Annotated in this window: 57 protein-coding genes and 3 pseudogenes (1 of these 60 cut by a window edge); 27 read left to right on the top strand and 33 right to left on the bottom strand. The window is 53.7% G+C overall.

All coding sequences use genetic code 11. From position 1 onward, the window contains the following. From nifJ to ABLV30_RS11875, 5 genes are all read left to right on the top strand, one after another. On the top strand, positions 1-940 hold the final stretch of the coding sequence (gene nifJ / locus ABLV30_RS11895; protein WP_038424419.1) for a pyruvate:ferredoxin (flavodoxin) oxidoreductase. 2588 nt of this gene lie to the left of the window's left edge; only the last 940 of its 3528 coding nucleotides appear in the window; its start codon lies beyond the left edge, outside the window; the stop codon is at positions 938-940. Positions 941-1297: 357 nt separating this feature from the next. Next, complete coding sequence (gene ompC / locus ABLV30_RS11890; protein WP_009652979.1) at positions 1298-2404, top strand: porin OmpC; 1107 nt, start codon at positions 1298-1300, stop codon at positions 2402-2404. A gap of 153 nt (positions 2405-2557) precedes the next feature. Then, positions 2558-2770: a KTSC domain-containing protein gene (locus ABLV30_RS11885; RefSeq protein WP_004850325.1), complete on the top strand. Its 213-nt coding sequence runs from the start codon at positions 2558-2560 to the stop codon at positions 2768-2770. Positions 2771-2852: 82 nt separating this feature from the next. Further along, positions 2853-3287, top strand: a complete 435-nt coding sequence (gene uspF, locus ABLV30_RS11880) for a universal stress protein UspF (RefSeq protein WP_004101601.1) — start codon at positions 2853-2855, stop codon at positions 3285-3287. Between the two features lie 188 nt (positions 3288-3475). Next, positions 3476-3766: a Bor family protein gene (locus tag ABLV30_RS11875; RefSeq protein ID WP_014229121.1), complete on the top strand. Its 291-nt coding sequence runs from the start codon at positions 3476-3478 to the stop codon at positions 3764-3766. Between the two features lie 398 nt (positions 3767-4164). Here ABLV30_RS11875 and ABLV30_RS11870 read toward each other — a convergent pair whose 3' ends face one another. Next, positions 4165-5103, bottom strand: coding sequence for an omptin family outer membrane protease (locus tag ABLV30_RS11870; RefSeq protein WP_025107976.1), 939 nt, complete (start codon positions 5101-5103; stop codon positions 4165-4167). A 337-nt stretch (positions 5104-5440) separates the two neighbouring features. Continuing rightward, positions 5441-5713 (bottom strand): hypothetical protein, encoded by a 273-nt coding sequence (locus tag ABLV30_RS11865; RefSeq protein WP_032749348.1) that lies wholly within the window; start codon positions 5711-5713, stop codon positions 5441-5443. Between the two features lie 203 nt (positions 5714-5916). On the opposite strand from ABLV30_RS11865, the gene ttcA reads away from it, so the two are divergent. Continuing rightward, a complete protein-coding gene (gene ttcA / locus ABLV30_RS11860) occupies positions 5917-6852 on the top strand; it encodes a tRNA 2-thiocytidine(32) synthetase TtcA (RefSeq protein ID WP_004850317.1) in 936 nt (311 codons plus the stop codon). 44 nt (positions 6853-6896) lie between these two features. On the opposite strand, the gene dbpA is transcribed toward ttcA, so the two are convergent. From dbpA to ABLV30_RS11840, 4 genes and pseudogenes are all read right to left on the bottom strand, one after another. Next, positions 6897-8270, bottom strand: coding sequence for an ATP-dependent RNA helicase DbpA (dbpA, locus tag ABLV30_RS11855; RefSeq protein ID WP_014229118.1), 1374 nt, complete (start codon positions 8268-8270; stop codon positions 6897-6899). Positions 8271-8310: 40 nt separating this feature from the next. Next, positions 8311-8475: pseudogene (locus ABLV30_RS11850) on the bottom strand (hypothetical protein); the annotation flags it as partial. Positions 8476-8753: 278 nt separating this feature from the next. Next, positions 8754-9737, bottom strand: a complete 984-nt coding sequence (zntB, locus tag ABLV30_RS11845; RefSeq protein ID WP_004850311.1) for a zinc transporter ZntB — start codon at positions 9735-9737, stop codon at positions 8754-8756. Between the two features lie 342 nt (positions 9738-10079). Next, the gene (locus ABLV30_RS11840) at positions 10080-10700 is read right to left on the bottom strand and encodes a LuxR C-terminal-related transcriptional regulator (RefSeq protein ID WP_025107979.1); all 621 of its coding nucleotides are present in this window, start codon (positions 10698-10700) and stop codon (positions 10080-10082) included. Positions 10701-11316: 616 nt separating this feature from the next. Between ABLV30_RS11840 and ABLV30_RS11835 the strand changes: the two genes are divergently transcribed. Beyond that, positions 11317-12060, top strand: coding sequence for a DeoR/GlpR family DNA-binding transcription regulator (locus tag ABLV30_RS11835; RefSeq protein WP_014229116.1), 744 nt, complete (start codon positions 11317-11319; stop codon positions 12058-12060). Continuing rightward, positions 12053-13144, top strand: a complete 1092-nt coding sequence (locus ABLV30_RS11830; RefSeq protein ID WP_265799740.1) for an oxidoreductase — start codon at positions 12053-12055, stop codon at positions 13142-13144. The genes ABLV30_RS11835 and ABLV30_RS11830 overlap by 8 nt, the downstream gene beginning before the upstream one ends. A gap of 72 nt (positions 13145-13216) precedes the next feature. Here the strand turns inward: ABLV30_RS11830 and umuC are convergent, their stop codons facing one another. Together umuC and umuD are read right to left on the bottom strand one after the other, a co-directional pair. Further along, a complete protein-coding gene (gene umuC, locus ABLV30_RS11825; RefSeq protein ID WP_025107982.1) occupies positions 13217-14482 on the bottom strand; it encodes a translesion error-prone DNA polymerase V subunit UmuC in 1266 nt (421 codons plus the stop codon). Then, entirely contained in the window at positions 14482-14904 is a 423-nt protein-coding gene (umuD, locus tag ABLV30_RS11820; protein ID WP_025107983.1) for a translesion error-prone DNA polymerase V autoproteolytic subunit, read from the bottom strand. The genes umuC and umuD overlap by 1 nt, the downstream gene beginning before the upstream one ends. A gap of 287 nt (positions 14905-15191) precedes the next feature. Here umuD and ABLV30_RS11815 point away from each other — a divergent pair, with 287 nt between their 5' ends. The 3 genes from ABLV30_RS11815 (at position 15192) to ABLV30_RS11805 (ending at position 16226) form a co-directional block, all read left to right on the top strand. Further along, on the top strand, positions 15192-15386 hold the full coding sequence (locus tag ABLV30_RS11815; protein WP_080528763.1) for a hypothetical protein: 195 nt from the start codon (positions 15192-15194) through the stop codon (positions 15384-15386). A gap of 156 nt (positions 15387-15542) precedes the next feature. Next, entirely contained in the window at positions 15543-15734 is a 192-nt protein-coding gene (locus ABLV30_RS11810) for a hypothetical protein (protein ID WP_004850297.1), read from the top strand. A 177-nt stretch (positions 15735-15911) separates the two neighbouring features. Then, positions 15912-16226: a PTS cellobiose transporter subunit IIB gene (locus ABLV30_RS11805; protein WP_004850294.1), complete on the top strand. Its 315-nt coding sequence runs from the start codon at positions 15912-15914 to the stop codon at positions 16224-16226. Between the two features lie 54 nt (positions 16227-16280). Here ABLV30_RS11805 and ABLV30_RS11800 read toward each other — a convergent pair whose 3' ends face one another. The 4 genes from ABLV30_RS11800 to ABLV30_RS11785 all read right to left on the bottom strand — a co-directional run bounded on the left by ABLV30_RS11800 (position 16281) and on the right by ABLV30_RS11785 (position 18927). Continuing rightward, a complete protein-coding gene (locus ABLV30_RS11800; protein ID WP_014229112.1) occupies positions 16281-16844 on the bottom strand; it encodes a DUF1440 domain-containing protein in 564 nt (187 codons plus the stop codon). A gap of 196 nt (positions 16845-17040) precedes the next feature. After that, entirely contained in the window at positions 17041-17622 is a 582-nt protein-coding gene (locus ABLV30_RS11795; RefSeq protein ID WP_032720811.1) for an outer membrane beta-barrel protein, read from the bottom strand. Positions 17623-17747: 125 nt separating this feature from the next. Then, positions 17748-18377, bottom strand: coding sequence for a winged helix-turn-helix transcriptional regulator (locus tag ABLV30_RS11790; protein ID WP_014838304.1), 630 nt, complete (start codon positions 18375-18377; stop codon positions 17748-17750). Positions 18378-18738: 361 nt separating this feature from the next. Further along, positions 18739-18927, bottom strand: coding sequence for a cold-shock protein (locus ABLV30_RS11785; protein ID WP_071532263.1), 189 nt, complete (start codon positions 18925-18927; stop codon positions 18739-18741). Positions 18928-19764: 837 nt separating this feature from the next. On the opposite strand from ABLV30_RS11785, the gene ABLV30_RS11780 reads away from it, so the two are divergent. After that, the gene (locus tag ABLV30_RS11780) at positions 19765-20790 is read left to right on the top strand and encodes an AraC family transcriptional regulator (RefSeq protein WP_025107986.1); all 1026 of its coding nucleotides are present in this window, start codon (positions 19765-19767) and stop codon (positions 20788-20790) included. 194 nt (positions 20791-20984) lie between these two features. Next, positions 20985-21815 carry an oxidoreductase gene (locus ABLV30_RS11775; RefSeq protein WP_048263679.1) on the top strand — a complete coding sequence of 277 codons (831 nt, stop codon included), beginning with the start codon at positions 20985-20987 and terminating at the stop codon, positions 21813-21815. A 44-nt stretch (positions 21816-21859) separates the two neighbouring features. Here the strand turns inward: ABLV30_RS11775 and ABLV30_RS11770 are convergent, their stop codons facing one another. Then, a complete protein-coding gene (locus ABLV30_RS11770; protein ID WP_265799734.1) occupies positions 21860-22840 on the bottom strand; it encodes a nitronate monooxygenase in 981 nt (326 codons plus the stop codon). A 158-nt stretch (positions 22841-22998) separates the two neighbouring features. Here ABLV30_RS11770 and ABLV30_RS11765 point away from each other — a divergent pair, with 158 nt between their 5' ends. Next, entirely contained in the window at positions 22999-23895 is an 897-nt protein-coding gene (locus tag ABLV30_RS11765) for a LysR family transcriptional regulator (RefSeq protein ID WP_048263681.1), read from the top strand. Positions 23896-23995: 100 nt separating this feature from the next. Here the strand turns inward: ABLV30_RS11765 and ABLV30_RS11760 are convergent, their stop codons facing one another. Then, the gene (locus tag ABLV30_RS11760; RefSeq protein ID WP_265799732.1) at positions 23996-24880 is read right to left on the bottom strand and encodes a LysR family transcriptional regulator; all 885 of its coding nucleotides are present in this window, start codon (positions 24878-24880) and stop codon (positions 23996-23998) included. 171 nt (positions 24881-25051) lie between these two features. Here ABLV30_RS11760 and ABLV30_RS11755 point away from each other — a divergent pair, with 171 nt between their 5' ends. The 11 genes from ABLV30_RS11755 (at position 25052) to ABLV30_RS11705 (ending at position 34888) form a co-directional block, all read left to right on the top strand. Further along, complete coding sequence (locus tag ABLV30_RS11755; RefSeq protein WP_014229103.1) at positions 25052-26188, top strand: alpha/beta hydrolase; 1137 nt, start codon at positions 25052-25054, stop codon at positions 26186-26188. Between the two features lie 143 nt (positions 26189-26331). After that, positions 26332-27519: an MFS transporter gene (locus ABLV30_RS11750; protein WP_162557675.1), complete on the top strand. Its 1188-nt coding sequence runs from the start codon at positions 26332-26334 to the stop codon at positions 27517-27519. A 97-nt stretch (positions 27520-27616) separates the two neighbouring features. After that, complete coding sequence (locus ABLV30_RS11745) at positions 27617-27961, top strand: DUF1294 domain-containing protein (RefSeq protein ID WP_025107991.1); 345 nt, start codon at positions 27617-27619, stop codon at positions 27959-27961. Between the two features lie 101 nt (positions 27962-28062). Beyond that, positions 28063-28791 (top strand): MerR family transcriptional regulator, encoded by a 729-nt coding sequence (locus tag ABLV30_RS11740; RefSeq protein ID WP_014229100.1) that lies wholly within the window; start codon positions 28063-28065, stop codon positions 28789-28791. A gap of 242 nt (positions 28792-29033) precedes the next feature. Beyond that, positions 29034-29468: a nuclear transport factor 2 family protein gene (locus tag ABLV30_RS11735; protein ID WP_014229099.1), complete on the top strand. Its 435-nt coding sequence runs from the start codon at positions 29034-29036 to the stop codon at positions 29466-29468. Continuing rightward, positions 29465-30184: an SDR family NAD(P)-dependent oxidoreductase gene (locus ABLV30_RS11730; protein ID WP_038424404.1), complete on the top strand. Its 720-nt coding sequence runs from the start codon at positions 29465-29467 to the stop codon at positions 30182-30184. Before ABLV30_RS11735 ends, ABLV30_RS11730 begins: the two co-directional genes overlap by 4 nt. Then, the gene (locus ABLV30_RS11725) at positions 30181-31440 is read left to right on the top strand and encodes an FAD-dependent oxidoreductase (protein WP_265799728.1); all 1260 of its coding nucleotides are present in this window, start codon (positions 30181-30183) and stop codon (positions 31438-31440) included. Before ABLV30_RS11730 ends, ABLV30_RS11725 begins: the two co-directional genes overlap by 4 nt. A gap of 1 nt (position 31441) precedes the next feature. Continuing rightward, positions 31442-32164 (top strand): DUF1365 domain-containing protein, encoded by a 723-nt coding sequence (locus tag ABLV30_RS11720; RefSeq protein ID WP_025107995.1) that lies wholly within the window; start codon positions 31442-31444, stop codon positions 32162-32164. After that, positions 32161-33384 carry a cyclopropane-fatty-acyl-phospholipid synthase family protein gene (locus tag ABLV30_RS11715; RefSeq protein ID WP_014838292.1) on the top strand — a complete coding sequence of 408 codons (1224 nt, stop codon included), beginning with the start codon at positions 32161-32163 and terminating at the stop codon, positions 33382-33384. The genes ABLV30_RS11720 and ABLV30_RS11715 overlap by 4 nt, the downstream gene beginning before the upstream one ends. Further along, positions 33381-33914, top strand: coding sequence for a DUF3833 domain-containing protein (locus ABLV30_RS11710; RefSeq protein ID WP_025107997.1), 534 nt, complete (start codon positions 33381-33383; stop codon positions 33912-33914). Before ABLV30_RS11715 ends, ABLV30_RS11710 begins: the two co-directional genes overlap by 4 nt. A gap of 14 nt (positions 33915-33928) precedes the next feature. Beyond that, a complete protein-coding gene (locus ABLV30_RS11705; RefSeq protein ID WP_014229093.1) occupies positions 33929-34888 on the top strand; it encodes a DUF523 and DUF1722 domain-containing protein in 960 nt (319 codons plus the stop codon). A gap of 94 nt (positions 34889-34982) precedes the next feature. On the opposite strand, the pseudogene ABLV30_RS11700 reads toward ABLV30_RS11705, so the two are convergent. Beyond that, positions 34983-35398 (bottom strand): annotated as a pseudogene (locus tag ABLV30_RS11700) (carbohydrate porin); the annotation flags it as partial. Positions 35399-35860: 462 nt separating this feature from the next. On the opposite strand from ABLV30_RS11700, the gene ABLV30_RS11695 reads away from it, so the two are divergent. Beyond that, the gene (locus ABLV30_RS11695) at positions 35861-37300 is read left to right on the top strand and encodes an MFS transporter (RefSeq protein WP_162557343.1); all 1440 of its coding nucleotides are present in this window, start codon (positions 35861-35863) and stop codon (positions 37298-37300) included. Positions 37301-37354: 54 nt separating this feature from the next. Continuing rightward, entirely contained in the window at positions 37355-39034 is a 1680-nt protein-coding gene (locus ABLV30_RS11690; protein WP_265799724.1) for a glycoside hydrolase family 43 protein, read from the top strand. A 162-nt stretch (positions 39035-39196) separates the two neighbouring features. On the opposite strand, the gene ABLV30_RS11685 is transcribed toward ABLV30_RS11690, so the two are convergent. The 18 genes and pseudogenes from ABLV30_RS11685 to ABLV30_RS11600 all read right to left on the bottom strand — a co-directional run bounded on the left by ABLV30_RS11685 (position 39197) and on the right by ABLV30_RS11600 (position 56879). Then, positions 39197-40531 carry a VasL domain-containing protein gene (locus ABLV30_RS11685; RefSeq protein WP_102803596.1) on the bottom strand — a complete coding sequence of 445 codons (1335 nt, stop codon included), beginning with the start codon at positions 40529-40531 and terminating at the stop codon, positions 39197-39199. Between the two features lie 23 nt (positions 40532-40554). Next, complete coding sequence (tssE, locus tag ABLV30_RS11680; protein WP_014838282.1) at positions 40555-41010, bottom strand: type VI secretion system baseplate subunit TssE; 456 nt, start codon at positions 41008-41010, stop codon at positions 40555-40557. Between the two features lies 1 nt (position 41011). Beyond that, positions 41012-41551, bottom strand: a complete 540-nt coding sequence (tssJ, locus tag ABLV30_RS11675) for a type VI secretion system lipoprotein TssJ (protein ID WP_265799720.1) — start codon at positions 41549-41551, stop codon at positions 41012-41014. After that, entirely contained in the window at positions 41529-42614 is a 1086-nt protein-coding gene (tssG, locus tag ABLV30_RS11670; RefSeq protein WP_265799718.1) for a type VI secretion system baseplate subunit TssG, read from the bottom strand. Before tssG ends, tssJ begins: the two co-directional genes overlap by 23 nt. Beyond that, the gene (gene tssF, locus ABLV30_RS11665; RefSeq protein WP_049080650.1) at positions 42578-44338 is read right to left on the bottom strand and encodes a type VI secretion system baseplate subunit TssF; all 1761 of its coding nucleotides are present in this window, start codon (positions 44336-44338) and stop codon (positions 42578-42580) included. Before tssF ends, tssG begins: the two co-directional genes overlap by 37 nt. Positions 44339-44556: 218 nt before the next feature. Continuing rightward, positions 44557-47856 carry an ImcF-related family protein gene (locus ABLV30_RS11660; RefSeq protein ID WP_348865603.1) on the bottom strand — a complete coding sequence of 1100 codons (3300 nt, stop codon included), beginning with the start codon at positions 47854-47856 and terminating at the stop codon, positions 44557-44559. Positions 47857-48064: 208 nt separating this feature from the next. Beyond that, a complete protein-coding gene (locus ABLV30_RS11655; protein ID WP_148675438.1) occupies positions 48065-48526 on the bottom strand; it encodes a hypothetical protein in 462 nt (153 codons plus the stop codon). 63 nt (positions 48527-48589) lie between these two features. Further along, a complete protein-coding gene (locus tag ABLV30_RS11650; protein WP_265799712.1) occupies positions 48590-49279 on the bottom strand; it encodes a hypothetical protein in 690 nt (229 codons plus the stop codon). Next, positions 49279-49545, bottom strand: a complete 267-nt coding sequence (locus tag ABLV30_RS11645) for a PAAR domain-containing protein (RefSeq protein WP_219558245.1) — start codon at positions 49543-49545, stop codon at positions 49279-49281. Before ABLV30_RS11645 ends, ABLV30_RS11650 begins: the two co-directional genes overlap by 1 nt. Further along, positions 49542-50573: a DUF6708 domain-containing protein gene (locus ABLV30_RS11640; protein ID WP_148675440.1), complete on the bottom strand. Its 1032-nt coding sequence runs from the start codon at positions 50571-50573 to the stop codon at positions 49542-49544. The genes ABLV30_RS11645 and ABLV30_RS11640 overlap by 4 nt, the downstream gene beginning before the upstream one ends. A gap of 40 nt (positions 50574-50613) precedes the next feature. Continuing rightward, positions 50614-51648 (bottom strand): DUF6708 domain-containing protein, encoded by a 1035-nt coding sequence (locus ABLV30_RS11635; RefSeq protein WP_265799708.1) that lies wholly within the window; start codon positions 51646-51648, stop codon positions 50614-50616. A 21-nt stretch (positions 51649-51669) separates the two neighbouring features. Continuing rightward, positions 51670-51846, bottom strand: a complete 177-nt coding sequence (locus ABLV30_RS11630) for a hypothetical protein (protein ID WP_158413380.1) — start codon at positions 51844-51846, stop codon at positions 51670-51672. Positions 51847-51921: 75 nt separating this feature from the next. After that, positions 51922-52137: pseudogene (locus ABLV30_RS11625) on the bottom strand (contractile injection system protein, VgrG/Pvc8 family); the annotation flags it as partial. Positions 52138-52148: 11 nt separating this feature from the next. After that, on the bottom strand, positions 52149-53531 hold the full coding sequence (locus ABLV30_RS11620; protein ID WP_265799705.1) for a hypothetical protein: 1383 nt from the start codon (positions 53529-53531) through the stop codon (positions 52149-52151). Beyond that, entirely contained in the window at positions 53531-53788 is a 258-nt protein-coding gene (locus tag ABLV30_RS11615) for a PAAR domain-containing protein (RefSeq protein WP_075208485.1), read from the bottom strand. Before ABLV30_RS11615 ends, ABLV30_RS11620 begins: the two co-directional genes overlap by 1 nt. A 14-nt stretch (positions 53789-53802) precedes the next feature. Next, positions 53803-54501 (bottom strand): sialidase family protein, encoded by a 699-nt coding sequence (locus ABLV30_RS11610; RefSeq protein ID WP_265799703.1) that lies wholly within the window; start codon positions 54499-54501, stop codon positions 53803-53805. Positions 54502-54631: 130 nt separating this feature from the next. Further along, entirely contained in the window at positions 54632-55330 is a 699-nt protein-coding gene (locus ABLV30_RS11605) for a sialidase family protein (protein WP_265799701.1), read from the bottom strand. Position 55331: 1 nt separating this feature from the next. After that, positions 55332-56879, bottom strand: coding sequence for a hypothetical protein (locus ABLV30_RS11600; RefSeq protein ID WP_348865601.1), 1548 nt, complete (start codon positions 56877-56879; stop codon positions 55332-55334). Positions 56880-56938: the final 59 nt, after the last annotated feature.

Below are 56938 nucleotides of genomic sequence, written 5' to 3'. Positions count from 1 at the left end.
TGCCAACGGCCGCGGGCCGGCGTGGGCTAACTCGCTGTTCGAGGATAACGCCGAGTTTGGTCTCGGTTTCCGCCTCACCGTCGATCAGCACCGTCAGCGCGTAATGCGTCTGCTGTCGCAGTTCGCCGATAAACTTCCGCCCGCGCTTAACGACGCGCTGCACGCGGAAGCAACGCCTGAAGTACGCCGCGAACAGGTGGCCGAGCTGCGTAAGGTTCTGGCAAATGAAGCCGACGCGAAAGAGCTGCTAACCGACGCCGACGCGCTGGTCGAGAAATCGATCTGGCTAATCGGTGGCGATGGCTGGGCCTACGATATCGGCTTCGGCGGTCTTGACCACGTGCTGAGCCTGACCGAAAACGTCAATATTCTGGTGCTCGATACCCAATGCTATTCCAACACCGGCGGCCAGGCATCAAAAGCCACCCCGCTGGGGGCGGTCACCAAGTTTGGCGAACACGGTAAGCGCAAGGCGCGCAAAGACCTCGGCGTCAGCATGATGATGTACGGCCACGTTTACGTCGCGCAGATTTCCCTTGGCGCGCAGCTGAACCAGACGGTAAAAGCGATTCAGGAAGCGGAAGCGTATCCGGGCCCGTCGCTGATTATTGCCTACAGCCCTTGCGAAGAACACGGTTACGATCTGGCGCTGAGCCACGATCAGATGCGTCAGCTGACCGCGACCGGATTCTGGCCGCTGTATCGCTTTGACCCACGTCGCGCCGATGAAGGTAAACTTCCGCTGGCGCTGGACTCCCGTCCGCCGTCAGACGCGCTGGCAGAAACGCTCCTGAACGAGCAGCGCTTCCGCCGCCTTAACGCGCAGCAGCCGGAAGTCGCGGAACAGCTGTGGAAGGATGCGACGGCGGATTTACAAAAACGCTATGACTTCCTTGCCCAGCTGGCCGGTAAGGTGGAAAAACCGGCAACCGAAAGCTAATTTACTGACGCTTTTTTAGCCACCCATAAAAAAAGCCCGAATATTCATTCGGGCTTGTCATTTTACCGCTCAATAAAAACCATTCTCAGGAACGGAGGGCAACATAAATTCTTAGATGACAATAAAAGGCATATAACGGGCGGATAATACGATATTAAAATCACCGTGTATAATTTTTATTTTGTATGCATTTCTCAAAATCATTCATTATAATTATCACCATTTCAGTTGAATTATTTATTTTAGATTTTACTCATATCGTAACAATTGATATTTACCATATCTTAATTTGCTCATTTAGCATGAGTTCACTTCCCAGGAGGAAGCTAAAACAAAAACCGTTAAAGGATTGTCTAAATGAAAAGAAAAGTACTGGCCCTCGTTATCCCGGCATTGTTAGCTGCTGGCGCTGCTCACTCTGCTGAGATTTATAATAAAGACGGAAATAAACTGGACCTCTATGGCAAGGTAGATGGTCTGCATTATTTCTCCGATGATTCATCTAAAGATGGCGATCAATCCTACGTCCGTCTTGGCTTCAAAGGCGAAACTCAGATTAACGATCAGCTGACCGGCTACGGTCAGTGGGAATATAACGTTCAGGCGAACAACACCGAAGGCGCCGACAACCAGTCCTGGACCCGTCTGGCGTTTGCGGGTCTAAAATTCGCTAACTACGGTTCATTCGACTATGGCCGTAACTACGGCGTACTGTACGACGTAGAAGGCTGGACCGATATGCTGCCAGAGTTCGGCGGCGACTCCTACACCCAGGCCGATAACTTTATGACCGGCCGCGCTAACGGCGTAGCGACCTACCGTAACAATGACTTCTTCGGTCTGGTTAACGGCCTGAACTTCGCCCTGCAGTATCAGGGTAAAAATGAAAACGCAGGCAGCGGCGAAGGCACCAACAACGGCGATCGCAGCGTACGTAACGCCAACGGCGACGGTTTTGGTCTGTCAACTTCTTATGATTTCGGTATGGGTATCAGCGCTGCCGCCGCCTACACCTCTTCTGACCGTACCAACGATCAGATGACCCGAACTACCGCACAGGGCGATAAAGCGGAAGCCTGGACTACCGGCCTGAAATACGATGCCAACAATATTTACCTGGCAACCATGTATTCCGAAACCCGCAACATGACGCCATACGGTAACGGCAACGGCGTCGCCAATAAAACCCAGAACTTTGAAGTAACTGCGCAGTATCAGTTCGACTTTGGTCTGCGTCCGGCGGTCTCTTTCCTGATGTCTAAAGGTAAAGATTTGAGCAAAACCGATGGTGACAAAGATCTGGTTAAATATGCTGACATTGGTGCGACTTATTACTTCAACCGTAATATGTCCACCTACGTTGATTACAAAATCAACCTGCTGGACGAAGACGATAGCTTCTATTCCAACAACGGCATCTCTACCGATGACGTGGTTGCTTTAGGCCTGGTTTACCAGTTCTAATCTGCGGGCCCGCTGGCAACGGCGGGCTTTCTCTTCCCCTCCCGGCCATCGACTGCATTCAAAGCAAAACAATATATCAATTGCTTTAAAATAATCGACCGATGAATGTTATATTGCTACCAGGAACCGCCGTAGCCGTAGAGGACGCCCGCCATGCACCATCATCCCGTGAAATCATCCCGTATCCATTCCATCGCCTACGATGAGTCCTCCGGTATTCTTGAAATTCGTTTTCGCGATAACAAAACCCTACAGTATCTCGGCGTCCCGCCGCGCATTTTCCGCGACTTTCTCCAGGTGGTTTCTAAAGGCCGTTTTTACGACGGCGTGATCAAAGGAAAATTTACTGAACGCCGCCGTGCCTGATGGCGAAAGTGTGATTGCGCTCAATGTACAATAATCAACTGGATGGCCTACACTTTAAGTGGTTACTTAAACAGGAGGTTTTATGAACAGAATGATTCTTGTGCCCATCGATATTTCCGATACAGAATTAACCGATCGCGTTATCAAGCATGTTGAAGCTGAAGCCAGAATCGATGATGCCGAGGTGCATTTCCTGACCGTCATTCCCTCCCTTCCCTATTACGCTTCGCTGGGAATGGCTTACACCGCAGAGCTGCCGGCGATGGATGACCTCAAAGCCGAATCGGAATCGCGGCTGAAAGAGATTGTGAAAAAGTTTACTATTCCCGAAGACCGTGTCCATTTACACGTTTCGGAAGGCTCGCCAAAAGATAAAATCCTTGCTATGGCGAAGTCTCTCCCCGCGGATCTGGTGATTATCTCTTCGCACCGTCCCGATATCACCACCTATCTGCTGGGCTCTAACGCCGCCGCCGTTGTCCGCCATGCGGAATGTTCGGTGCTGGTCGTGCGGTAAACCTACTCTGCCCGCCGCTGTGCGGGCTTTTTTTCCGCAATCTGAGCACTGGGCCGTACCCGCAGCATCGCAGATAGGGGAATCATTTACCTGGTACTATAAAAATTAGTACGTTGTGTCTTTTTCATTTTGCTGTATAAAACCTTTGCCCGAACATGGGTATGTTTTACAACAATTATAGGGATGAAATGAAAAAGTTAATTATGGTAGTTTTCGCCGCAGCCGCTATTTCTGGTTGCGCCCAGCAGAGCTTCTCGGTAAATCCTGGCGTCACCGTTCAACCTCAGCAGGTCACCACTCACCACTTCTTTGTCAGCGGCATTGGCCAGTCGAAGCAAATTGATGCTGCCAAAGTCTGCGGCGGCGCCGACAAAGTAGTCCGTACTGAAGTGCAGCAGACTTTTGTCAACGGCCTGCTGGGTTTTGTCACCCTGGGTATTTATACTCCGCGTGAAGCGCGCGTCTATTGCGCTAAATAATTGCCGGCGGCAGGCATCATCATTGCCTGCCCATTTCCCTTTCGGTTCAATTGCCTTCTCTTTGCCCGGACAAACTCATCTTTTCGCGCCCCTACCTGAAGGTTACCTGATGCATTCGTGAATCGTATCTTTGTTCGTGGCGGATTTTGCGCCACAGGTAGAGCATACGAGGAGATAAATGAAATGCCGGCACACGAGGATAAGCGCCTTGCATTTACCTTCGGTTTTTAGCAATTCCTGGGCGATCCCTTTGTGCTTGCCACAATCCATCCTCTGAAGCATTGGGTGATATGGCCGTGGATAATGGAGTGCCCTCAGAGCGGGAGACACTCCATACTGATTATCGCGCGCTCCGGGATTAGCGAGTTTTGCTTGCTATATCCACGGGCGGTAATGATTTAGAATCGATATTGAAGTCCGGCTGTGATGGTATAGTTTTTATTTGCAATGCCGGCAGCATCTCCTCCAATTGAAGCTGATTCACCGCTATAGGTATCAATAATCTGAGTGCCTCCCTTACCCTCTTCATATTTACTATAGGTGAATTCAGTAAAAACCTTGGCATGAGGCGTGATGTAATACCCGGCATCAACCGATGTACCATAATAACGCGAATTAGTTGATTTCTCGCGAAAGGTCAACTCACGCATATAGTGTTCGTCGTTATCATGAGCTCTGACCCAATCACTGAATTTAAACAAGGCATTAAACTCAAAGTCATTGATACGATATTGACCCGCGAGACCGATATAGGGCATGGAGAATCTCTGGCTGTATCCTATCCCACGCTCACCGGTCGGAAAATTGCCAGTCGTCGCACCGTTATCATAATTGTAAGAACCTCCGGTAGCCGTCCAGCTGAAACGCGTTTCCTGATAACCCGCAATTACGCCCGCTTTATAATTGTCGTCCTGGAAAAGCCAGCCCTGCACGCTGAGATCGTATTCATTGGCATAATTGACATTGGTGCTGGGATGAGATGAATGATCTGTCCAACCGGACTGGTTATCGTTCATCCAGTCATAGTCATCCATATGTCCTGAGCCTGAAGCCAACGACGTCCAGCCGCGGGCGGTCAGCGTCAAAAAGGAGTAGGCATCCCATGAGATATCACCTTTCACAATGGCGACATTCTTTATTTTCCAGTCAAGTTGACTGACCTTTCGCCCCGTATCCGCGTCATAAACTCTCTCCTGTGATTTCCCACTCAGCATCCCTGCAGACGTCGATACAGTAAAACTTTCCGCAGAAAAATTTGGGCTTAGCTGCATTGACTCGGCATAAGCTGATCCTGAAAGAGTCGCTATCATCATTACTGCAACGGTACTTTTTTTCATTTTTATTCCCATAATCAAAGTTAATCCATAAGTTGCAGTGAAAGTTTAAATCTCATAAAAACATCAGGCAACTGTCAATTTTTGTAATTGCCTTATTCATAATCCGAGAAATAAGAATGTGGGCTGGATAAGCGCTTCGTTTTGCAAGGAAAACCCCCATTGAGCAGGCACATATTCAGATTATTATCAGGAAAAAATCTAACTGCTCTGGCGTTGTAGGGAATCAGTCTGCATCAGGTTATTTTTACTCAAACTTTACCGCTGTTATTCACCTGCGCCAAATACCTTCGCTGTGTAATTATCAGGATGCAAATAATTATATCGCGATCCTGGCGGATTATGGCAAAAGCAGGAACAAGGCCCCTGCTTTAAAAAAAAGCGAGGTACCTTGCCAACGCTTTTTGATTATCGCGAACAATAAATTCTCGCACCCTTTTACCAGATACACTCCATCACCGGGCGTGTGACGCTGGCGAGCCTGAAAACGACGTTTGTCTTTCTGCCCGGAGGGGGGATTGAGGCCAAAACTCGCCGCACTATCGTTAGCAGATGGAAAGCCGCCGTAAAACGCGCTGGCATTCGTCGTCGGAATCCGTACCATACGCGACATACTTTTGCCTGCTGGCTGCTGTAAGCCGGTGCTAACCATTGTTAACCAGATGGGGCATGAAAACGCAATAAATGGTGTTCAAAGTCGACAGTACAGGGATGGATGAAATGAACGGCGATCGGCTATCAATGCCTGACGCCGGGCTTGCACCGTGAAGTTAACTTTGCCCCTTACATGCCTTTTCGTTTCAGAGAACGTTTATAATGCTTGATAATCAGCAAGTTACAAAGAAAGAAAAATACAATATCGACAAATTGCAGAAGCGCCTGCGCCGTAACGTCGGCGAGGCGATCGCTGATTTTAATATGATTGAAGAAGGCGACCGCATCATGGTTTGCCTCTCCGGCGGTAAAGACAGCTACACCATGCTGGAGATTTTGCGCAACTTGCAGAAAAGCGCGCCAATTTCCTTCTCCCTGGTGGCGGTCAACCTCGATCAAAAACAGCCGGGCTTCCCCGAACATATCCTGCCGGAATATCTTGAGCAGCTGGGCGTTGAATACAAGATTGTTGAAGAAAATACCTACGGCATTGTTAAAGAAAAAATCCCGGAAGGTAAAACCACCTGCTCGCTCTGCTCACGTCTGCGCCGCGGCATTCTTTACCGCACCGCTTCTGAGCTGGGCGCGACCAAAATCGCCCTCGGCCACCACCGCGACGACATCCTGCAGACTCTGTTTCTGAATATGTTCTACGGCGGGAAGATGAAAGGGATGCCGCCGAAGCTGATGAGCGATGACGGTAAACATATCGTGATTCGCCCGCTGGCCTACTGCCGGGAAAAAGATATTGAGCGTTTCTCCCAGGCGAAAGGTTTTCCGATTATTCCGTGCAACCTGTGCGGCTCGCAGCCCAACCTCCAGCGCCAGGTCATTGCCGACATGCTGCGCGACTGGGACAAACGCTATCCAGGGCGCATCGAAACGATGTTTAGCGCGATGCAGAACGTGGTGCCTTCCCATCTCAGCGACGTCAACCTGTTCGACTTTAAAGGCATTCAGCACGGCTCTGCGGTCGTTGACGGCGGCGATCTGGCGTTCGATCGTGAAGAGATTCCGATGCAGCCGGCCGGCTGGCAGCCGGAAGAAGATGACGCGCAGCTGGATGAGCTGCGCCTGAACGTTGTGGAAGTAAAATAACGTCTTTGCGTCTCAGGTACGCGCCTGAGACGCCTTTTCCGCGCTTATTTCAGCAAACGAACCCGGCAGGCTTTACCTTTAATTTTCCCGTTTTGTAGCTGCTTAAACGCTTTATGCGCGACGCCCTGACGCACGGCAACGTAGACATGCGCCGGATGAACGGCGATCTTACCGATATCTGCGCCCTCAAGACCGATATCACCGGTCAACGCCCCCAGCACATCGCCCGCGCGCATCTTCGCTTTTTTGCCGCCATCAATGCATAGCGTGGCCATCTCTGCCTGCAGTGGCACAACGCTGCTATTCGTCGGCCCACTCATCCAGTTGAGCTTCATTTGCAGCATTTCGGCAAGGATATTTGCACGCTGCGCCTCTTCCGGCGCACAGAGGCTAATCGCCAGGCCGCTTTCACCGGCGCGGGCGGTACGACCAATACGGTGTACGTGAACCTCCGGATCCCAGGCCAGTTCATAGTTCACCACCAGCTCAAGCGACTTGATATCTAACCCGCGCGCAGCAACATCGGTCGCCACCAGCACGCGCGCGCTCCCGTTAGCAAAGCGCACCAGCGTCTGGTCGCGATCGCGCTGTTCAAGGTCGCCATGCAGCGACAGCGCGCTTTGCCCGGCGGCGTTTAGCGAGTCGCAGACGGCCTGACAATCTTTTTTGGTGTTGCAGAACACCACGCAGGAGGCGGGCTGATGCTGGCTCAACAGCTTTTGCAGCAGCGCGATTTTGCCGTGTTGCGAGGTTTCAAAAAACTGCTGCTCGATAGCCGGCAGTGCATCAACGGCGTCAATTTCAATAGTCTGCGGGTTGTTTTGTACGCGGCCGCTGATTGCCGCTATCGCTTCCGGCCATGTAGCGGAAAACAGCAGCGTCTGGCGCGAAGCCGGCGCAAAGCGGATCACTTCATCAATGGCATCGCTAAAGCCCATATCCAGCATGCGGTCCGCTTCGTCCATCACCAGCGTTTGTAGGGCATCTAACGATACGGTGCCCTTTTGCAGGTGATCGAGCAACCGCCCCGGCGTAGCAACGATAATATGCGGCGCATGCTGTAGCGAATCGCGCTGGGCGCCAAAGGGCTGGCCGCCGCAGAGGGTTAAAATTTTGATATTCGCCATGAAGCGCGCCAGCCGACGCAGCTCGCCGGCGACCTGATCCGCCAGCTCGCGGGTCGGGCACAGCACCAGCGACTGCGTCTGGAACAGCGAGGCGTCAACGTGCTGAAGTAGCCCGAGGCCGAATGCCGCCGTTTTACCGCTGCCGGTTTTTGCCTGCACGCGGACATCTTTACCCGCAAGAATCGCCGGCAAAGCCGCGGCCTGAACCGGGGTCATCGAAAGATACCCCAGTTCATTCAGGTTAGTTAGCTGGGCGGCGGGCAATACATTCAGAGTTGAAAAAGCGGTCACAATTATTTCTCGCATTACATTTAGGGGCGGACAATCTGCTGGCGCGTATCGTCGCAGATCTCCGCTCCCGATGCGACAATTTAATCGGCTCATCGTCAGGCGGCGGGTCGGGTAACGGGCGCGGGCGAGGTTTGGGATCGTGGACCGGTACCGGATCGTTGGGTTCCGGCGGAATGGGAATTGAGTTCAGCTGTTTATTACGCATATTGACTCCCGGTTGTGGGCGGGTACACCCGTTAAGCGTAGAAGCTGAGAAACAGAGCGCAAAAAAAAAGCCGACTCATTAAAGTCGGCGTCGTACGAATCAATTGTGCTATGCAGTAATTCAAAAAAGGAAGTAAGACAATATGGAGCGCAACGCCCATCGCTTGACGTTGCATTCACCTGCGAGAGAGATATTGCCCTGAATGGGTAGATGGTTTATTGATTTCGCTCAAACATTGCCGGGTTTTCACCATCATCATCGCGACAAAAGACGATTCTTTACAGCCATTTACTACGATGCAACCACCATGTAACACCCCCAATGAGAACGACTAACATTAGGCAGAAAATGGCAAAACCCATATGCCAGCTATTGCCGGGAATGCCGCCGAGGTTGACGCCAAAGAGACCGGTTAAAAAGGTACTGGGCAGAAAAACCATGGCCATCAACGACATCGTATAGGTTCTTCGCGATAGCGACTCCTGCATAATCTGCGCGATCTCATCGCTCATAATCGCCGTGCGGGCGATGCAGCTATCAATCTCATCCAGACCTCGCCCCAGACGTTCGGCAATGTCCTGCATCCGGCGCCGGTGATCGTCCGTCATCCACGGCAGACGCTCGCTGGCTAATCTGGCATACACATCGCGCTGCGGCGCCATATAGCGGCGCATGACGATAAGCTGTTTACGCAACAGCGCCAGGAAACCGCGCGGCGGAACCTGCTGATCCAATAAATCATCTTCCAGATCGATAATCCGGTCGTGAAGCTGCTCGATAAACTCGCTGGCGTGATCGGTCAGCGCATCGCAGACCTCCACCAGCCAGCCGCCACCGTCAACCGGACCGTTGCCCTCGCGCAAATCGCCGAGTACATCGTCCAGCGCCAGGACTTTGCGCTGCCGGGTGGAGACAATCAAGCGCTCATCCATATAAAGACGCATCGCGACCAGCTGGTCCGGGCGCTCATCGGTACTGCCATTGATGCAGCGCAGCGTGATTAACGCCCCATCGCCAATCCTCGTCACTCGCGGACGAGTGCTCTCCCCGGCCAACGCGTCACGCACGTTATTGGGCAGCAGCGGCGTCGATGCCAGCCATTCCGCGCTATCCACATGGGTATAGTTGAGATGCAGCCAACAAGGATGCTCTTTATCAATGGTGTCACTGTCGACCAACGGCTTTACGCCGCCCTGCCCGTCGAACACCCATGCAAAAACGGCATCCGGCACGTTCAGTTCCGATCCCTTAATGGCGTCCACAGGACCTCCGTTAACTCATGCACATTTCCGTAGTCTAGCCTTACGCGACGGTTACGCAAGAGCTAATCAGGGCATGCTGCTGAATTCACTGGCGAAAAGCGGGAGGGCTGAAAAAAAGAACCCGCCGGCGGCGGGTTGCTGATGAACTTTGCAATACGGTGTCTAGCCTGCATTATCACCTGCCGCCAGACGCTGGGCTGACGGGAAGGCAGGCTAGCAGGAGCCGTTCATTTTTTCTCTTCTGCGTATTGACGAGCGTTGTCATGCAAATTAGTACACATTGCTTTTTCCTCCATTTTAGTAAGCAAAATAAGAATAGAGCGATCTTGCCGGTTTGCAAGGTTAAGAATTATCTTTCGCAACCCGGCGTGCGTTATCCAGATGACGCAGCAATAGTACGAGGTCTAAATCATTGCGTAGATCGAATTTAGACATAATAAGACGCTTGTGGGCAAAAACCGTTTTATTGCAAAGCGATAGCTTTCTGGCAATCGTGTTCACCGTTAACCCCTGATAAATTGCCGCCGCGATGATTCTCTGCTGCGGGGAAAGCGTCCTCTGCGGGCAACTATCGCACCGGAGCGCCAGCTTTTCTTTTGCTGACGGAGGCGTCAGAACCCATGAAAGTTTAATTTTCGCAATAACCTGAGAGAGCTTCTCATCGCGCCCAACAAAAACTATCTCCTTCAAGCAGAGCGGCAAAGCGCCTCTCCCTCGATGATTTAGCCTGGCAACCACGCCGATCAGCAATCCCGGTTTACGATTTAACAACTCTGGATGACATACGAACTCTTCTCCGCGACATAAATCCAGTACGACGACGTCTGCATCACGCACGAGCTCTTCGTTAAGCGATGCGGTGACCTGTGTAGAGAACGAGTATTCCGGGAAGAGCGCTTGCAATAAAAAATGAAATCCCAAATTAAAGAACTGGTTATTATTTTTAATAACAATATTCAACATCGATTTAGCCTGCTGACGAAAGTAAATCAAGTATTATCCAGATAGCTAACGATACGCACAGTACAGCTATCGTCGTTTTAAAAAACACGATATAAATAAACATTATTTTTTGACCTGAGAACGGGCACTCAACGAACTTTAAGTAAAATAGCTATCTGGCGTGACGGGCATTCCCCTCACCAATTAACTTCGAGGTGCCCATCCGGGATTAATATTTTCAGCATTCAACCCAAACGGAAATAGTGAGAAAACGTCATGCCATCCATATGAATTATATTTCTGCCAACCGGACCGTCGCCAGCAAGTCCAGCTCACGACGAAGCGCTAGCAAAAACCAGCGCTATCGCTGCTGATAGTGAATTTTGATATAAACACGCTCATTAACTCAAGTTATTTCTCGGTATCATTTTAGACTATTCATCGCTTGTCTTTTTCTGCAATCCCGACTTATCGCCTCGACGTCAGGTGGATTCAAACGGTGACTTCAGCCCTTGATCAAGCCATCCCGTATAAAAGTCTTTATTAACTCATCCCCGCGGCCGCGCGTTGTGAAGATTTCTTTTTCCGCAAAATGCTGTATTATGCAAGTTATTGCAGCATTTTGCGGGTTCAAACGATGCATAAAACGGCCAGGCAAAAATATCTTATTGATATTCTCAGTGAAAAAGGCCAGATCACGATCAGTGAGCTGGTAGACAGACTGCAGGTTTCTGCAGATACGCTGCGCCGCGATCTTAGCGACCTCGAAAAACAGGGGCTCGCCCAGAAAAACCACGGCGGCGCTATCGCGCTCAATCTCTCCGCCATGAATCGGCAGAACAGGAACACCCTGCTACCGGATACCAAGAAGCGCTTAGGTAAAATGGTGGCGGAGAAGATCCCCGGCGGATCCACGCTGTTTCTTGACGCCGGGAGCACCGTGCTGGCCGTCGCCACCCAGATACAGGGGCCAATGACGGTCATCACCCCCTCTTTAGATATTGCCCAGCACTTCAGCACCCGTGCGGATATTCAGCTTATTTTGCTGGGGGGGAAATGGGATATGCAGCAGCGCCTGTTTGCCGGTAGCGCTACGGTTTCGCTGCTGGAACGCTATCGGGCGGATATCGCTGTTCTCGGCACCTGCGCGCTCCACGCCGACCTCGGCCTCAGCGCCAGTCAGGAGGCGGATGCTGAAGTCAAGCGCGCCATGCTGGCGGCCAGCGCGGAACATTGGCTGGTTGCCGATCATATGAAACTGAATCACTGCGAGCCCTGGCTGGTTGCCGGACTCGCCGACATCCATCAGCTTTTCCTCGATCGCCCCTGGGACGAACTGAAGGATAACGACTCAATACAGCTCCATATCGCTGATGCTTAATAACGCGGAGATGCTTATGACTACCGGTAAGAACATTAATATTGCCCTGATTGGCTACGGCTTCGTCGGCAAAACTTTTCACGCCCCGCTGATCCAGTCCGTCGACGGCCTGAATCTGGCGATTGTCGCCTCGCGTGATGAAGAGAAAGTGAAACGTGACCTGCCAGACGTCACCGTCATCGCATCGCCTGAAGAGGCCATCCAGCATCCGGATGTCGATCTGGTGGTTATCGCCTCCCCTAACGCAACCCATGCTCCGCTTGCCCGTCTGGCTTTACACGCCGGCAAGCACGTTGTCGTCGACAAACCCTTTACCCTCGATATGCAGGAGGCTCGCGAACTGATTGCCCTCGCGGAAGAGAAACAGCGGGTGCTGTCGGTATTCCATAACCGCCGCTGGGACAGCGATTATCTGGGCGTGAAGCAGGTTATCGAACAGGAGCTCATCGGCAAAGTTAAACATTTTGAATCCCATTTCGACCGATTCCGCCCGGAAGTGCGCGTCCGCTGGCGGGAGCAGAACGTACCGGGCAGCGGTCTGTGGTTTGATTTAGGTCCACATCTGATCGACCAGACGCTGCAGCTGTTCGGCCTGCCGCAGTCGGTGCAGGGGAATATCGCCACCCTGCGTGAAGGCGCGGAAATCAACGACTGGGCGCACGTGGTGCTGAACTATCCGCAGCACAAAGTGGTTCTGCACTGCAGCATGCTGGTCGCGGGCGGCGTATCCCGCTTTACCGTCCATGGTGATAAAGGTAGCGTCGTCAAACAACGCGCTGACCAGCAGGAGAGCCAGCTGCTGGCGGGCGTGGTCCCGGGCAGCGAAAGCTGGGGCGAAGACGACGATAGCCTGGTGGTGTTTGATGCCAACCTGCGCGCCAGTGAAATCAGCGCGCCACGAGGCGATCAGCGCCAGTACTATATTCACGTCCGCGATGCGCTGACCGGCAAAATCAGCAACCCGGTATCGCCCTTAGAAGCGCTCGCCGTCATGGCGGTACTGGAAGCCGCAGCGCAGTCTGCCGAAAGCGGGACAACGCAAACTTTAGCGCTGACCGCCGATGAACTGGCGGGCCTGAAATAAGCGCTGCGCGATATGTTTGACGGTTTGTCGTCCGGAGCGCCGCTCCGGATAACCACTCCCTTTCATACCAGCCTACAATTTCACCCGCAGCAAATCGCTGAATCGGGTGGTGTAGGCTGGCGACAGCATATGCCGTTTCATCTCCCAGCTGCGCTCGATTCCCTGCCCGGCAAACCAGAGCTGGCCTTTTTCACGTCGGTTCACTAAATCAAGCACCGTCATCAGCTGTTCGCTATTCGCTCGCGGCTGATAGTCGTCAAACAGGCCTAACTGCGCCACTCCCTGGCTAAAGAAATCGCCCAGCATCACGCCACACTTTTGATATCGGCATCCCTCCCGCCAGATAGTATCCAGGCATTTTAGCGCCGCAGCGACGATATCCCGGCTATCCTGCGTCGGGATGTGGATTTTCGTGCCGGCGTCTTTGCTGTAATAGACTTCATGACCCGCAAACGGACTGGTCTTCACAAAGACCGAAACATAGCGGCAGTACTGGTGCTCCGCGCGCAGCTTCTCGGCGGCGCGGACCGCATGGCTGCAGACGGCTTCGCGCATCGCCCCGTATTCAATCACCTTCTGACTAAAGGAACGCGAGCAGATAATTTGCTGTTTAGTCGGCATATACTCTTCCAGTTCAAGACACGGCTCGCCTCTCAGCTCCCGCACGGTGCGCTCCATTACAACGCTGAAATGTTTTCTGATCAGCGGAGCGGGCGTCTCGGCCAGCTGAAGAGCCGTCGTAATCCCCATATCATTGAGCTTTTTCGCAATGCGTCGCCCCACTCCCCAGATTTCACCGACGGCAACCTTCTCCAGCAGTTTTCTCTGCCTGGCCGGCAATGAGAGATCGACAACGCCCTCGAATTTTGGCCACCTTTTGGCCGCATAATTCGCCAGCTTGGCCAGGGTTTTCGTCGGCCCGATCCCGACCCCTACCGTCAAGCCGGTACTCTGGAGTAATGTACTACGCACGTGGCGACCAAACGCCTCAAGCTCCTCAGAACGATGGATCCCGGTCAAATTTACGAACGCTTCATCAATGGAATATTGATACACCGCGGGCGCCAGTTCTTCGAGAATCGTCATGACGCGATGGGACATATCGCCATAAAGGGCATAGTTGCTGCTAAACACCGCTACCTGATGACGTTCAAACTGTGATTTCACTTTGAAATACGGCGCGCCCATTGGAATTTCCAGCAGTTTCGCCTCGTGGTTTCTGGCGATGACGCAGCCATCGTTATTGCTTAACACCACCACCGGATGCCCGCGTAAGTCAGGGCGAAAGGCTATTTCACAGCTGGCGTAAAATGAATTCACATCGACCAGGGCAAACATCAGCGGAGCCTGTTGATGCTGAAAGTGACAACGCCAAAAATCTCCAGCGCTTCACCGTCGTTGCGCAGCACAATTGGCGGAAAATCCGGGTTCATCGGCAAGAGCTGCATGATGGGGTGCGTACAAAGACGCTTAACCGTGTATTCACCGTCGACTGAGGCAATGATGATATCCCCATGTTTCGCTTTCAGGCCGCGATCCACCACCAGCAGCGTACCTTCATAAATGCCGGCATCCACCATTGAGGTGCCTGTCGCCATAACAAAATAGGTTGCCGCGGGATGGCTGATACAAAGCTCATTGAGATCGATCCCCTTCTCAATATAATCCTGCGCAGGGCTGGGAAAACCGCATGGGACAAGGTCGCTAAACAGCGGAATCGACACAATCTGACGCAACTCAACCGGTTCATAGAACAACATAATAGATTCACCCGTTATAATACTGTGTTTTTATACAGTATCGATAGTTCATCTGAGTTTTTCAAGTCGCCTGTCGGAGATTGGCGTGAAGCCGTTGAAGTTGCGCTGAATTTTGCGTAAGGCGTTGCATAGCACGGGGCTGGAGAATGCCTCTCCCTACGTATTCCAGATGGTTTTGTACGGCATGCTGGAAATTTCCGCAAATTGGGAGGAGGATAGAATCCGTTGATGCGTGCTTTGCTCATCGCTTGTTGTTGTCCACCCGACATACTGAACCGGAGATTCATATGTATTACACGTTAGGAGACAAAACTCTCCACTTTTATCGTTATCAGTGCCGTTTTTATGTCGCTCATTGGGACGGAGGTCATGTGATGATGGAGAAGTTCAAGCCGTTTATTGCCTCAATCACCGAGAAAACGGGCATTGAGGCAAAGAACGTTGAGGCGGCGGCGCGGGACTACTTCAATAACGTCGACTGAGATTGAACCCCGGACCATCGCTATCGGCTTATCCATAGCGATGGCAACGGTTGGCGAACGGCAGAAAGCGCAAATAATAAGCCGTGTCACGCGATCGTAAAACAAAGCCTGTAGGATAGCCCCCGGACGCCACCAGCGCTAAAACGAGGTGAAGAGATGGGAACAGTAAAAGCCAGCAATCTGGAACAGGCAAAGCAGCTTCTGCAGTCCGGCGACGCCATTAAACTCGAACTGGATTTCGAGCTCGACTCTGATGAATTTTTTAATTTTGCTATCGAGTACTGTACAAATGGAACGAAGCTCACGCGAGCCGGCGATCGCTTCCTGATTTCACGTAAAAAAAGGTAGCCTGAGAGTCATCCCTGCCATTCACAGCATCACAGAGGCATACGTTTTTCGCATCTGTGATGCTCTCCGTCATAATAAAAATATCCGCAGAAATTAACCTCAAATATTGATACATCGCGCATTTTCGTGAGTAAAGGAGGAATAGTGTAGCTTCGCTATCTCACCGAGGGTTAAATCGTGAAAAAACTATTAATATGCTGTCTGTTTGGCGAAACGGCAGGGATTATTGCCCGCAAAATGCAAAAAATTGCTGACGATCGGCAATTAGATTTATTAATCAGCGCCGTTGGGGTTGAAAATTTCTTTAGCGTCGCGCCTGCCTATGATGGCGTACTGGTTGCACCGCATATCCAGTATAAGGTTGAACAATTTATTAGCGCACTGCATTTACCACAAGAAATTGCCGTGATTGAAAGCTTGCCCTATGCCTCATTTGATGGCGAGAAGATCCTCAACTTCGCGCTGAATACAATGCCTTCATCTCTGTCCTGATCTCTACGTCCCGCCCCACACAACCCGCGAGATCGCGGGCTCTGTGGGGATTAATTATCTGAACGGCGCGTCAAGAGGCACTTCAGCGTCCGGTTCGTGGGTGATGCGGTTGCGAAGATCGCGACGAATCATCTCAATGGCCCAGAACCAAAAAATATGCCCCACCAGTTCCGAAATATATTCATCGGCAGGAATATTCAATAAAGAGGGGGTCAGGCCCAGTAACGGAAAGGAAATCCAGTGTACGGCGATGGTTGCGACAATCCCGGCCCATACCCCCTGCCATAATTTAACTTTCGGAAAGACCTCCGCGACGACACAATAGCCAACGGCAAATACCAATGAGAATATAATATGCGTAACCATCACCGGATTGATGATGTGTTCGGAAAAAGTATAAACCGTATGCGTCGGGTCAATGCCCAGATAGTCGCGTAAGAAAAGATAAGGTGGGTTAAATTCATCTCTGCCACCGGAGAAAGTACGCGGCGGTAAAGGAACTTCAGCGCCCCATTTAACAAATGCCGACATAATCCCTGCCACTACCCCGACAAATAATGCTACGCCATAACGACGGCGTCCAGGTGTGGTCTGTTTAAAAAAATCCTTAATTGCCATAAAATCACCATTAATATATTACATTTATTTTCCCTGTATCATATTTAAAGGCATTGGCGATTATCAATGTTGATCACGATCACACTTTATCGGGTCCTGTGGCTACCAGTTCTATACTGTAATTATGACCATAGGTATACCATTAGCAGATAAAGAGCCCCTTTTATTCAAAGGAGACTCTTCCCGTACGATGCGTTTATTGCCCAAAGCGGTAGCTAATGCCGGCCATCACGGAGCTCACATCGCTGCTCACGCCAATTTGGTTTTCGTTACCCACATTGTTGACCCACTGGTACTCCAGGCGCCCCGACCATCTGTCATTAAAGGCATATTCGGTACCGAAAGCCAGCACCGGACGCACGCCCGTATCAAATCGATTTTTTCCATTCACATCGGATTCCGCACGGTAGCCCATCAGGCCGGCCCGGCCGTACAGATCCCAGTCGCTGGTCAGGCTGTAGCTGGCCTTCAACGAAAGCTGTAGCCCCTGACTTTTCATTTGCGAACCGGCTGCGCCATGGCGACCATTGATGCCCATATTCCCTAAATAGTCATATCCACCTTCAACCGCCAGCCAGGGGTTAATCTGATAGCCGGTAAACACACCGCCGCCGACGTTATCACGGTCAACATCGACTTGCCGATCGGTGCTGGAGTCGCCGTAGTGCGACCAGCCAAATTTAGACCCCGCGTACCAGGTTCCAGTCTCCGCAGCAGCAAAAGCGGCAGTCGCCGTAAAAGTATGAGCAATAATTAACGTAATAAGCGTCTTCTTCATAATCATCCCATTGTCGACCCGTTGTCGAATAAATGTCATCGTCAAAAGTTAAGTGGGCCTACAATAGAATATTAGCGTCGCGCTGATAATCGTTTTATTATTTAATTTTGGACAAACTGCCAGCGCTAAAAACGCTCGGGTAATTTATTCACCCCCGTCAAATACCCTCCACGTTTAAAAGCAATATAATTACCACTTTTTAACGCCGACAACACGTTTAATACACTGCTGCGTGATAAGTGCGTACGTTCCTGGATATAATCCAGGATAGAGACCCGCATCCGGGTCTCTTCGGGTAGCTGGCCCATTTCCTGCAAATGATTGCGGATAACGGCGTAGGTTCGCTGCTGTACGACGAGCGCGTCGCGATAGAAAAGATAAGCCGTGTGGTACGACAACAGTGAGGCGACGTCTTCCCAAACGCCGTGCTGGCGAAAGGCTTCCATCGCTTTTTGCGCATCAACGCGCAGTATTGTCGATTCGGTTTCCGCACGCAGCTGATGGCCGCGTACCGGCTGGATCATCTCGGCAATACCAAACAGGTGTGGGTGGTAAACCGTGACAATCAACAGACCGTCCGAGGCCCGGAGTATGGAGAGCTCGCCGTCAAGGAAAAGGAACAACTGCGGTTGATTTTTATGCGTCCAGGTCATGCGTTTCCGCGGCACAACGACCATTTTTTCAGCAATTGGCGTCAGGAGCGCCGTTAAGCGCTGGATACTCTCTTCCGGACGGACGGGCGGTAGTATATGCATAGAAATACCTGATTAGTTCTGGTTTAAGAATTATAGAACGCAACAAGATTTCCGTAAGAATTGCGTAGCTGCGCATTGACGCACATCGGCAAAGAGAAGAAAAGTACGGCGTGATTTAAATTTAAACAAACTAAAAAGCTGCCCGCAGGCAGCCCGATCAAAATGGTAATAATGCTTACTATACCCGTCATACTTCAAGCGGCTTATGTGTTTACTCGGTTCATCCATGAGCCTCGCCCTTACGGGCCGCCGGGATAAGGCGTTATCTATGCTTCTTGAAGCTCACGCCCTGGCCGCCTTTAAGCAACTCGAATTATTTAGGGTATTTGCAGATATCAAAGGCCCTTTTCGGGGCCTTTTCTTACTTCCGTAACGCCAGCGATGCCGAGTTTCTGGAAATATGCGGTGCGATGTTATCAAATGTAATCATTGCGGATTTACAAAAAATGCATTTCGCGCCAAACGGATTTTTTTCAGAAACATCGTAGGTGGATGTTCTGTACTGTGACCCATGACAGCATGGGCATCTGAAATGAATGTGGTCAATCATGATGTTAGCCTCTTTTTGCTACAACATTCTCTACCGCAGGGACATTTAGCCATATTTCACAGAAAACGCCTTCCCGGCTTTTCTGTCACAGCGTAAAACGCTGCTCTGAATGGTTGAGAATAACAATGACATCATTGTCATTACTTCTTATAGAAACATCTGAAGCGCACTTCAGACTGAACTCTATTACTGCACCAGCGATTTTTTAATGTTGTTAATTTCTTAGTTTGCCCGAGGGCACGTAATGTTCGGTAGATTTCAATAAAATAATCGTGTGCTTTGGGATAACGCTATCTCTTATGCACTTTTCACGCTAAACGGGAGATACAAGGACTTTCCTTCACTATCACCGTTTGCGCCAGCTTCTGAGCCTGTCTACTCGGGTTTAGACCGTCATCGTTGTCGCAGGTTCAAAAAACTTTAACATTATTCGCGTCACAGAGCTTAATTAATCACGATAAGGAGAGTCTAAAGAAGGATTATCTATGGATAACGCTTGAGATGAGAACTGCTTCGCTAAACCGTTTATTACCGCATCTGTGTAGTAAATCAACTTGCTATTGATCACACAGATGGCGATTGATAGCAAGCTTTATTTTCACGCCACGATGTTCGCCAGCTGGCGAGCTGGTAACGCGAATGAATCCAGGGCCCAGGCTGGAGAGGCCGCCCATGGATGACTCAATGACTCAGGGAAGGTGTACAGCCGCCTCTCATTTGGCGTGATTTGCCACAATTGTGGCGCTTTATGAATGTTACCGCCAGGATTGAAACGTTATGCTCTTCTCCGGGAAAAGATTCGCTCCCTGACAACACTCATCCTGCGGAAACCTGACAATGGCACATAACCGTACTTTCTCTCTCAATATCGGCTGGAAAGCGCTGCTAAAAGATGCGGGTTTAGAGCCTCAACATCTACTACGCAAAGCAGGATTGCCCGACGACACGTTTTCGAGGACAGAGCGCGGCCTTAATATCGAGGAGTATATTCGTTTCTGGCGCGCCCTTGAGGTAGAAACAAACGATCCTGCTTTTCCCTTACCACTGGTAGAAAGAGTCTCTGCTGAAATCTTTGATCCCCCGCTTTTCGCCGCACTATGCAGCACCAACATGATGCAGGCAGTTCAGCGACTGGCCAGATATAAGCAACTCATTGCCCCAATGGTTCTGGAAATAGTTGTAGAACACAGCGGCATCCTTACCGTTTCACCGCGCTGGCTGTCAGCGACAAACATTCCTCCGTCCCTGCAGATAGCAGAACTTGCTTTCTTACTGCGGCTGCTAAAACTTGCCACTCGCGAACCGGTCACAGCAGTGAAAGTCACGCTCCCTCAGCTTCCCGCCAGAATACAGGACGGCCACCTTACCCGCTTTTTCGGTACCGCCGTAGCGTATGGAGAAAAACCGGCCATCAGCTTTTCCGCCGCTGATGCTCTCCGCCCGTTTTTAACGGTGAACGAAGGAATGTGGCAAATATTTGAACCAGAGCTGCGCCGCCGTCTCAGCACGTTAGATGAAACGGCCTCAACAACTGAACGCGTACAGGCGGTACTTCTTGAGCTTCTTCCCGGTAACGAAGCCACTATTGAGAAAACGGCGGAGCGTCTCGGTATGAGCAAACGTACGCTTCAGCGCAGACTTGAAAGTGAGGGAGGAAATTTTCGTACATTGGTCAATATTTGCCGGGAGAATCTGGCGCGGCACTATCTGAGTCATACCCATCTCTCCGGCTATGAGATTGCATTCCTGCTTGGCTTTGAAGATCCAAACTCCTTCTATCGCGCATTTATGGCCTGGACCGGACAGACGCCGGAAACCGTCAGAGGGAGCATGCGTCTTAATGGAAAGAACTCCTCAGGTTAAACAAACGAGATGACGCGGTTGTTAAGCACCGACTTGCCATAAGAATCGCGTTACCTCCTGTCGTTTCCACAAAAGGCGGCTTCCTTTCTGATCTGAAGCGAATGGCGCCGTTAGCAAGCGTACTGGCGCATAAGGCCAGATGAAAAGAGCCTGTCTGCAGGCAAACTGTAGCCAGTCCATGAAACGAGGTCCTTATGTTCGCTCCGGAAAAGAAAACCGCGCTGGTCACCGGCGCATCGTCAGGGATGGGCAAAGCTATTGCCCGTCGCCTGATTCAGGATGGTTACCAGGTATATGTTGCCGCCCGTAGCATCGATAAAATGGCCGATCTGGCCGAACTTGGCGCACAGCCGTTACGGATGGATATAGCCAGGGATGAGGAGATTGTCTCCTGTGTAAACGCCATTCTGTCGCAAACCGGGGGAGTGGATGTCCTGATCAATAATGCAGGCTTTGGCCTGTATGGACCCGTAGAAGAGATCGGTATTGATGAAGCACGCTATCAATTTGAGGTTAACCTCTTTGGTGCCGCACGGCTGACGCAGCTACTGCTCCCTGCAATGCGGGCCAGACGTAGCGGGCATATTGTCAACATCTCCTCGATGGGAGGGAAGATGTACAGCATCCTTGGTGCCTGGTACCACGCCACAAAACACGCGCTCGAAGGATGGTCAGACTGCCTGCGCCTGGAGGTCGCCGGATTTGGGATTAAGGTCACGATCGTCGAGCCGGGGGTGATAGAGACAGGCTTCGGTGATGCTGCCAGCGAAAGCATCGTCAAACGTTCACACAGTGGCCCCTATGGCCAACTGGTGAAAATGGTGGCCGCGTCGATCAAAAAAACTTACGGGCACGGGACAGGCAGCGATCCGAAGGTTATCGCGGATGTCGTTTCAAGCGCCATTAACAGTAAGAACCCACGTACGCGCTATGCCGCGGGTAAGTTTGCAAAAATGCTTATCTGTCTGCGCGTCTGGCTGGGCGACCGTATATTCGACCGTATTATTCTCAGTCAGACACGCTAACAAGCGGATGATTTAGCTGAACGGCCTGCGTCTCTTGGGGAGCGCTAACTCACGGTTAACGCGTCGACCACTTCCGCTACGCTTTTGACGCTGCGGATGCTGCCGATACCCGTGCCGAGCGCGATATAGCCCTCATCGGCATTGCCTTCCAGCATGCCGACGCGCAGGCCGCGTAATCCCCCCATTGCTTCACCGAGCGCCTCGTTGCTGGCGCCGGCTTTATCCATCGCCACCAGTTTTTCGGCCAGTTTGCCCGGCAGAGAGCGATAGTAATGGGGCAGCGTGCGGAAAAGCAGCAAATCCAGGCCACTGGCGGCAATAATTTTATTTTTGACCGACCGCGGCACTCTGCTTTCTTCCGTCGCGATAAAAACCGAACCGGCAAATATCCCTTCAGCGCCGAGCGCGTGCGCCGCTCTGGCGGTGCGCTTGTCGGTAATACCGCCCGCGGCCATCACCGGAACACGCTTCACCGCATCGGCGATCAGCGGCACGATAGAAAAGGTTCCCAGCGCGGTCCCCGGCAATGTACCTCCCTCATCAAAGCCGGTCGCGACGATGATATCGGCACCCGCTTCTTCAGCAAGGCGGGTATTTTCAGGCGTCGGGTTAATATCGCGATAGATGATAGCAATGCCCGCCTCTTTTAATTCGTTGAACAGCGCCGGTATGAGCGCCCCTTCACCGTAGCCGGTATACACCACGGCCCTGATGCCCTCTTCTTTTATCACCTGCAAAATAGGCGGGGTCCAGATATCGTTTTCAGCAGCGGGGATCAGGTTCACGCCGAAAGGTTTTTCGGTCAGCCGTTTGGTTTTGCGGATCTCTTCACGCATTTTTTCAGCGGTTTCTTCCGGCGTGGACACCTCGGTCTCAGCGGTTAAACCGGCATTCGGCCCCAGCACACCAAGCCCGCCGGCATTGCTGACAGCGGCGACTAAACGGGCATCGGTCAACCACGATAACGGCCCCTGAATAACAGGTTTTTCTATATTCAGGATCTGGCAGATTCGGTTATTTTTCATGGAGTAATATCCTTCACAATAGCGCTATGGAGCGGTTCAGTTTCATGATGGAAGGAGTGTAGGACGTTATATTATTTAGAAAAATAGCCAAAAAAGTGCATCACTATTATAAAATCAGTAACAATGTGATATCCCGATCCCGGCAAAAGAAGCCCGCTATGCAAATAAACCTCTTTGAATCGATTCGCATTTTTATTGAAATTGTCGAGTCCGGTAGCTTTACTCAGGCAGCGGAGAACCTGCAGATTCATCGTCCTGCCGTCACTAAGGCATTGCAGCTGCTTGAGCAGCACTGCGGCACGCGTTTGATGCAGCGAACAACGCGGCGCATCAACCTGACGCCTGACGGCGAAGCGTTTTATCGGCAGAGTAAACCTTTACTGGCCCAGGCAGATGCGCTGCTGGAGTCGTTTGGGAGCGATAGCGTATTGCACGGCCAGCTTCACGTGGATATGCCCGTCGCTTTTGCGACGTTATTGGTCGTCCCCCATCTGCCTGATTTTTATCGCCAGCACCCTGGCGTCGAAATCATCCTCAGTAGCTCAGACCTCCGCCGGGATATGCTGCGCGATGGTCTTGATTGCTTACTGCGGGTGGGGGAACTGGACGACGGGGACTATATCGCCCGTAAGTTAGGCAATATTAAAATGACGACCTGCGCCAGCCCGTCCTATATTGCCAGCCACGGTGTGCCGCAAACGCTGGAGGATCTACAGCAGCATCAGGCCATCAACTGGATTAACAGCAGCAGCCGACAAATTATGCCGTGGACGTTTTCTACGCCAGAAGGAACAGTTGAAATGACGCTTCCCGGCAAGCTGGTCATCGATAACTCTGAAACCTATTTATCGGCAGGCCTGGCAGGGCTGGGATTAGTCCAGGGAATGAACGTTTTTTTACAGCCTTATCTCGATCGCGGCCTGTTAGTGGAAGTCTTACCTGACAACCCTACCCCCGATCGCAAATTGTCACTTCTGTATCCGCACCGCCATCTTTCACGCAAAGTGCGGGTGTTTACCGAGTGGTTAGAAAGCTTATTGGAAAAACGGGATTAAGGCACTCATCCCCGTGAAAAACCACAATGATTGATAAATGCTTGCGGTTACTGCCTTAAACCCAGTCAACGATCCGCGCCCCACTCTGGGTCCTGCTTGCTCAGATTCTCAGCGTGTCTATCACCGCCCGCAGCGCGGGCGACACATTACGATGGGGATAATAGAGAAAAGAGCCTTCCAGCCGCTGGCTGTAACGCTGCAGGACTCTGATAAGCGCGCCTCGCTCTAAGTCATCGGCAACCAGTTCCTGCGGGACATAGGCCAGCCCCAACCCCAGCCGGGCGGCCTTCGCTTCCATATAGCTGTCGGCAAAGGCCCACTGTCCCTGCGGCCGGTGGGTGATTTTTTTACCGTCCTGATTGAGTTCCCAGGCATAAATAGTCCCGTCGCCAAACTGGTACGCGATACAGGGATGAACCACCAGGTCCGCCGGCGTTTGCGGAAAACCGTAGCGGCGAAAATGCTTGGGCGTGCCGACAACGACCATCTCCATATCGGGTGAAATGCGCACCGCGACCATACCGCCGCCGACTTCCGGCCCCAGACGCACCCCGGCATCAAATCGCTCCGCGATAATATCGACAAACCGGCTTTCACTGATGAGTTCCAGCCGGATATCGGGATAGCGTTGTTTGAACACCGAAAGCTTTGGCAGAAGCACTTTATCAATGGCGTGCTGACTGGCATTGATGCGGACGGTACCGGTGGGGGTGTTGCGATAATACGCCAGAGTGGAAAGCCCCGAATCTAACGCATCAAAGCCGGATTCAACGGTTCGATAGAGCTGCTCGCCGGCCTGGGTGAGCGAGAGTTTACGGGTGGTACGCACCAGAAGCTGTACCCCCAGCCTTTCTTCAAGTTCACGTACCGCACGGCTGACGCCGGATTGCGCCAGCCCAAGCCGCTGCGCCGCGGCGGTAAAACTGCCCTCCCGCACCACCAGCATAAACAGGTACAGATCGTTATAGTTTTCCCGTTTTGCCATGATTCCTCCCGCGCCTGCGCCGTAATTTATAACAATATGATATGAATCTTAGCACTTTTCACCCGCTAATCAGCACTCTGGCTGCTAACTATAATCAGCGCATTGCAACAAAGCACAGCAGCGTTGTCCGTATGAAACCTGTATCTGGAACCTGTTTTAGGGGAATGATTAATGAAAGCGTTTACCAGAAAATTGACGGCCGCCATGCCTGCCATGCTGCTATGCGCGTCACTAAGTGGAGTCACCACCATGAGCTATGCCGGGACAACCAATCCAAACGCGCCCGTTTCGCTGGTCGAAAAATGGGACAAAACCTTCGCGGAAAGCGCGAAAGTCACTCACCGTAAGGTGACCTTCCAGAACCGCTATGGGATCACCCTGGTCGGCGATCTCTACATTCCGAAAGATCGCGGCGAGCGCAAGCTGGCGGCGATTGCCGTCAGCGGCCCCTTCGGCGCGGTGAAAGAGCAGTCCAGCGGTCTGTATGCGCAGACCCTGGCGGAACAGGGTTTTGTCACCCTCGCCTTCGATCCTTCTTATACGGGGGAAAGCGGCGGCCATCCGCGTAACGTCGCCTCTCCGGATATCAACACCGAGGATTTCAGCGCGGCGGTGGATTTCTTAGGATTGCAAAACGAGGTGGACCGCAACCGAATTGGCCTGCTCGGCATCTGCGGCTGGGGCGGCATGGCGCTGAACGACGCCGCGATGGATACCCGGGTGAAAGCGGTGGCCACCAGCGTCATGTACGACATGAGCCGCGCGATGGGCCACGGCGTTGGCGACGGTAAAGACCGCTATACCACCGCCGATCGCCGCGCCGTCTTGCAGTATCTGAACGCGCAGCGCTGGAAGGATGCGGAAAGCGGCACCTTCGCGCCGGGCGGGCATGATATTTATGTCGATCAGAAAGGTCACGTCAGCGCAGGCGATCGTATTCTGCCGGAAACCTTACCGGCCAACCCGAACCCGGTTTTGAAAGAGTTCTTTGACTATTACCGGATGCCGCGCGGTTTCCACGCCCGCTCCGTGAACTCAACCGGCGCGTGGAATGCAACCATGCCGCTGTCGTTTATGAATATGCCGCTGCTGAGCTATGCCAGTGAAGTCACTATCCCGACGCTGATCGTGACCGGAGAAAAAGCCCACTCACGCTATTTTGCCGAAGACGCCTTTAAGGCCATCGGCAGCAAAGAGAAAGAGCTGGTGATCGTCCCCGGCGCGAACCATGTCGATCTCTATGACAATGCGGCCGGTAAAATCCCGTTTGCCAGATTTGAACAGTTTTTCAAAACCAACCTGAGATAACGGCCGGAAGCCGCCCGATCGTCGCGGGCGGCTTGCCCTCGCCCGCGCATGACGTTTACCCACGCTTTAGTCGTTATTCAATGAATAGCGTCCGCTCCAGCCGCACCCGAATCTGGCCGGAAAAATAAAGAGATACCCCTATCATGTCCACACTGAGTCGTCGTACACCACACCCTCAACCGCACGCCCATTGGGGCGGCGTCTTTGCCATGACGCTGTGCGTTTTTGTCCTCATCGCTTCCGAATTTCTGCCGGTCAGCCTGCTGACGCCGATCGCCGGAGAGCTAAACATCACCGAGGGGCTGGCAGGCCAGGGCATTGCGATTTCCGGCGCCCTGGCGGTGCTGACCAGCCTGACTATCTCTAACCTTGCCGGAAGTCTGAATCGTAAACACCTTCTGCTGGGGCTGACGGTTCTGATGGCGGTCTCGGGAATGATTGTCGCGCTGGCCCACAGCTATGCGATCTATATGGCGGGAAGAGCCCTGATTGGCATCGTTATCGGGGGATTCTGGTCGATGTCGGCGGCCACCGCCATCAGGCTGGTCCCCGCGCACCAGGTTCCCCGCGCGCTGGCGATTTTCAACGGCGGCAACGCGCTGGCGACCGTCGTGGCCGCGCCGCTTGGCAGCTATCTGGGGGCCACCGTCGGCTGGCGCGGCGCCTTTTTTTGCCTCGTACCGCTGGCGATAGTCGCGTTCATCTGGCAGTGCTTCAGCCTGCCTGCGATGGAAAGCGATAAAGCGAGCCGGCCGCGCGGCTCCGTGCTTCGCCTGCTCAGACATTCCATCGTCGCGATCGGTCTGCTGGCCTGCGGACTCTTCTTTATGGGGCAGTTTGCCTTATTTACCTACGTGCGGCCGTTTCTGGAAGCGGTGACCGGCGTCAGCGCCTCTGGCCTGTCCCTGATTTTGCTCGCTATCGGCGTCGCGGGTTTTATCGGCACCCTGGGCGTTTCAACACTCCTCAACGCCCGGTTTTATCAGACCTTAATGACCATCCCTTTATTGATGGCCCTCATCGCCGGCACGTTGCTTCTGGTAGGACACCACGCCTGGACCGTTGCCGTGCTGTTAAGCCTGTGGGGGATGCTGGCGACCGCGGCGCCAACCGGCTGGTGGACATGGATCGCGCGGACGCTGCCCGACGACGCCGAAGCGGGAGGCGGTCTGATGGTTGCCGTTATTCAGCTGTCGATCGCGCTGGGTTCGACGACGGGCGGTTTGGTATTTGACCGCCTGGGGTGGCAAAGCGCGTTTGGCTTAAGCGGCATACTGCTTCTTGCCGCGGTCGGGATGACGTTGTACACCAGCCGGCAAATGACGCAATAAGCTCACGCCATCCGAAGCGGGCAGCGGATTTTTCTCGCCGCGGGTAATGCGTATAATGCGGCTTCGATACACGCTAAAAATAACCGCGGCTCATATGATAAATCTCAATCGATGTTGTTATTTGCTCCTGATTTTCGCAGCGGTCGGCAGCATTTTTACCGCCTGGCCCTTTGCTACCTGGCTCCTGCTGGTCAACGCGCTGACCCTGGCGATCTACGGCGTGGATAAAATGGCGGCGCGCAGGGCCTGGCGCAGAGTACCGGAAGCCACATTGCTGGCGTTCGGGGTGCTGGGCGGCTGGGCTGGCGCGATAGCCGGCCAACAGCTGTTCCGCCACAAAACGCAAAAGCAGCCGTTCAGAACCCGATTCATCATCAGCACGATCGTCAGCCTCTCAGGGATGGTGGCGATTTATTTGTTCTCTCCTTTTTCTTTTCACTAAGTTCCGGCGAGGCTAACGGTTTGCAAACGCGTGGAATGCACTCAACCCGCAGCTATTCGTAGTATATTATTGAGAGTATTGTTGATTATCAGGTGTACCTTATGACCTACTCCATCGGAGAATTTGCGCAGCTTTGCGGCATAAACGCGACGACGCTCCGCGCCTGGCAGCGTCGCTACGGCCTGCTTAAACCACAGCGTACCGATGGCGGCCATCGCCTGTATAACGATGACGATATCCAGCAGGCGCTTAAAATCCTCGACTGGGTAAAAAAAGGGGTACCTGTCAGCCAGGTAAAGCCCCTGCTGGCGCGCCCTGGCGCACGGCGGACGAATAACTGGATCACCTTGCAGGAGAACATGCTCCAGCGGCTTAAAGAGGGGAAAATCGAATCCCTGCGCCAGCTGATTTACGACGCCGGTCGTGAATCCCCCCGCCCCGAGCTGGTCACCGAAGTGCTGCGCCCGCTGCGTAGCCAGGTTTCCGCCAACGTACCGGCCATCATGACGCTGCGCGAAATCCTCGACGGCATCATTATCGCCTACACCTCTTTTTGCCTCGAAGGGGACAAAAAGGCGCCCGGCGATAACTATCTGATCACCGGCTGGCACCTGACGGACGCCTGCGAAATCTGGCTCGAAGCGCTCAAACGCACCGGTCAGGGCCACCGCATCGACATCCTTCCCTCGCCCCCCGCGACCCTGGCGCCGGAGATCCTGCCGGATCGCAAATGGCTGCTGGTGACGACCGGTAAACTCTCTGCAGCCCGGCAGAAACAGGTTGAACGCTGGCAGCAACAGGTTGTCTCTCTGGAGATTGTTGCGCTCTAACTGCGTGCGCCACCGCTCCGTGGCGCAACGAGCAGGTCCCTCAGAATTGCCCCTCTTCTTTTTTCGCACAAGCCCGCAGACTCTTCTTTTCTCTCCAACACCCACAAAATCATGCTTCAAAGACATGTTATTAACCAACTGATAATCAATGAAAATAAAAAATATTTTAGTCAAAACTTGGACAAATAATATTAATTGTGTAAGTTTTAACTATGCCATATTGTTTACTCAGGAAGTGACCTATGAGTCCCTCGCCATCCGTCATTAGCCGTTTTAGTACGTACTACGCCACGCTGGATACCCAGCCGCCTTCGGCGCTGGCCGCGCTGTACCACACGAATGCGCTGCTGATCGATCCTTTTGGCCAACACCAGGGGCTGTCCGCGATCCAGAGTTATCTTTCGCACCTGCTGGCCAACGTCGATCATTGCCGTTTCACCCTCGATGCCCCGCTCTGCGAAGGTCAACGTTTTGCCGTCGCCTGGACCATGCACTGGTCGCATCCGAGACTTGCCGGGGGTAAGGCGCTACAGCTTGCGGGCTGCTCGGTGGTCACCGTTGAAGACGAACGAATTATTCACCAGCGTGACTACTACGACGCCGGGGAGATGCTGTACGAACACCTTCCCCTGCTGGGCTGGGCGGTGCGCGGCGCTAAACGGAGGGTGCGGTCATGATGACGGTGCTCATCACCGGCGCCAGCTCCGGCATTGGCGCCGGGCTCGCCAGGTCCTTCGCTGCGGACGGCCACCGGGTTATCGCCTGCGGCCGCGATCCGTCGCGTCTGTCGGCGCTACAGCAGCACAGTCCCCACATCAGCGTCCGCTCTTTCGATATGACGGACAGGGATGCCTGTCGCCAGACGCTCGCTGACTGCCGCGCCGATCTGATCATTCTCTGCGCCGGGACCTGCGAATATCTCGAACACGGAACGGTGGATGCCGGGCTGGTTGAAAGGGTCATCACCACTAATTTTCTCGGGCCGGTGAACTGCCTGGCGGCGCTTCAGTCGCAGCTGTCAGCCGGGAATCGCGTGGTGCTGGTGAGCTCAATGGCGCACTGGCTACCCTTTCCTCGGGCCGAAGCCTATGGCGCCTCGAAAGCGGCGCTGACCTGGTTTGCCAACAGTCTGCGCCTGGACTGGGAGCCAAGAGGGATCGCCGTCACGGTCGTTTCGCCGGGGTTTGTTGACACTCCGCTGACGCGTAAAAACGATTTTTCTATGCCCGGCCAGGTGAGCGTGGAGCAGGCGGTTAAAGCGATTCGCCGCGGTCTGGCGAAAGGGCACGATCGTATCGCCTTCCCGACGGGCTTTTGCCTGCTTCTGCGTCTGCTGGCCGGGCTTCCTGAAGGACTTCAGCGCAGGCTATTGCGCAGGATGGTGCGCCCATGAAAATCGCGATTATTGGCAGCGGCATTGCCGGGCTGACCTGTGCCTGGCGCCTTGCCGGGCGACACGAAGTGACCCTGTTCGAAGCGGCGTCCACGCCGGGGGGGCATACCGCCACGGTGGATATCGCCACGCCGCAGGGTACCTGGGCCATCGATACCGGATTCATCGTGTATAACGATCGCACCTATCCGCGCTTTATGGGCCTGCTTAACGAGCTTGGGCTGAGCGGCCAAAAAACGCAGATGAGCTTTTCGGTCCACAATCCGCAGAGCGGGATGGAGTATAACGGCCACAGCCTGAGCTCGCTTTTCGCCCAGCGGCGCAATCTGTTAAAGCCGGCCTTCTGGAGGTTGCTGACGGAGATCGTCCGCTTTAATCGCCTGGCGAAGCAGGCTCTGGCGGGAGCGTTCGACCCGGGCGCCACGCTGCAGACCTTCCTTGAGCGGCACCGTTTTAGCCCCTTTTTCGCACGCCACTATATCCTGCCGATGGGGGCCGCTATCTGGTCTTCGTCGCTGCAGGAGATGCGCCGCTTCCCGCTGGCGCTGTTCTTGCGCTTCTTTGATAATCACGGCCTGCTGGATATCCGCCAGCGCCCGCAGTGGTACGTGGTGCCCGGCGGCTCGCGCGAATACGTGCGCGCCCTGCTTGCCCGGTCCGGCGATCGCCTGCGCCTGCGCCTCAATGCGCCGGTGCAGAACGTGATCCGTCATCAGGATGGCGTCACGCTCCAGCTGGCATCGGGGGAGCAGCACTTCGATCAGGCGATCTTCGCCTGCCACTCTGCCGAAGCGCTGGCCATGCTGGCGGACCCGACGCTCGCCGAACGCGAAATACTGGGGGATATCGGCTGGCAGCGAAACGAGGTGGTCCTGCACAGCGATCCCCGCTGGCTGCCGGTGCGCAAGCGCGCCTGGGCCAGCTGGAACTATCGCCTGAGCGAACAGGATCAGGCCAGCGCCTGCGTCACCTATAACATGAATATTCTCCAGGGCCTGTCTGCCGACGCCCCGCTGTTCTGCGTCACCCTCAATCCGCCAACGCCGGTGGACCCGCGCTTCGTCTGGAAGCGTATGGTCTATGAACACCCGCTATTTAATCCCCAAAGCTGGTCCGCCCAGATGCGGCGCGAGGAGATTAACGGCCGCCAGCGAAGCTGGTTCTGCGGCGCGTACTGGTACAACGGTTTTCATGAAGATGGCGTGCGCAGCGCCCTCGATGTGGTCAACGGCATTATCGCGGCGGAGAACCTCTGACATGAACAGCTGCCTCTATCAGGGCGTATTACGCCACCGCCGTCTTCAGCCGAAAGCGCACCACTTTCGCTATCGCATCTTTATGGCCTGGCTCGATCTGGATGAGCTGGATCGGCTCGGCGAAGCGGGTATCTGCCGCAATCGCTTTGCTGCCGCCTCTTTTTATGATGCGGATTATCCGCTGGGCACGCCGCTGAAAGCGCAGGTTCTGAACCGGCTGGAAAACCTGACCGGCACGCGCCCGGATGGCCGCGTCATGCTGCTGACCCAACTGCGCTACCTGGGCTTTCATTTTAACCCGGTCAACTTTTACTACTGCTACGACGGCGCCGGTACCCTGCGCTGGGTGCTGGCCGAAGTGCGCAACACGCCGTGGAATGAGCGCCATTACTACGCGGTAGACGGTCAACGGGCGCGCCCGCTGGCGAAAGCCTTTCACGTCTCGCCGTTTAACCCGATGGATATGGTCTACCTCTGGCGCTTTAACAGTCCCGGTAAAACGCTGCACATGCATATCGAGAACCATCAGGCCGCGAAAGTCTTCGACGCCACGCTGGCCCTGAGCCGCGCGCCTTTAACGCGGGCCAGCCTGCGCGGGCTGCTGCTGCGCATTCCGCTGATGACGCTGAAAACCGTCCTCGCGATCTACTGGCAGGCGCTGCGGCTATGGCTCAAGCGCGTGCCGCTGTACAACCACCCTGTCAGCAGGAGTGAACGTTCATGACCGATCCAGTCTTTGCGCTTGAACCCGATATCCCACGCAACGTGCGTATCGCGCGCTGGTTGCTCTTTCGTCTGTTGAGCGGCATTCGCGAAGGGGCGCTCACCGTACGCGAAGGGGCGCAGACCTTTCACTTTGGCGACCCCGCCGCCGCGCTGCGCGCCGAGGTGCACGTGCTCTCCTCGGGCGTCTACCGGCGTTTACTGACCGGCGGCAGCCTCGCCGCCGCGGAGGCCTGGATGGACGGCGAATGGGAGAGCCAGCAGTTGACGCCGCTGCTGCAGATCCTGGCGCGTAACGGCCAGGTACTGGGGCGGCTGGAGCGCGGCTTCCGGCTGCTGGGCAAGCCCGTAGAGCGGCTGCGCCACTGGACGCGCCGCAACTCGCGCGCGCAGGCGAAGGCGAATATCGCCGCCCATTACGATCTGGGCAACGACTTTTACGCCCACTTCCTTGACGACGAGCTGCTTTACTCCAGCGCGCTGTTTACCGACGACGGCCAGGATCTCACCCAGGCCCAGCGGGCCAAAATGGCGCGCCTTTGCGAGCGTCTGGCGCTTACGCCCGGCGATCATCTCCTGGAGATTGGCACCGGCTGGGGGGCGATGGCCGAATACGCCGCCCGCCACTACGGCTGCCGGGTCACCACCACCACCCTGTCGCAGGAACAGTTCCAGTGGGCCAACGCGCGAATTGCCCGCGCCGGGCTGCAGGATCGCGTCGAGGTACTGCTCTGCGATTACCGCGATCTGACCGGCCAGTACGACAAGCTGCTGTCGGTGGAGATGATTGAAGCCGTGGGGCAACGCTATCTGCCGGCTTTCTTTCGCACCTGCCAGGCGCGACTGCGCCCGGGCGGCAGAATGGCGATCCAGGCAATTACCATCCAGGATCAGCGCTATCGCGGCTACAGCAAAAACGTGGATTTTATTCAGCGCTACATCTTCCCCGGCGGATTTTTGCCCAGCATCACGGCGATGAACGAGCTGATGACGCGGCACACCGATTTTGTGGTGCGCGATCTGTTCGATATGGGGCCGGACTACGCCCGCACCCTGGCCCACTGGCGGCAGCGATTTATCCACGCCTGGCAGGATATTGAGAAACTCGGCTTTGACGATCGCTTCCGCCGCATGTGGCTCTACTACTTCGGCTACTGCGAAGCCGGGTTTAACGCCCGCACCATCAGCGTTGTGCAGCTTACCGCGGAGCGAACATCATGAAACGCATTCTGACCCTTGGCCTCGCGCTGCTGATGCTGGCGCTGGCGGGCTGCAGCGCCGAAGTGGCCGACTACCGGCAGCAGCAGCCGGCGCTGGACATTTTCCACTACTTTCAGGGCAAAACGGAAGCCTGGGGGATGGTTCAGGATCGCAACGGCAAACAGCTGCGCCGCTTCCATGTCGCCATTGACGGCGACGTTGTTGGCGACACGCTGACGCTCCACGAACGCTTTATCTACGATGATGGCGAAAAGCAGCAGCGGGTATGGCGCATTCGCCGCACCGGCGACCACCGTTATGAAGGCACCGCGGGCGACATTGCCGGCGTGGCGACCGGCCAGGCGGCGGGCAACGCTTTTCACTGGCGCTACAGCATGAACGTGACGGCCAGCGGTAGCACCTGGCTACTGCACTTCGACGACTGGATGTTCCTGCAGGACGACGCGCACCTGTTCAACAAAACCGAGATGAAGAAATTCGGCATTACCGTCGCCACCGTGACCCTTTTCTTCACCCGAACCGCACAATAAAAGAGGACTACGCCATGAACACACAACCTGTCATTGGGATCAGCGGATGTTTGACCGGTTCTGCCGTACGATTCGACGGCGGGCATAAGCGCATGGGCTTTGTGATGGACGAGCTGGCGCAGTGGGTGGCGTTTAAACCCGTCTGCCCGGAGATGGCTATCGGCCTCCCCGTCCCGCGCCCGGCGCTGCGGCTGGTGCAAACGACCGAAGGGGAAATCCGCATGCGCTTCACGCATGCACCGCACGACGACGTGACGGAGAAGATGGCCGATTTCGCCAGCGCCCACCTCTCGACCCTGGGCGAACTATCGGGATTTATCGTCTGCGCCAAATCGCCCAGCTGCGGCATGGAGCGCGTGCGGCTGTACGATGAAAAGGGCAATCGCGGGCGAAAAGAAGGCACAGGGTTGTTTACCGCCGCGCTGATGGAGAAATATCCGTGGCTGCCGGTGGAAGAAGATGGCCGCCTGCACGATCCGGTGCTGCGTGAGAATTTTGTCGAACGGGTCTTCGCCCTGCACGAGCTTAACTGTCTGCACAAAAATGGCCTGACGCGCCGCGCGCTGCTGGATTTCCATAGCCGCTATAAACTGCAGCTGCTGGCCCACCATCAGGCGGGATACCGCGAGATTGGCCCGTTCGTTGCCTCGCTCCACGAATGGCAGGATCTGGAGGCTTTCTTTGCGATCTACCGCGAAAAACTGATGACGATCCTGAAACAGCCCGCCTCGCGTAAAAACCACACCAACGTGCTGATGCATATTCAGGGCTACTTTCGTAACCAGCTAAACAGCCGCCAGCGCGGCGAGCTGCGGGAGGTGATCCTTAACTATCGCTCCGGGCTGCTGCCTATCCTTGCGCCGTTAACGCTGCTTAAGCACTATCTGGCCGAATACCCGGATCGCTATCTGCAGGCGCAGAACTACTTTGATCCCTACCCGCAGGACCTGGCCCTGCGCCTGACGGTGCATTGAGATAGCTGAACGCGCGAAGAGGCTGGCGCACGCCAGCCTCTTCGTTGTTGGATCCATCGGCTTCTGGAACCATGCCTCACCCCATCCGGAAGTCGTTGTTGATCCCCTGTTGCGGACGCTGATGGAAGTCACGGCCGGCTCCGATTTGGCATTGGGGTTAGACTCCAGCACGTTGGTGACGCCGACGTAGGCTTTTTTCAGGTTAACTTCATCGCTCCGGTGGGCAAACATGACGTTGATATCCCAGATAGCTCCTTTACAGCTGTTGAAGGCTTTGGTTATCTGGAATTCGCCGCCATTGCCTTCATTGCCTAAACGGCCGATCGCCGGTCTGGAACTGCGCGCCGTAGCGGGCCTTCAGACCGAAGGGGATCGCCATATCCGGCGTGGCCGCGGTGGTCTGCGGGTTGGTAATAACATCCACTTTTTTATCAGCACGGCGTCGATCTGTTCTTGAGTAAATTCTCGCGCGAATACGAAAATTGGGCACAGCGTGGCCACGACCGCCATCGGTAATGGAAGTTTTTTATCATTGTCATAATTATCTCAATATAGGTTAGCTTTATTCGGATAATAACAATCCCATTCTGGGCAATCAGAATATATTACGTTATTTCGCTTCGCTATTAAGAAAACACCCAAACGTGAGCCCACCCGCAGATATTATCGCCATTTACTCAGCGCACGGATAACCCTGTAGAGTACATTTCCTGGAGTGGTCAGAGTAAAAAAAACAATAAAACAAAATGCCGGTTTTGCGGCGTTTTAAATCTACCGGGGTATAGCTTGTAACGCGTTAATCAACAAGTGAAATGGAGGGTCTGGAAGAGGCTTTGCTTCGATGATCACAGAAGTAAAAAAACATAATAAATTAATTTAAAAACGTAATAGATTCTTCGAGATCATTTATGTCAGAAATTGTTACACATCCACACAACACACCGGAGTCTGCTCAGAATGAGTAAAAACATAATGCAAAGCCGCCATGATGAATATCATAAATTAACGCGTGGAGAACGTATTGGTTATGGTATGGGCGACTTCGCTCAAAACCTGGTTTTTGGCACAATAGGCGGCTTTCTGGCTCTTCACATGCTGACGGTTAATACCATCAGCACGGCAACGGCAGGGTTTATATTTCTTTTTGTCCGAATCATCAATGTCTTTTGGGATCCGATGGTCGGCACGTATGTTGACAAAAGAACGTCAAAAGCAGGTAAATATCGCCCCTGGCTGTTAAGAGCCGGCGTACCGTTGGTGATCCTTTCCGCTTTACTTTTTGCTCCCATTCCTGGGGTCAGAGGTTCGGTACCTTTTGCCTTCATCGTTTATTTGGCTCTGGATTTAGTTTATTCCGTAGTGAATATTCCTTATGGTTCGCTTAATGCGTCCCTGACCCGGGATCCGGAATCAATTGATAAACTCACCAGTACCCGAATGATGCTGGCCAATAGCGCCAATCTTCTTGTTTATACCCTGTTCCCGATGTTTGTACAGATGGCTTCACCAAAAGATCGCAGCCTTAAGGACACCGGTTTTTTCGGCATTGAGCTCAATCTGGGAAACTATACCGATCCATCAGCCAACTACGCCTGGTTCGGCGTCTACTCCGTGTATATGCTCATCGGCGCGGTGGCGCTTTTCATCTGCTATAAATTTACGAAAGAACGCGTTGTCGCGACGGCAGAACAGACCGCCAACGTCAAAACGACCGATCTGTTCCTTGAACTCAAACATAACCGCCCGCTGGTTATTCTCGGGCTGTTTTTCATGCTGGCCTTCACGTTCATGTTTTTCATGAACACGGTTAACGGCTTTTTCAATCAGTACGTTGTCGGTCATTCAGAATGGATGGGCGCCGTAGGCCTTGTCGCCTCCATACCGGGCATCGCATTCCCTATTTTTTGGCCCAAACTCAAGAAAATTTTTGGTAAAAAAGGCTTCTTCCATATTTTTCTGGCCATGTTTATTGTCGGCGAGCTACTGACTTACGTCTGGTCACGCGAGGGCATGCACGATGCGCTTTGGCTGGCTTACATCGCCACCTTCATTAAACAATGGGGCTTAACGTCCGCGACCGGCTTTATGTGGGCGCTGGTTCCTGAAGTGATTGCGTATGGCGAATTAAAATCTGGCAAGCGAAATGCGGCGATCATTAATGCGATTATGGGCCTCTTTTTCAAAATCGGCTTTACCATCGGCGGCGCGATTCCCCTGTGGTTACTGGCCGTTTATGGCTTTAATGAAACCGGCGCCCAGCAAAGCGCCAGCGCTATCGACGGGATCATTATGACCGCGGTGTGGATCCCTATCGCGTTAGCCATCGTATCGATGATCATCATGCAGGTTTATCCCATCTCTGACAAAAACGTAACCGATATCAACCGTCAGCTTGATGAAGTCCGCGCGTAGTTAAAAATATAAATTAAATGCATTTGGAACATTTAAATAAAAAGGTGTAATGATATGTCACTTATTCAAAACCCTATTTTACGTGGGTTTAATGCCGACCCCAGTATTATCCGTGTCGAGGACACCTACTATATCGCCAACTCTACGTTTGAGTGGTTCCCTGGCGTTCGTTTACATGAGTCAAAAGACCTGGAGCACTGGAATCTTCTCCCTGCGCCCCTGTCAACCACCACCCTGCTGGATATGAAAGGCAACCCTTCATCAGGCGGCATTTGGGCGCCGGCGCTCTCTTATGCCGACGGTCAATTCTGGCTAGTGTATACCGACGTCAAAGTCACCGAAGGCGCCTTTAAAGACATGACAAACTATCTGACCACCGCAGCCGATATCCGCGGCCCGTGGTCAGATCCCATTAAGCTTAACGGCGTAGGTTTTGATGCTTCTCTCTTCCACGACGATGATGGCCGGAAATATATCGTGCAGCAAACCTGGGACCATCGCGAATATCACCATCCCTTTGACGGCATCACGTTAACTGAACTGGATACAAAAAACCTGAAATTAATGCCAGAGACCGCGCGTACCGTTTATCGGGGGACCGCCGTTGGGCTCGTTGAAGGGCCGCATCTCTATAAACTGAACGGATATTATTATCTTTTTGCCGCCCAAGGGGGCACCGTATTTACGCACCAGGAAGTGGTTGCGCGTTCTAAAACCTTAGACGCCAACAGCTTTGAAACGGAGCCAGGTGAGGTCTTCTTAACCAACGTCGATACGCCAGACAGCTACATCCAAAAGCAAGGGCACGGCGCGTTGGTTTCCACCCCCGGCGGCGAATGGTACTACGCCTCACTCTGCGCGCGTCCGTGGAATCACCCGGGTGAGTCAGTCTACGATCCTCGCGGCTGGTCAACGCTGGGCAGAGAAACGGCTATCCAGAAGGTGTACTGGGATGAAGGCGGCTGGCCGCGTATTGAAGGCGGTCACGGCGGAAAGACGTTTGTTGAAGGCCCGAAAGATGCCATTGATACCGAAAGTCCGGCAGACCGTAGCCAGCACGACGAATTTACAACGGCGACACTCGATGGTAACTGGAACACCCTGCGGGTGCCGTTTACAGAAAAAATGGGTACCACCGGCGATGGCAAGTTAACGTTAATTGGCCAGGGATCTTTAGCGAATACCCATGACCTGTCGCTGATTGCCCGACGCTGGCAAGCCTTTTATTTTGATGCGAAAGTTAAAGTTAAATTTAATCCATTTAACTACCAGCAAATGGCCGGATTAACGAATTACTATAACGATCGTCACTGGAGTTTTGTGTTCATTACCTGGAATGAAATTAACGGTAAGGTCATTGAAATAGGTGAGAATAACCGAGGGCGGTATACATCATATTTAAAAGATGAAGCCATTAAGGTCCCGGAGCACGTTGAATATGTCTGGTTCCGGACGAAAGTCAGGAAGGAAACGTATAGCTATGAATATAGCTTTGATGGGGTTGAGTTCACTGAAATCCCTGTGAAGCTAGATGCTGCGATCCTTTCGGATGATTATGTCCTGCAAAGCTATGGCGGATTCTTTACCGGAGCGTTTGTTGGCCTTGCGGCAGTCGACTACTCCGGTTATGGCGCCCGCGCTGAGTTTTATCATTTCGATTATCAGGAGCTTGGCGACACGTTAATCGCCAGGGACGCGTATAGCTGGGAAGCCAGTGAATTACGGCGTTATTAGATAGCCTTGTCTGGGGAGATTAAACGCTGAAAGGAGGCACCGGCGCGACAGGCGCGCCGGTGCCGGGTGTGGCAGGGTTGTCGCATCAGGCCGGCAACCGGCCGTTCCGATAGCGAAAGTCATGCGTCACGCCGATGACCCGTGCGGGTGGCTATTGCAGGGTTATTCCGCCGTTTTTTGTTTCAGCGCAGCATAGCGGGCAATCAGTTGTTGCAGATGCTGCTCCGTCTGGTTCTGCTGCGCCGCAGACCCTGGCTGATTGCGCGGCTGTGCGGAGAGTTGCCGCAGTTGCTCTTCCGCCGGAACGGTACGGCTGAACGACTGCGTTATGGCAAACACCGCTGACTTCAGCTCACTCACCGTGATATACCGCCCCTTCTGTTCATCCAGCGCGTTAAGCCGGTTCGTCAACTGCTGTAGCTGCGTCATTCCCTGGTGCCAGCCGCTGAGATTCTCCACGGGAAGCGCGGCGGCGCTGACCTGCTGTTGCCATTGCCGCGCCAGCGGTTTCGCCTGTTCTGGCCATAGCGTCAGCGCCTGCTGCGCCAGATGAGTGCCATAACTCAAAGCCCAGTCCGGTTTTAGCTGTAAAAGCTGTGCCAGCTGCTGCTGAGTCTGTTTTATCCCCGTCTCGGCCGAGGGGGATTGTTGTCGTAGCGTCTGTAACTGCTCAGCGGAAAGCACCGTGGGTAATGGAGAGAACCGGGCGGGAAACCGCATCTGCCCCGAATCGGACGGGTGCGTTGCCCGCCATCCTCCCGCCGCGGCCCCGGCCAGCGCCAGCATAGTCAGCATCCCGGCGACAAACGGCTTCCAGGGCTTCGCGGGCGCCGGGAATGCCGTCACAACGTCAGCATTCGGCCGCGATGCCGGTTCGGCGACATAGACCCATTTCACCTGCGCGGTCGGTTCAGGGAGGCTGGAAGGGTCAGGATCAGGCGCGGCCGCTTGCGGCGCGGTCTCCTCTTTATTTTCGCTGCTCTCCAGCCGCACCGCCGCGTTGTGCAGCAGGATAGACAGGGCATCAAGCTGGCCGGCATGTTTGAGTTCCAGACGCTGCAGTACGTCATCCAGCGCCGTCAGATGCGCTTCTGCCTGGTAAAGCTGGCTCAGGTCGATATAGGTCAGCGACAGCGTGCGCATCGCCTGCTGCAGCCGTTTACTGAGCGAACTGAGTATTTTGATTCGCGCAGTCGTCGGCTGCGGCCACATATTGCCCCACTGCCGGGAGACCAGCGCGACCAGTATCGCCAGCCCTTCATTCATGCCGTATAGCCCCGCCAGATTCGTGCGGACAAGCGTATACCAGGCGGCAGTCTGTAGCTCCACGCCGTTGTGCTCAAACAGCGACAGGCAGAGTTTTTCCGCGAGCCGCCAGTTGACATCCGGGCGCGCCGGATGGGTCAGTTTGTTCATTTCATCGCGAAGGCGCGCGTAATCCGCAAGCGTACGCGGGTCGCCGCCGGTTTTCAGGCAACATTCAGAAGGGGTCGTCATGATGGTTTCAGCCAGAATAAAAACTAGATTGAGGAGCGGACTTCCAGGTACTGCTGCTGTTTGAGGTGGCGGATAAGCACCCTGCCCTCGGGCATAAATTCGGTGCCGTAGCGCACCAGGCCTACGCCCTTCAGCTCCGCGTCAATGGCGTAACGCAGCTCGCCGGGGATAGCCTGCTCGAGCAGAACCACGTCAATTTTCTTCAGCCGCGGTTCATATTTAAGCAATACGGCCGACAGGATGCCCATCAGCTCATGGGCCGTACCCGGCATCCCCTGGAGGATTTTAGTCATATCCGGCAGGCCGTAATCGGGCAGGTGCGCCAGCGTCCCGGCGCGACAGTTGAGGACGCGCTGCATATTATCCAGCACCGACAGAATAACCTGGTTTTCCTCACTGACCTGATGCAGGTCGAGTCCGCCAGTAAAGTTGCCGTACAGCATTTCATACAGCGAGGGGGCATTATGGCGTGTGGGCATCTCAGTCATCCTTCAGGGGTTTCAGCGTCAGGCGGTTATGGCTGGCTTCAATAATGCGCGGTTTGTCGGGATCGAGATCGTCGCGCCTCAGCACCAGCTTCCAGTCATTCTTCACCATATCCGGCGCCCGGAATAACCCCACCACCGCGATAAACTGCGCCTTCTCGTCCATCGGCATATCCAGGCTGACGTCAGCGCCGGGTTTTACCACCAGGCTACGGCTGGCAAGCCGTTCGTCTCCGGCGGCCTCCTCGCTTTCCGTGACCAGCTGCTGATAGACCCGTTTATCGAACGCCTTGCGGTCACTGAGCTGGTAGACCCACACCATCACCGGCTGGGAGAGCGAGGTGTTCTCCCGCTCATCGGTGTTCAGTTCCACCCGGGCGGTAACGTCCAGATGCAGGACGTTTACCTGCTTATAAAATACCGATTTCACCGCCGATGAGGTGCTATCGCTAATTTTCTGCGTCAGGCCACAGCCTGTCAGCAGTAAAGGCATAAGAAGTAAACTCCATCGTTTAATCAAAGTGGTATGCAACACGCTGGTTTCCTTGTTGTAAAGTTGCAGACGGCATTCCGCAATAGCCGCCAGGCTCAATAGTAAAGGTGGCGGGGATATCGGGCGGGCTCTCCTCTCCCTCCACGCCCAGTATCCCCGTCATGCCGAGCATAAAGGGGGTTTCGCCCAGCACCGGCGCAGGCAGTAACCGGGCAGGAACGGTCAGCTGTATACGCGCTTTATAGCGCCAGCCGAGATAGACCCGCAGCAGGACCAGAAAGTCCTGATATATCTGCCCTTCCGGTAACCACCCCTGCGCCTCGGCGATATCGTCCGTGTACAGCGCAATCAATAGCTGGCTGCTGACCTCTGTCGTTTCGTCGCCCAGCACGTTATAGCCATCGAGCAGAAAATCGTCATTGCCGTAAAAACCCAGTGGATTGTTGATGAAAAACGTGCGCGGGCAGTGCGGCGTGACGGTGGTCCGCGTGCGGGGAGCCAGCAGACGTACCAGCGCCTGAATCCCCTCTTCGGTACGCGCAGGCAGGCGCATGATGCCGAGCAGCGCCAGAAAACGCGATATCGGGGTGGCGATATGCTTATCGGTACCCGGCATTCCCAGACCGATAAGGCCCAGCAGGCTCTGCGAGGTGCTGTCCCTGCCCCCCGCTTCAAACGTCGCCGGGTAGGAATATTTTCGCCAGATGCGGTAAAACTGCGTCAGAATGCGGTGGTTAAAGATATCGAGAAACGCCTCCTGCGCTTCGTGCCCTTCCCGCTGCTGGGCGATCTCGTCGAGCCACGCGGTGGGCAGCGGCGAGTCGACGCCGTAGAGCCCCATAAACGTCGTGCGCACCGTCGGCGGCGCATCCGGATGGTCTTCATCATATTCCACCGTTTTCAGCTCGCTGACCGGGAAGCCCATTCCCGGATGCGGGCGAAACCGTACCGGATCGTCCGCCGGATTCAGGGTGCTGCCCAACGGCGATGCGCCCGGACGACGCTTTTCCAGTAACTGGCAGAAGCGGTAGAAGTTGATGCGATAGATTTCCCGCTCAAGCCGGGGGCTTAGCCGGGAATGCGGCGGTTGTGGTTCTCCTGCCATTCGAGGCGCTCTCCCCCAGGTTGTAGTATCAGAATCAGATGGTTGAACAGGTGAATATCGGTATACAGCGCGAAGAAGCGGTTCAGCATCTCGCCGAACAGGCAGATATCGCCGTGCCCGGCGAAGCCGCTGCTGTCGAGGGTCACCTCAATCTGCACGCCGCGCAGAAAATGGCCCTGTGCAAAACGTTCCACCTCGCTATGCCTGACATCGACAATCGCTTCCAGGCGGCGGCGGTTCATCTCGTTATCGGTCCAGTCATAGAGGGCCAGCGCGCCGCGCAGCACGTCAGCGTTATCCATCATCCACAGGAAACTGCTGCCGAGATGGCTCAGCACCCGCCAGTGAAAACGATCGCGGTCCGGCGGGTAGCACGGCAGCGTCGGGGCGCAGAGGTTACGCACCTGAATGCGCGCGGTGGTGGATTTCACCACCGTGTCCAGCAGCGTACTCTGCAGCGCCCGGCGCGGCAGCTGGCCGTTGGTGCCGGTCAGGCTGAGCGACAGTTTTTCATTCTCCGGTACGGTGTGGTTATCAAACGCCTCGCCGCCGAGCGTCAGCCAGGTGTCGTGCAGCCCTGAAGGACCGGACTTTACCCGCGTATGGTAATAATATTCCGGCGCATCATGGCGCAGCATTCCTCCCTTGTGACGGAAGCTGGTGAACGGCACATACGTCTGGTGACCGGAGTGGCGCGAGGAGGTGACCGAATCCACGGAATAAATCTCGGTATGACCGTCCTGGACACGCATCGGGCGCAGCAGGTATTCGGTCTGTAACGAGTCCAGATGCAGCGGATCGGACTCCAGCGGAAACAGATTAATCACCGGCGTGCAGTGCAGGCGCAGATGTTTCTCCGACAGCGCATATTCATGCGGCCACTGTCTCTCCAGCACGATATCGATTTCAAACCACGCCAGTTCTTCCGGGAAATCCACATTTTCCAGGCCGCGCAGCGTCACCGACATAAACTTTTCACGAAAGGTAAAATACTCCAGCAGCAGCTGATAACCGCTGAAACTGCCGCACTCCGGCAACAGCGCCTCCTCCTTACTGAAACCGCAGACGGCAAAACGGGCGTCCAGCGGTCTGCGGTCAGCATCGCCGGGAAAGCGGATACCCGTTTTCGCAACCCGGAGCGTCAGCGCCTCATGCAAGGCGCAGGCCAGCGGCGCATCGCCATTCAGGTACAGCGGGATGCGGCTTAAATCGATGCGGCTCCAGTCTGCCAGCGGGCTGCACTCAAAGCGCAGGCGGAGAAGCGAGCGCCCATCCGGTTCCGTCGAGATCCCCGCCCGGGCGAGCGACAGGGGCTGCAGGGTCAGCGGCTGCGTCGTGGTGTAATGGCAGCGGGTGCGCTTTTCACCAATGGGCTGAGAAAGAATTCCAAAGCCTTTTTCAACGCGGACAGGTTCTTTCAGTTCACGCCAGTCCGCGGTGAACTCAACAATGGAGAGCGACGGAATGGTACGCAGGTAGTGTGGCCAGATCATGCTCACCAGTCCGCCGGTCAGCTCCGGCAGATCGTCGTCGAGCTTTTCGCGCAGGCGGCCCATCAGAAAGGCGAAGCCTTCAAACAGGCGCTCGACATAGGGGTCGCGCGCGCCCGCTTTGTCGAGATTTAAGGCCGCCGCCCGGTCAGGATGGGCGCGGGCGAATTCTTCGCCCGCTTCACGCAGGTAACGCATTTCGGCGTCAAAATAACGCAGGGTTAAGTCGTCCATAGAAATATGCTTTTAGCCTTAGAGCTACAGGAGGTGCGTTTAAAATGGGGAGAAGATCGCGATAGGTGTTTTCTGCAGCCTCAGATCGCATCAGTGTCATTGAACATTGAACATTGAAGCAATAAGTTGCGCGCCCTTACCTCATCACGCATCTTCTTGAAATCATCGTTGCCGGGGGGATCTCCGGCGGTTGGCGAGCAGAATATCAACAGAGGCCATTATTCACTCCCTTCCACAACGTCAGATTCATATTCATCCGTGCGGCCTGGCGCCGGGACACCGACGCTGAATATCTGCGACGGCAGACTGAAGTTTCGCAGCTTCAGCAGCGCCAGCGGTCCGTCGCCCAGTTCCGTACGCAGCAGCCACTGAAGCTGTCGCCTGTCCGGCGCGGTGACGCTCAGCCGGTACAGTCCGTCCCCCGCTTTCTGCCGCTGCATCTGCTCCAGCATCCGGATAACGCCCCACGGGCCACTGTGGTTTGTATACAGACGGGTTCCCGCCGCAGTCGTCGTCCAGGTCAGCATCGCCCCCGGTTTATTGATTACCCCCGGCCAGCGGAAGCTCTGCCAGTCGGCAACCTGGTTAAAATAGTGGAGTTTCTGCCCGTCAAGCGTCAGCTGTGTTTCCACCACTTCCGGCATTGCCACCCCCTGCAGTTCAAAGCTGATACCCTGGCTGCCGTCGGTAAACAGGATGTCGGACAGCTGGCTGAGCTGGTTCACCGCGTTCAGGAAGGCCGGGCTGAACGTCAGCCCCTGACTGCGGGTTCTGTCCGCCACCCAGGTGCTGCCCTCCCGGTGCAGAACGCCGCCCAGCTGCGTGCTGAGGAAACGGTCAATACGTCCGGTATCGCGGCGGATGAACGCCGCCAGCATCGGCAGCGAGGCGTCGCTCTTCGCGGCAGCAAAGGGATAACGCCCTTTAAACGCTGAATTCCAGTTCGCGACAACTGAGCGCTGCCACGCTTCGTTCAGGCTGGCCGCCGACGGCTGAAGCACCGTCTCCCAGGCCTGGGTCAGCGGCTGAACAAACATCGTCTGCCCGAAACCGCTCCACTCTTCACCGAGGCTTGCCGCCACCAGGCTGCCGTACTCCTGCGTGTCGGTCAGGTCAACGCTCTTGCCCTGGAAGACCGTCTGCGCCAGCAGCTGCATCATCGCCTGCGGGTCGGCGGCGTTTGCCACCTGCTGGAGCCTGAGGCGCACGCGGGTCAGACGCGTCAGGTAAGTCTGTAAACTGAACGAACTGTCCGCCGCCATCACGCTCTGCGCGCTGTTTTTACCCATAAGCTGCAGCAGCGGCCCGAAGGTGCTGTCCAGCGGCCCCGCCGGTCCGGCGGCCTGCTGGTCAATCACCGGCCGGTCATCACCGCCCAGCAGGTTTTTCGCCGATTTCACCAGCGATGCGGAAATGGCCTCTTTCTGCTGCCCGGTCTGCCCCTGGTAAGCCAGGGTGTTCATCAGGGCAATCAGCGGCGACTGGCGCACGTCCCCGGCCAGCGTTAACTGGTCGGTGACGTCTGCAATATTGTGCGCCGGGTTCAGCCGGATACTGTTGAGGAAGTTCAGCCAGGCACCGGCAAAATCGGTGAAGTAGCGCGCCGTCAGGCGCTGCTTCAGCGCCTCCGGGGAGACGTCGCCGGACAGCGTTTTACGGCTATCGCTCAGCACCCAGTCGATTTCATCGCGCCGCGACGCCACGGCGTTATCAATGGCTTCCTGAACCCCGCCCTCCCACGCCTGGCGGGTGAACATCCCCGGCACCGACTCCGGCGTGCTGAACAGGCGACCGGCGTCGGTCTGCGGCGTCATGTCCTCCAGCGTCATGTCCGCGTAGCTGCGGCGCACCCGGGTGAGCATGTTCTCATACAGCGTACTTTCCGCGTTGCGCCGGCCAATCTGCTCCAGCAGCACCTGACGTACCCGGGTGACCAGCTGCCTGTCCGGCGTGATTTTCCAGGCAGGCTGCGACGGCAGGCTCTGCATGTAAAAGGCGTGAAGGTCCGGGGCGATACTCTGCCACAGCGCCGGGGAGAGTCCCGGCCGGGATGGCGCGGTGGTTGTCATCACCTGCGCGTACAGGGCAGCGTCGGCTTTGTCCGGGCGCGCCATCATCAGGTATGCTTTCAGCTGGTCGTAGCCCGCCTTAGCTGACGTGGCGCGCTGCGGGCTGCGCGGCGGCAGGTTCGCCAGGACGGTCAGTTTCTGCGTCAGCGCCTGCATGGCCGCATCGCGTATCAGACGGTTACTGGCCTGGCCGTACCAGGGCATCAGGGCGGCGGAGAGCGGCGCATTGTGGTCCAGCCCGAAGCGCTGGTACCAGGGAGCGCCATTCGCCTGTTGCGTCTGCAGGCGCCCGATATCGTTACGCAGGGCCTGCAGCGCCATCAGCTGCGGGTCGTTAACTGCGGGATGATTCACCAGCTGCTGCGCCCGCGCCGCCGCGCTGACGATATGGTGGCGGTTAACGGCAAAGGAGACCACGATGCCCGCCCCCCACAGGGCAATCAGCGTCAGCAGGGTGACGCCCGGCGTTCGCTGCCACGGCATCCCTGCCCGCACGCCCCGCGCCTGAGCGCAGTCCGCCGTCACGCCCTGCCAGACAGCCGGAGCGGACCAGCGGTGTTCATGGCCCGCGACATTATCCTCAGGGGCCAGCGACGGGCTGAACATCAGGCCGCGCAGCGGAACACGCTTCAGGTGCTCCGTCAGCCACGGCGTCAGCAGCGTTTTCCAGTGGGCTATTCCCTGTTTCTCCAGCTGCCGGCCGAAACGTAACAGGAAATCGTGCGACGGCCCGGCGCACAGCTGCTGTATTCCCCTTTCGCGCAGGGATGGCAGGATAGCGCGGAGCTGGCGCTCCACCCCCGCCGGCGTGGCGCGGGCCGGGAAAAGCGCCCCTACCGTCTGGGTGACGCGCGCATCCTGCGACCAGTCGCTGTCAGTCACCTGCCACAGGTACACCGGCGGCTGCCAGCGCAGCGCCTCCCCGACCTGCTCCAGGGTGCGAAGATGGTTGTCCAGCGTACCGGCGGTGGTCTGTCTCTCATCCAGCGCCAGCACGATGCCGTCCAGCGGACGGCTGCGGCGCAGCTTACGCAGGGCGGTCAGGCGCCCGGTGTCCGGCGCCGATGACAGACTGCCGCCATAAATCAGCACCGTGCGGCGGCCTTCGAGCCACTGTTTTTCCGCCAGACCGGGGGCGATGGCGGCGATGTGTTCGGGTTCGCCACAGACCAGCAGCAGGCGGACCTGACTGCGCCAGAAAAGGTTGTAGCGACGGCGGAGGTGGGCTTTCAAATGCCGAATGCTGGCAACGGTCGAGGATTCTGCCTCACTTCGATGCTGTATAAAATCGGTTTTATTTCCAGATGAGAGGAATTTAGCCTGGCGGTAAGCGTTTTTACCAAACAAATATGTCGTAATAAAAAAAATGATAATAAAGAGCAGTAATCCACCCGTTAGTACCAGAGCTAATATAAATAGCCGCTCAAACCAGATAGAGTCTGGAGAAATCCCCAGTATAGTCGGTTCACTCCTGAGGATAAGGCATGCTGCAATTCCCAAGCATAAAAGAACAAACAAGATAAACCACAACTGAAATGTTGCGTTTTTTATTCCCTGTAAAATACGTTTCACCTTTTCTCCCGACATAAAATAACTGGATAGAGAAACATCAGCAATGACTTACAACTTAAATAACACGAGGATAATAAATTCGAAGCTACAACTGTGCTTGAGGCCTGACGACCAACGACCACAAGAAATCATCATGTTCAGACATACTGACAATCAGCTGCGGTGAGGAATATCTGTGATTACCAGAAGCCAAAGCAATAGCAAGCCACGGCGATACACTCCCCGTAAAACCACTCTTCATGTCAATATCGATCAACTTCGCCTTTGTATCATTCAATGGCAAACCGAGATTATTAGCAACCTGTGTTTTCTCTTTATTTTTCGCCCCCATTCCTGCTAACCAGAGATATTCGATATTTTCGAGATTGCTCTTCCCCCATAACAATGACTGCATCACTGATGCATTTAGTCCTGCATGAGTTGTTTTTTCCGGCCTGTGAATATGAGCTATATAATTTTTCAGTTGTGAATCGGCTTGTGTGGCGTTTAAAAGCAATGCCACTGCAGCTTCCCCTTCTCCATTACGTAATTTTGTTTTTAATTTCATTGACAAAATCAATAGAGTTTCTATAGTTCGATGTTTATCCAGCCAATTATCAATATCGGTCAATCAAAATTGGGAGGAAAACAAAACTTGCGCATGCTCAGGCACATGTAATTTAATTTCCTCCTGAATATCTGAAATAGTATCTAACGCTAATGCAATATCACTATCGAGCTGTAAAACCACAGTCAACCGTTTTGAAGCCTTACACTTCATTAACGCTGTCTGTAACGTTACGTCCTCAAGAAGTAAGGTTAGCTCCCTGACTATTCTGATTGATAGAGGCAACCTGGCATCGCCAAAACGGGTTTGATAGCTCACTATTTGCGTGACTTCATCCACCACTGTGGGTAACTCAACTCCCCCGGGTATTATAAATTGGTCCGTCATGACACCAGACGTTACAACGTGTGGTAAATGCGTACATACAGCTTCCAGCGTCAGATAACGCTGCCCACGCTGAATTTCATTCTCAATATCTTTTTCCCGTTCATGATTCCAGCCATCAGAGAACCATACAGATGTCAAATAACATAGCCAGCGAACACCAAATATAAACAACCATATTATAAATGGTAAGCTGATAAAACAGTTCCAGAATAATCCCCCTCGTACTATGCTATGTGAAGGCCACCACAATGAGGTAAAAAGCCCACCACAAACAATGAAGACAAGCAGAACAACCGACCATCGTTTTACGGACGGAGGTAATTTCTGCTTAGTTGCGGGAGGAATCACAGAGAGATCAACAGGCATTATTTACTCGTTGTAGCGCAGCTTAGTGAGGTAATTAATGTGCAACAGCAAGTACATTTATAATTATGAAATGCAACGGGTACGCCATTATCTTTCATAGTAGGGTGGCCTTCCGCTATATATGATGGACTATGCCCTTCTATGGGACAACTTACCGCATCGCCTAAACGCGCCACACCCACCCCCTGAAATTTCATGGTCCCGGAACCGGACAGCACCTGACCACCATGCGTTGTTTTATCGCCAATACGAACGATGCCTTTCATTTCTTCACCTCCATCATGGCGCGTTTTTTATCCACCATGCTGTGCGACTTGTCCATTCCCAGCATCCAGCGCCAGAGTGAACGGGGATTCTGCGCGGCACTGATATCCCAGGGATCGTCCGGCGCAATCACACAGCTGGCCTCGACTTCCTCACTCCAGCGCGGGATCCGGCAGGTGTACATCGCAAATATCCGGAACGGCCAGGCCGTCAGATACAGCGCCATCAGAAAGGGCACCACAAAAAACGGCGCCCCGTAGGTGGCGCTGAACATCAGATACCAGTAGCCAAAAAATATTCCTTCCCGGCATACCTCCACCGGCGGCATCAGTTTCAGCACGCCGGCAACCGCCTCCGGCCCTTCTGCCATATAGCGGCGCACAAATTCCCAGTTGCGGTACAGGTCTTCACGCCGCGGAGCGGAAACCGACAGCGTGAACGTTTTCAGCACCGTTTTGCGATCTTCCGCCAGCACATGTCCGCGAATATCGTAATTCTTCCGCTTAAATCTTGTTTTTGTATAACATCCAGTCGTAAAGAAAATGTCTTCCCAGGGGGCACTGTAAACCTCCCCGTCCACGCTGAATACATGCACCAGTCTGTTTTTCCTGTCAAACCTGACCGGATAATGCGTCCAGCGAAAACATTCAACTCTGAGCATTAAATAACAGAACAAAGAGGCCAGAATTGACACAAAAAGAGCAATAAAACCGATGGTATAAAACCATCCGTCATAATCCTGCTGCAAAAAAAAATGAACAAACATATTACAGGGTATATAAATTACACCTGCGGCAAAAAGCACAAGTAATGCCAGTGACGGTACGGTTAAAAATCCTTTTATCGCATACCACTTATCCACCACCTCTATATAACCTGAGCTGAGATGAATCACCGCCGCATCATCCATGATTTTCTTGTCACCCAGGTCTATTTTTTCATTCTGATATAATTGATTAGCCCGTTCATCTTCAGTCAGTACAGGTGAGGCCCGGTACTTGTATTTAATCATTAACCCATCATAATCCATTTTTTATCCTGCCCGCATAATGTCTTTCAGAATCTGCATTTCACTCTGAAGCGTCTGAGACTTTTGTCACAGCCATCATGGCGCGTTTTTTATCCACCATGCTGTGCGACTTGTCCATTCCCAGCATCCAGCGCCAGAGTGAACGGGGATTCTGCGCGGCACTGATATCCCAGGGATCGTCCGGCGCAATCACGCAACTGGCCTCGACTTCCTCACTCCAGCGCGGGATCCGGCAGGTGTACATCGCAAAGACCCGGAACGGCCAGGCCGTCAGATACAGCGCCATCAGAAAGGGCACCACAAAAAACGGCGCCCCGTAGGTGGCGCTGAACATCAGATACCAGTAGCCAAAAAATATCCCTTCCCGGCGTCCCTCCACAGGCGGCATCAGTTTCAGCACGCCGGCGACCGCTTCCGGCCCTTCCTCCATATAGCGGCGCACAAATTCCCAGTTGCGGTACAGGTCTTCACGCCGCAGGGCAGAAACCGACAGCGTGAACGTTTTCAGCACCGTTTTGCGATCCTCCGCCAGCACATGTCCGCGAATATCGTAATTCTTCCGCTTCGTTAATTTATAAGTCACGCAATCGCCGGTGGTGAAAAAGATATCTTCCCAAGGGGCGCTGTAAACCTCCCCGTCCACGCTGAATACATGCACCAGTCTGTTTTTCCTGTCAAATCGGACGGGATAATGCGTCCAGCGGAAACATTCAACTCTGAGCATTAAATAACAGAATAAAAAGACCAGAATTGACACAAAAAGAGCAATAAAACCGATGGTATAAAACCATCCGTCATAATCCTGCTGCAAAAAAAAATGAACAAACATATTATAGGGTATATAAATTACACCTGAGGCAAAAAGCACAAGTAATGCCAGTGACGGTACGGTTAAAAATCCTTTTACCGCATACCACTTATCCACCACCTCCATATAACCCGAGCTGAGATGAATCACCGCCGCATCATCCATGACTTTCTTGTCACCCAGGTCTACTTTTTCATTCTGATGTAATTGATTAGCGAGTTCATCTTCTGTCAGTACAGGTGAGGCCCGGTACTTATATTTAATCATTAACCCATCATAATCCAATTTTTATCCTACCTGCGTAATATCGTTCAGACTCTGCATTTCAATTTGAAGCGTCTGATGAGGTTCAGGGGGAAGTCCTTCTGGCGTTACTCCCCACATCGTTTTCTCCAGCCATTGCTGCAGCTCATTGGTCTGTTTCCTGGAAATATAAAATGCCGCGACCAGAAGCACGGCTGCCATTACTCACCCCAGCGTAAGGCCAACAATTTCCGTACGTACTCCAAGTGATGACCCTGGCCCGGTGCCTGCGCCGTACCGCTGGTCATCGCAAAACTCCACCACGTCAATGTTCAGCCAGGTGTCGGCGGCGAAGCGGAACCAGATACCGACCTCACCCAGCAGGCGGGTGATAAAGCGCAGGTCCTCCTCGCCGTATTGCATCACCTGCTCGCGACGCGGATACGCCTGTGCCAGGGTGAAGACACAGTCCTCTCAGCGCATAGCGTGGCGGGTATGCAGGATATCCTGAATGCCGCTCATAATTACCAGCCCATATCTGCACAGGCATTTTTACTGCTATACCAGGTTGCAAATATGCCAATAACGCCCCCCACAATGAGTGGGGTAAAACTACCGGCAATAAATCCCCATAAGGAAAATGGGTTCTTCGAATCAAAAAAACTAAACTGGTACACCCAAAAAGAAAGCATCAGAAGGATTCCGGACATTCCCCCAAAAAGCCAAGGTTGGGTGTGTTCAAATCCTTTAAAATCATCTGGTTCAGGAGGTTGTCTGGACGACAATGCCGCGATGCTAAACTGATTATTTTCTGACACAGCAACAAGTTGCCCACCCTGCGCATATTTTACCGCGTCAGCAGCCAGTGCGAGTGCAAGCCACCGGTATCCGGCGCTTCTTTCACCCAGTGATGCCTCAATATCCAGTCGTTCAGGAGCCTGTTTCTGCTCATCAAGCGCTTTCAACAGCGGATATTTCTCAGCCCGGGACAACCCTGTGTACCAGAGCGTTTTTGGTGAAACTACCGGTGCTGTTTGCAGATACACAGGGACTTTAGCCTCAATATCATTTACTCCCGCCATAGGCTGATAGAGGTAAACTGGTTTTTCACTTTCGATTTTGACATAACGGTTTGTGAGTAAAAGTGCACACGCACTTTCCATACTTTTTGAATCGCTATCATCACCATATATATCAATGATAAATATCAGGCGATTTACCCGGGAGGTCTCCGACTGTTTAATCCATGTATTTATAAGGGAATAATCAGGACATTCTGACAGATATTCTATCTGGCAGTCACTGTTGTGATTAATGTCAAATTGCCCTAACATTCGCTGTAATTCATCACAACAATACTCATCCCCTCCCCGTACCCATAACGTCGTCTTAAAACCACGATAGTTATGATTTTTTAGTTTGGTTGCCAATGGCCCAATTAATTCACCAAATATCTGTTCGATACGAGTATAATCAAACCCCTGTTCCTGCCTGATTTTTAACGGATTTTTCGGGGCCAGCGGGAATTCACCTTCCAGCTTCAACAGATTCAATGCAGGTTGTTCCAGTGGAGTGATCACAGACCATCCGGCAATAATTACATTTTTCCGGGCATATTGTTTTAAATGGTATTCCTGTGATAACGCGATAAACTTACGCATTTCAGCATAATGAACAAGTGCGCTTTTAAAAATATTAACAAAGCACATCAGTGCAGTAATAATTAAAAAAGGGAGCGCCAACGCCGGAAGAAAAAAAAGAGCGTCAATATGCTTATTATTCGGCCATGTTGTTGCACGAATGAATAAACAAAATGTAATGACGACTACATAAGTGAAAATGAGGAGCCATAATGAAATACCAGGGTTTTCCGCCTCTTTCTGTTTTTCATACAACCACCATTGCATCAGACGCCCCCCGCATTTGGTAACGTTGTTTTTATTGTACAACCGCACTCAGCCTTACAACCGTCAACCACCACACCACGCCCAAGCATTGTCCAGGATGGATGGCATTCAGCAATGATAAATGTCCCTTTATGTTCGGGGCAGATAACCAGATCGCCTTTTAATGCAACCTTAATACCCATAAACTCGACACCGGAGGCGGTAGATACATGACCGCCACTCACCAGCGGATCGTTAAGACGAATAATACCTCTCATTATATATCTGTTCCTTATTTCCCCACATCCATATCGCACCGCATATGATCCCAGCCCTGGTAATTTTTCACTTCCGGTACTTCGTCGGGAAGATCCTGATAGTTAGCTTCATGGCGCACAACCTTGCCGTCTAACCCTTCTTTGGTGAAATACACCCCTCCCCAGGCCCAGCCTGGATATTGCGGATCAATTCTCTGTACCGTTCCGTCATCAAGGGTGTAGGTAATCCCCGGACCACCGGGAAGAATGCGCGGATCATCAAACGGTTTTGACGACATATACAACCGGTGCTTCGTCTGCAAAAAGCCCTGGTCATTTACGACTGTGAAGGAAAGAATGTCGTCTCTCGGCGGTGATGAGTCACCATTCGGTTCGTTTTCTCCGGGAGAATATGTCGCCGTGGTCCAGGTTTTTCCGTAATCCTTAGATACTCTGAAAGCCCCTGGGTCCCAATTTGGGATAACAAGATAGCGTTCCGAAGGGTGCACAAATTTTTTGGTGAATATCCGAAAAAACTGGAAATATAGCTGTGAATGAATACCTCTTTGCGTATCCGTGTACCAGAGTTCTCCCTCACAGTTCCAGCCTTTGAGTTCCAGATAACGATGGTCGTCAAAGCGGTAAACCACCTGCATAGGTGGTTCTTTGGCACCGCATCCGCTGACCACCAGCATTGCCGCTAACACACTGCCTGTCATCTGAGTGAAATTCATATCAGTTCCCTTTCGTTATACCCAGCTCACGGTCCGTCAGCGTGTCCGGCCTGTCCCATTGCGTATTTGGTATTTCTTTATAGTCTTTCGCCAGATACCCCTGATGGTGCCCTGACTGGGGGCCACTACGTTATTTTCCGGCATCCATATCACACCGCATATGATCCCAGCCCTGGTAATTTTTCACTTCCGGTACTTTATCGGGAAGATCCTGATAATTGGTTTTATATTTGGCCGTGTCATTTACAAGCGCTTGTTTGGTAATATAATCCAGCCCCCAGGCCTTTCCCGGATATTGTGGTTCAATTCTCTGTACCGTTCCGTCATCAAGAGTGTAGGTAATCCCCGGACCACCGGGAAGAATGCGCGGATCATCAAACGGCTTTGACGACATATACAACCGGTGCTTCGTCTGCAAAAATCCCTGGTCATTTACGACTGTGAAGGAAAGAATGTCGTCTCTCGGCGGTGATGAGTCACCATTCGGTTCGTTTTCTCCGGGAGAATATGTCGCCGTGGTCCAGGTTTTTCCGTAATCCTTAGATACTCTGAAAGCCCCTGGGTCCCAATTTGGGATAACAAGATAGCGTTCCGAAGGGTGCACAAATTTTTTGGTGAATATCCGAAAAAACTGGAAATATAGCTGTGAATGAATACCTCTTTGCGTATCCGTGTACCAGAGTTCTCCCTCACAGTTCCAGCCTTTGAGTTCCAGATAACGATGGTCGTCAAAGCGGTAAACCACCTGCATAGGTGGTTCTTTGGCACCGCATCCGCTGACCACCAGCATTGCCGCTAACACACTGCCTGTCATCTGAGTGAAATTCATATCAGTTCCCTTTCGTTATACCCAGCTCACGGTCCGTCAGCGTGTCCGGCCTGTCCCATTGCGTATTTGGTATTTCTTTATAGTCTTTCGCCAGATACCCCTGAGAAGGAATTATCGTTGTGGCGTTCATATATTTATTCACCACCCCACACTCTTTTAACGAAGGAACAACTTCATCAGGTTTATTCATAAAATCCTTTGTGAGAGCAGTATCCAGTCTCCCGGTCCGGTAATACTCTCTCGCCTGCGGGTTTCCATTATGCACATCCCGCCAGTCAGCGCGGTGCAGCAGGGCTTCCCAGAATTCTCCCGCTTTGTAATCAAACGCCTTGCACTGCCCTATCGCCAGGTCAAATGCCATCGCCTGAGCAGGTGCAAACTCACTCATCACGATAGAGGAGTGCTGGCTGTAACCCACCGGATCTGATCTTTGCCACTCCTTTTCAAGATCTTCGCGTGAACGCACCCGGACCAGCATCAGGTTTCTGAAATCCCCCATCCCTCTCACATTTCCCTGTACAACCGTATAACCTTTCTCATCACTCAGTTGCTTTATTTCATCCGGCGTTAACGAGTGCCCAGGCTTCATGCCCGGGTAATAATCTTTATGCATCGGGAACACTACCATTTCCGTTCTGCTGATGGCATACGCTTTTGCCGAGTAGGAGATATACGCGTCCGGGCTGGCAGGGTCAATATACGATTCATACGGTATGTCACAGGTTTTCGGGTCGTCATCCGGGTGATTATCTTCCCCCTGTAACTTAAAAATGAAGGGGTCTGGCAGCTCTTCACCGTTAATTATCACATCGCTCGCGGTATAACTGGCATTCGTGGTAACGCCGTATGTAAAGTCGCCCTTACCCGGTGAAGGCATCTTAAATGGTTTGCTATCTGGTGGATCACCCACCCTGCCGTGCTGATAAAACACCCTCTGGTATAAATTAGGGATATTCCCGGCAATATTCTGCGGAATTCCCCGCCAGCCAAAACCCTGAATATTCCTCAGCGAAACCGTTCCGTCGTTCGGACAAAAATAGTTATACACCTTGCCGTTGTTGTTACGCCGATACCTCTTGTCTTTACGCAGCGGATTCTCTTCCGGCCTGCGCAGCGTACAACTCCCCTCCAGTACCTCAATGTCATCACCGGAAAGCTCGCCGCCTTTGTACTGTTCCGCCATCACGGCGCAGAAATTTTTGAACGTCTGCTGCCGGGCCTCGCTGGTCTGGTGGTGGCCAGACTGAGCATTTTCCATCAGCCGGCTTTCCAGCGAATACGGCGAGTGGTTCAGAATCACGCAGTTGGCCGGACTGTATCCTGCCTGTTTGACCAGCATATTCGCCAGCATGGTGATGATCGTACCCTGACTGTGGGCCACTATGTTAATCACATCATTCTGTGTTACAGGCTCACGTCGGATAGTCAGAATCAAATCCGCCAGCCGCTGGGCGGCAAAAAACTGATAAATACGGTGCGGATTGGGAAAAATCGGGTGCGTATAGTCACCACCGTTCAGATAGAGTGTGCTAAACCCCCCCGCGGCCACCGCCCGGGGGGGGGGGGGGGGGGGGGGGGGGGGGGGGGGGGGGGGGGGGGGGGGGGGGG

Source organism: Klebsiella sp. CN_Kp113, assembly GCF_040064585.1.
Classification (GTDB): Bacteria; Pseudomonadota; Gammaproteobacteria; order Enterobacterales; family Enterobacteriaceae; genus Klebsiella; species Klebsiella michiganensis.
Note: the sequence above shows the minus strand (reverse complement) of the source record. Positions and strands in the feature narration are given on the sequence as shown.

Coding starts and splice junctions, on each gene's coding strand:
- ABLV30_RS11615 (WP_075208485.1), bottom strand. CDS start 53,788: ATGAGAGGTATTATTCGTCTTAACGATCCGCTGGTGAGTGGCGGTCAT.
- ABLV30_RS11865 (WP_032749348.1), bottom strand. CDS start 5,713: ATGTCGCGTATGGTACGGATTCCGACGACGAATGCCAGCGCGTTTTAC.
- ABLV30_RS11635 (WP_265799708.1), bottom strand. CDS start 51,648: ATGATTAAATATAAGTACCGGGCCTCACCTGTACTGACAGAAGATGAA.
- ABLV30_RS11755 (WP_014229103.1), top strand. CDS start 25,052: ATGAAAGCGTTTACCAGAAAATTGACGGCCGCCATGCCTGCCATGCTG.
- ompC (WP_009652979.1), top strand. CDS start 1,298: ATGAAAAGAAAAGTACTGGCCCTCGTTATCCCGGCATTGTTAGCTGCT.
- ABLV30_RS11795 (WP_032720811.1), bottom strand. CDS start 17,622: ATGAAGAAGACGCTTATTACGTTAATTATTGCTCATACTTTTACGGCG.
- umuC (WP_025107982.1), bottom strand. CDS start 14,482: ATGTTTGCCCTGGTCGATGTGAATTCATTTTACGCCAGCTGTGAAATA.
- umuD (WP_025107983.1), bottom strand. CDS start 14,904: ATGTTGTTCTATGAACCGGTTGAGTTGCGTCAGATTGTGTCGATTCCG.
- ABLV30_RS11725 (WP_265799728.1), top strand. CDS start 30,181: ATGAAAATCGCGATTATTGGCAGCGGCATTGCCGGGCTGACCTGTGCC.
- ABLV30_RS11760 (WP_265799732.1), bottom strand. CDS start 24,880: ATGGCAAAACGGGAAAACTATAACGATCTGTACCTGTTTATGCTGGTG.
- ABLV30_RS11640 (WP_148675440.1), bottom strand. CDS start 50,573: ATGGATTATGATGGGTTAATGATTAAATACAAGTACCGGGCCTCACCT.
- ABLV30_RS11620 (WP_265799705.1), bottom strand. CDS start 53,531: ATGCAATGGTGGTTGTATGAAAAACAGAAAGAGGCGGAAAACCCTGGT.
- ABLV30_RS11765 (WP_048263681.1), top strand. CDS start 22,999: ATGCAAATAAACCTCTTTGAATCGATTCGCATTTTTATTGAAATTGTC.
- ABLV30_RS11610 (WP_265799703.1), bottom strand. CDS start 54,501: ATGAATTTCACTCAGATGACAGGCAGTGTGTTAGCGGCAATGCTGGTG.
- ttcA (WP_004850317.1), top strand. CDS start 5,917: ATGCTTGATAATCAGCAAGTTACAAAGAAAGAAAAATACAATATCGAC.
- tssF (WP_049080650.1), bottom strand. CDS start 44,338: ATGGACGACTTAACCCTGCGTTATTTTGACGCCGAAATGCGTTACCTG.
- ABLV30_RS11775 (WP_048263679.1), top strand. CDS start 20,985: ATGTTCGCTCCGGAAAAGAAAACCGCGCTGGTCACCGGCGCATCGTCA.
- ABLV30_RS11840 (WP_025107979.1), bottom strand. CDS start 10,700: ATGTTGAATATTGTTATTAAAAATAATAACCAGTTCTTTAATTTGGGA.
- ABLV30_RS11735 (WP_014229099.1), top strand. CDS start 29,034: ATGAGTCCCTCGCCATCCGTCATTAGCCGTTTTAGTACGTACTACGCC.
- ABLV30_RS11790 (WP_014838304.1), bottom strand. CDS start 18,377: ATGCATATACTACCGCCCGTCCGTCCGGAAGAGAGTATCCAGCGCTTA.
- ABLV30_RS11695 (WP_162557343.1), top strand. CDS start 35,861: ATGCAAAGCCGCCATGATGAATATCATAAATTAACGCGTGGAGAACGT.
- tssG (WP_265799718.1), bottom strand. CDS start 42,614: ATGGCAGGAGAACCACAACCGCCGCATTCCCGGCTAAGCCCCCGGCTT.
- ABLV30_RS11705 (WP_014229093.1), top strand. CDS start 33,929: ATGAACACACAACCTGTCATTGGGATCAGCGGATGTTTGACCGGTTCT.
- ABLV30_RS11710 (WP_025107997.1), top strand. CDS start 33,381: ATGAAACGCATTCTGACCCTTGGCCTCGCGCTGCTGATGCTGGCGCTG.
- ABLV30_RS11690 (WP_265799724.1), top strand. CDS start 37,355: ATGTCACTTATTCAAAACCCTATTTTACGTGGGTTTAATGCCGACCCC.
- ABLV30_RS11815 (WP_080528763.1), top strand. CDS start 15,192: ATGTATTACACGTTAGGAGACAAAACTCTCCACTTTTATCGTTATCAG.
- ABLV30_RS11875 (WP_014229121.1), top strand. CDS start 3,476: ATGAAAAAGTTAATTATGGTAGTTTTCGCCGCAGCCGCTATTTCTGGT.
- ABLV30_RS11800 (WP_014229112.1), bottom strand. CDS start 16,844: ATGGCAATTAAGGATTTTTTTAAACAGACCACACCTGGACGCCGTCGT.
- ABLV30_RS11885 (WP_004850325.1), top strand. CDS start 2,558: ATGCACCATCATCCCGTGAAATCATCCCGTATCCATTCCATCGCCTAC.
- ABLV30_RS11650 (WP_265799712.1), bottom strand. CDS start 49,279: ATGCCTGTTGATCTCTCTGTGATTCCTCCCGCAACTAAGCAGAAATTA.
- ABLV30_RS11810 (WP_004850297.1), top strand. CDS start 15,543: ATGGGAACAGTAAAAGCCAGCAATCTGGAACAGGCAAAGCAGCTTCTG.
- ABLV30_RS11870 (WP_025107976.1), bottom strand. CDS start 5,103: ATGAAAAAAAGTACCGTTGCAGTAATGATGATAGCGACTCTTTCAGGA.
- ABLV30_RS11750 (WP_162557675.1), top strand. CDS start 26,332: ATGTCCACACTGAGTCGTCGTACACCACACCCTCAACCGCACGCCCAT.
- ABLV30_RS11830 (WP_265799740.1), top strand. CDS start 12,053: ATGCTTAATAACGCGGAGATGCTTATGACTACCGGTAAGAACATTAAT.
- ABLV30_RS11770 (WP_265799734.1), bottom strand. CDS start 22,840: ATGAAAAATAACCGAATCTGCCAGATCCTGAATATAGAAAAACCTGTT.
- ABLV30_RS11730 (WP_038424404.1), top strand. CDS start 29,465: ATGATGACGGTGCTCATCACCGGCGCCAGCTCCGGCATTGGCGCCGGG.
- ABLV30_RS11785 (WP_071532263.1), bottom strand. CDS start 18,927: ATGATTGACCACATTCATTTCAGATGCCCATGCTGTCATGGGTCACAG.
- ABLV30_RS11630 (WP_158413380.1), bottom strand. CDS start 51,846: ATGGCAGCCGTGCTTCTGGTCGCGGCATTTTATATTTCCAGGAAACAG.
- ABLV30_RS11715 (WP_014838292.1), top strand. CDS start 32,161: ATGACCGATCCAGTCTTTGCGCTTGAACCCGATATCCCACGCAACGTG.
- uspF (WP_004101601.1), top strand. CDS start 2,853: ATGAACAGAATGATTCTTGTGCCCATCGATATTTCCGATACAGAATTA.
- ABLV30_RS11740 (WP_014229100.1), top strand. CDS start 28,063: ATGACCTACTCCATCGGAGAATTTGCGCAGCTTTGCGGCATAAACGCG.
- ABLV30_RS11835 (WP_014229116.1), top strand. CDS start 11,317: ATGCATAAAACGGCCAGGCAAAAATATCTTATTGATATTCTCAGTGAA.
- ABLV30_RS11645 (WP_219558245.1), bottom strand. CDS start 49,545: ATGAAAGGCATCGTTCGTATTGGCGATAAAACAACGCATGGTGGTCAG.
- ABLV30_RS11655 (WP_148675438.1), bottom strand. CDS start 48,526: ATGAAATTAAAAACAAAATTACGTAATGGAGAAGGGGAAGCTGCAGTG.
- ABLV30_RS11780 (WP_025107986.1), top strand. CDS start 19,765: ATGGCACATAACCGTACTTTCTCTCTCAATATCGGCTGGAAAGCGCTG.
- ABLV30_RS11720 (WP_025107995.1), top strand. CDS start 31,442: ATGAACAGCTGCCTCTATCAGGGCGTATTACGCCACCGCCGTCTTCAG.
- ABLV30_RS11605 (WP_265799701.1), bottom strand. CDS start 55,330: ATGAATTTCACTCAGATGACAGGCAGTGTGTTAGCGGCAATGCTGGTG.
- ABLV30_RS11685 (WP_102803596.1), bottom strand. CDS start 40,531: ATGACGACCCCTTCTGAATGTTGCCTGAAAACCGGCGGCGACCCGCGT.
- tssE (WP_014838282.1), bottom strand. CDS start 41,010: ATGCCCACACGCCATAATGCCCCCTCGCTGTATGAAATGCTGTACGGC.